General features: G+C 72.1%; 58 protein-coding genes (1 of these 58 running past the window's edge). 20 read left to right on the top strand and 38 right to left on the bottom strand.

Going from position 1 to position 54,965, the window contains the following annotated elements:
- On the top strand, window positions 1-460 hold the end of the coding sequence (locus EDF64_RS10180) for a sugar phosphate isomerase/epimerase family protein (protein WP_166645683.1). The gene continues 524 nt to the left of window position 1, outside the view; only the last 460 of its 984 coding nucleotides appear in the window; its start codon lies off the left edge, out of view; its stop codon occupies window positions 458-460.
- 10 nt (window positions 461-470) lie between these two features.
- Window positions 471-647, top strand: a complete 177-nt coding sequence (locus EDF64_RS18205) for a hypothetical protein (protein ID WP_166645682.1) — start codon at window positions 471-473, stop codon at window positions 645-647.
- A 3-nt stretch (window positions 648-650) separates the two neighbouring features.
- Here the strand turns inward: EDF64_RS18205 and EDF64_RS10175 are convergent, their stop codons facing one another.
- The 6 genes from EDF64_RS10175 to EDF64_RS10155 form a co-directional block, all read right to left on the bottom strand.
- Window positions 651-980, bottom strand: coding sequence for a hypothetical protein (locus EDF64_RS10175; RefSeq protein WP_133519879.1), 330 nt, complete (start codon window positions 978-980; stop codon window positions 651-653).
- Window positions 977-1,555, bottom strand: coding sequence for a hypothetical protein (locus EDF64_RS10170; protein ID WP_133519878.1), 579 nt, complete (start codon window positions 1,553-1,555; stop codon window positions 977-979). The genes EDF64_RS10175 and EDF64_RS10170 overlap by 4 nt, the downstream gene beginning before the upstream one ends.
- Entirely contained in the window at window positions 1,552-2,082 is a 531-nt protein-coding gene (locus EDF64_RS10165; RefSeq protein WP_243736345.1) for an RNA polymerase sigma factor, read from the bottom strand. The genes EDF64_RS10170 and EDF64_RS10165 overlap by 4 nt, the downstream gene beginning before the upstream one ends.
- Before the next feature lie 235 nt (window positions 2,083-2,317).
- Window positions 2,318-2,473, bottom strand: a complete 156-nt coding sequence (locus EDF64_RS18200; protein WP_166645681.1) for a hypothetical protein — start codon at window positions 2,471-2,473, stop codon at window positions 2,318-2,320.
- A 135-nt stretch (window positions 2,474-2,608) separates the two neighbouring features.
- Window positions 2,609-5,131, bottom strand: a complete 2,523-nt coding sequence (locus tag EDF64_RS10160) for an ATP-dependent DNA ligase (protein ID WP_133519876.1) — start codon at window positions 5,129-5,131, stop codon at window positions 2,609-2,611.
- On the bottom strand, window positions 5,128-6,018 hold the full coding sequence (locus EDF64_RS10155; RefSeq protein ID WP_133519875.1) for an SDR family oxidoreductase: 891 nt from the start codon (window positions 6,016-6,018) through the stop codon (window positions 5,128-5,130). Before EDF64_RS10155 ends, EDF64_RS10160 begins: the two co-directional genes overlap by 4 nt.
- A 105-nt stretch (window positions 6,019-6,123) precedes the next feature.
- On the opposite strand from EDF64_RS10155, the gene EDF64_RS10150 reads away from it, so the two are divergent.
- Complete coding sequence (locus EDF64_RS10150) at window positions 6,124-7,152, top strand: Ku protein (RefSeq protein ID WP_133519874.1); 1,029 nt, start codon at window positions 6,124-6,126, stop codon at window positions 7,150-7,152.
- 71 nt (window positions 7,153-7,223) lie between these two features.
- Window positions 7,224-7,829: an antibiotic biosynthesis monooxygenase gene (locus EDF64_RS10145; protein WP_133519873.1), complete on the top strand. Its 606-nt coding sequence runs from the start codon at window positions 7,224-7,226 to the stop codon at window positions 7,827-7,829.
- 4 nt (window positions 7,830-7,833) lie between these two features.
- Here EDF64_RS10145 and EDF64_RS10140 read toward each other — a convergent pair whose 3' ends face one another.
- The 4 genes from EDF64_RS10140 to EDF64_RS10125 are packed head-to-tail and all read right to left on the bottom strand — an operon-like array spanning window position 7,834 to window position 12,110.
- Window positions 7,834-8,769: a Ppx/GppA phosphatase family protein gene (locus EDF64_RS10140; RefSeq protein ID WP_133519872.1), complete on the bottom strand. Its 936-nt coding sequence runs from the start codon at window positions 8,767-8,769 to the stop codon at window positions 7,834-7,836.
- A 31-nt stretch (window positions 8,770-8,800) separates the two neighbouring features.
- Complete coding sequence (locus tag EDF64_RS10135; protein WP_133519871.1) at window positions 8,801-9,658, bottom strand: ribokinase; 858 nt, start codon at window positions 9,656-9,658, stop codon at window positions 8,801-8,803.
- Window positions 9,655-11,085, bottom strand: a complete 1,431-nt coding sequence (locus EDF64_RS10130) for an MFS transporter (RefSeq protein WP_133519870.1) — start codon at window positions 11,083-11,085, stop codon at window positions 9,655-9,657. Before EDF64_RS10130 ends, EDF64_RS10135 begins: the two co-directional genes overlap by 4 nt.
- A gap of 5 nt (window positions 11,086-11,090) precedes the next feature.
- Window positions 11,091-12,110 (bottom strand): nucleoside hydrolase, encoded by a 1,020-nt coding sequence (locus EDF64_RS10125; RefSeq protein ID WP_133519869.1) that lies wholly within the window; start codon window positions 12,108-12,110, stop codon window positions 11,091-11,093.
- A gap of 181 nt (window positions 12,111-12,291) precedes the next feature.
- On the opposite strand from EDF64_RS10125, the gene EDF64_RS10120 reads away from it, so the two are divergent.
- Entirely contained in the window at window positions 12,292-13,290 is a 999-nt protein-coding gene (locus EDF64_RS10120; protein ID WP_243736334.1) for a LacI family DNA-binding transcriptional regulator, read from the top strand.
- A gap of 167 nt (window positions 13,291-13,457) precedes the next feature.
- Here EDF64_RS10120 and EDF64_RS10115 read toward each other — a convergent pair whose 3' ends face one another.
- From EDF64_RS10115 to EDF64_RS10090, 6 genes are all read right to left on the bottom strand, one after another.
- Window positions 13,458-15,134, bottom strand: a complete 1,677-nt coding sequence (locus EDF64_RS10115) for an MDR family MFS transporter (protein ID WP_133519868.1) — start codon at window positions 15,132-15,134, stop codon at window positions 13,458-13,460.
- A complete protein-coding gene (locus EDF64_RS10110) occupies window positions 15,131-15,751 on the bottom strand; it encodes a TetR/AcrR family transcriptional regulator (RefSeq protein ID WP_243736333.1) in 621 nt (206 codons plus the stop codon). Before EDF64_RS10110 ends, EDF64_RS10115 begins: the two co-directional genes overlap by 4 nt.
- Before the next feature lie 47 nt (window positions 15,752-15,798).
- Entirely contained in the window at window positions 15,799-16,281 is a 483-nt protein-coding gene (locus EDF64_RS10105; RefSeq protein ID WP_243736332.1) for a GNAT family N-acetyltransferase, read from the bottom strand.
- Between the two features lie 26 nt (window positions 16,282-16,307).
- Window positions 16,308-16,985: an HAD family hydrolase gene (locus EDF64_RS10100; RefSeq protein ID WP_133519867.1), complete on the bottom strand. Its 678-nt coding sequence runs from the start codon at window positions 16,983-16,985 to the stop codon at window positions 16,308-16,310.
- A 122-nt stretch (window positions 16,986-17,107) separates the two neighbouring features.
- Window positions 17,108-17,749 (bottom strand): MBL fold metallo-hydrolase, encoded by a 642-nt coding sequence (locus tag EDF64_RS10095; protein WP_133519866.1) that lies wholly within the window; start codon window positions 17,747-17,749, stop codon window positions 17,108-17,110.
- Window positions 17,750-17,806: 57 nt separating this feature from the next.
- On the bottom strand, window positions 17,807-18,232 hold the full coding sequence (locus EDF64_RS10090; protein ID WP_133519865.1) for a MarR family winged helix-turn-helix transcriptional regulator: 426 nt from the start codon (window positions 18,230-18,232) through the stop codon (window positions 17,807-17,809).
- Window positions 18,233-18,304: 72 nt separating this feature from the next.
- On the opposite strand from EDF64_RS10090, the gene EDF64_RS10085 reads away from it, so the two are divergent.
- Window positions 18,305-19,066, top strand: a complete 762-nt coding sequence (locus EDF64_RS10085; RefSeq protein ID WP_133519864.1) for a glycosyltransferase family 2 protein — start codon at window positions 18,305-18,307, stop codon at window positions 19,064-19,066.
- 26 nt (window positions 19,067-19,092) lie between these two features.
- On the opposite strand, the gene EDF64_RS10080 is transcribed toward EDF64_RS10085, so the two are convergent.
- Window positions 19,093-19,737: a helix-turn-helix domain-containing protein gene (locus tag EDF64_RS10080; protein ID WP_133519863.1), complete on the bottom strand. Its 645-nt coding sequence runs from the start codon at window positions 19,735-19,737 to the stop codon at window positions 19,093-19,095.
- Window positions 19,738-19,804: 67 nt separating this feature from the next.
- Here EDF64_RS10080 and EDF64_RS10075 point away from each other — a divergent pair, with 67 nt between their 5' ends.
- Complete coding sequence (locus EDF64_RS10075; RefSeq protein ID WP_133519862.1) at window positions 19,805-20,800, top strand: NAD(P)/FAD-dependent oxidoreductase; 996 nt, start codon at window positions 19,805-19,807, stop codon at window positions 20,798-20,800.
- A gap of 15 nt (window positions 20,801-20,815) precedes the next feature.
- On the opposite strand, the gene EDF64_RS10070 is transcribed toward EDF64_RS10075, so the two are convergent.
- From EDF64_RS10070 to EDF64_RS10045, 6 genes are all read right to left on the bottom strand, one after another.
- Complete coding sequence (locus EDF64_RS10070; protein ID WP_133519861.1) at window positions 20,816-21,481, bottom strand: pentapeptide repeat-containing protein; 666 nt, start codon at window positions 21,479-21,481, stop codon at window positions 20,816-20,818.
- A 4-nt stretch (window positions 21,482-21,485) separates the two neighbouring features.
- A complete protein-coding gene (locus EDF64_RS10065; protein ID WP_133519860.1) occupies window positions 21,486-21,905 on the bottom strand; it encodes a DUF6314 family protein in 420 nt (139 codons plus the stop codon).
- Window positions 21,906-21,914: 9 nt separating this feature from the next.
- Window positions 21,915-22,265, bottom strand: a complete 351-nt coding sequence (locus tag EDF64_RS10060; protein ID WP_133519859.1) for an SHOCT domain-containing protein — start codon at window positions 22,263-22,265, stop codon at window positions 21,915-21,917.
- Between the two features lie 178 nt (window positions 22,266-22,443).
- Window positions 22,444-23,502 carry an NAD-dependent epimerase/dehydratase family protein gene (locus EDF64_RS10055; protein WP_133519858.1) on the bottom strand — a complete coding sequence of 353 codons (1,059 nt, stop codon included), beginning with the start codon at window positions 23,500-23,502 and terminating at the stop codon, window positions 22,444-22,446.
- Window positions 23,502-24,695, bottom strand: coding sequence for a zinc-dependent alcohol dehydrogenase (locus tag EDF64_RS10050; protein WP_133519857.1), 1,194 nt, complete (start codon window positions 24,693-24,695; stop codon window positions 23,502-23,504). Before EDF64_RS10050 ends, EDF64_RS10055 begins: the two co-directional genes overlap by 1 nt.
- Window positions 24,696-24,746: 51 nt before the next feature.
- Window positions 24,747-25,754 (bottom strand): aminoglycoside phosphotransferase family protein, encoded by a 1,008-nt coding sequence (locus EDF64_RS10045; RefSeq protein ID WP_133519856.1) that lies wholly within the window; start codon window positions 25,752-25,754, stop codon window positions 24,747-24,749.
- 22 nt (window positions 25,755-25,776) lie between these two features.
- Between EDF64_RS10045 and EDF64_RS10040 the strand changes: the two genes are divergently transcribed.
- Window positions 25,777-26,154, top strand: a complete 378-nt coding sequence (locus tag EDF64_RS10040; RefSeq protein ID WP_133519855.1) for a nuclear transport factor 2 family protein — start codon at window positions 25,777-25,779, stop codon at window positions 26,152-26,154.
- A 118-nt stretch (window positions 26,155-26,272) separates the two neighbouring features.
- On the opposite strand, the gene EDF64_RS10035 is transcribed toward EDF64_RS10040, so the two are convergent.
- The 7 genes from EDF64_RS10035 to EDF64_RS10010 all read right to left on the bottom strand — a co-directional run bounded on the left by EDF64_RS10035 (window position 26,273) and on the right by EDF64_RS10010 (window position 31,680).
- On the bottom strand, window positions 26,273-26,908 hold the full coding sequence (locus tag EDF64_RS10035) for a DNA alkylation repair protein (protein ID WP_166645680.1): 636 nt from the start codon (window positions 26,906-26,908) through the stop codon (window positions 26,273-26,275).
- Window positions 26,905-27,708 carry a sulfite exporter TauE/SafE family protein gene (locus tag EDF64_RS10030; RefSeq protein ID WP_243736331.1) on the bottom strand — a complete coding sequence of 268 codons (804 nt, stop codon included), beginning with the start codon at window positions 27,706-27,708 and terminating at the stop codon, window positions 26,905-26,907. Before EDF64_RS10030 ends, EDF64_RS10035 begins: the two co-directional genes overlap by 4 nt.
- Before the next feature lie 38 nt (window positions 27,709-27,746).
- A complete protein-coding gene (locus EDF64_RS10025) occupies window positions 27,747-28,844 on the bottom strand; it encodes a type I restriction endonuclease (protein ID WP_133519854.1) in 1,098 nt (365 codons plus the stop codon).
- Between the two features lie 313 nt (window positions 28,845-29,157).
- The gene (locus EDF64_RS18195; RefSeq protein WP_166645679.1) at window positions 29,158-29,301 is read right to left on the bottom strand and encodes a hypothetical protein; all 144 of its coding nucleotides are present in this window, start codon (window positions 29,299-29,301) and stop codon (window positions 29,158-29,160) included.
- Between the two features lie 96 nt (window positions 29,302-29,397).
- Window positions 29,398-29,874, bottom strand: a complete 477-nt coding sequence (locus EDF64_RS10020) for an SRPBCC family protein (protein ID WP_133519853.1) — start codon at window positions 29,872-29,874, stop codon at window positions 29,398-29,400.
- Entirely contained in the window at window positions 29,871-30,248 is a 378-nt protein-coding gene (locus tag EDF64_RS10015) for an ArsR/SmtB family transcription factor (RefSeq protein WP_133519852.1), read from the bottom strand. Before EDF64_RS10015 ends, EDF64_RS10020 begins: the two co-directional genes overlap by 4 nt.
- A gap of 277 nt (window positions 30,249-30,525) precedes the next feature.
- Window positions 30,526-31,680 (bottom strand): peptidoglycan DD-metalloendopeptidase family protein, encoded by a 1,155-nt coding sequence (locus EDF64_RS10010; protein WP_133519851.1) that lies wholly within the window; start codon window positions 31,678-31,680, stop codon window positions 30,526-30,528.
- Window positions 31,681-31,865: 185 nt separating this feature from the next.
- On the opposite strand from EDF64_RS10010, the gene EDF64_RS10005 reads away from it, so the two are divergent.
- Window positions 31,866-33,737 carry a gamma-glutamyltransferase family protein gene (locus EDF64_RS10005; RefSeq protein ID WP_133519850.1) on the top strand — a complete coding sequence of 624 codons (1,872 nt, stop codon included), beginning with the start codon at window positions 31,866-31,868 and terminating at the stop codon, window positions 33,735-33,737.
- Here EDF64_RS10005 and EDF64_RS10000 read toward each other — a convergent pair.
- Together EDF64_RS10000 and EDF64_RS09995 are read right to left on the bottom strand one after the other, a co-directional pair.
- On the bottom strand, window positions 33,719-34,153 hold the full coding sequence (locus tag EDF64_RS10000) for a hypothetical protein (RefSeq protein WP_133519849.1): 435 nt from the start codon (window positions 34,151-34,153) through the stop codon (window positions 33,719-33,721). The genes EDF64_RS10005 and EDF64_RS10000 overlap by 19 nt on opposite strands.
- A gap of 90 nt (window positions 34,154-34,243) precedes the next feature.
- Window positions 34,244-35,287 (bottom strand): NAD(P)-dependent alcohol dehydrogenase, encoded by a 1,044-nt coding sequence (locus tag EDF64_RS09995; protein ID WP_133519848.1) that lies wholly within the window; start codon window positions 35,285-35,287, stop codon window positions 34,244-34,246.
- A gap of 175 nt (window positions 35,288-35,462) precedes the next feature.
- Between EDF64_RS09995 and EDF64_RS09990 the strand changes: the two genes are divergently transcribed.
- The gene (locus EDF64_RS09990; RefSeq protein ID WP_133519847.1) at window positions 35,463-35,903 is read left to right on the top strand and encodes an OsmC family peroxiredoxin; all 441 of its coding nucleotides are present in this window, start codon (window positions 35,463-35,465) and stop codon (window positions 35,901-35,903) included.
- A gap of 116 nt (window positions 35,904-36,019) precedes the next feature.
- Window positions 36,020-37,528 carry a threonine/serine ThrE exporter family protein gene (locus EDF64_RS09985; RefSeq protein ID WP_133519846.1) on the top strand — a complete coding sequence of 503 codons (1,509 nt, stop codon included), beginning with the start codon at window positions 36,020-36,022 and terminating at the stop codon, window positions 37,526-37,528.
- 34 nt (window positions 37,529-37,562) lie between these two features.
- Here EDF64_RS09985 and EDF64_RS09980 read toward each other — a convergent pair whose 3' ends face one another.
- Window positions 37,563-38,237, bottom strand: coding sequence for a TetR/AcrR family transcriptional regulator (locus EDF64_RS09980; RefSeq protein WP_133519845.1), 675 nt, complete (start codon window positions 38,235-38,237; stop codon window positions 37,563-37,565).
- A gap of 168 nt (window positions 38,238-38,405) precedes the next feature.
- Between EDF64_RS09980 and EDF64_RS09975 the strand changes: the two genes are divergently transcribed.
- From EDF64_RS09975 to EDF64_RS09960, 4 genes are read left to right on the top strand one after another with little or no spacing between them, the layout of a single operon-like run.
- Window positions 38,406-38,726 (top strand): hypothetical protein, encoded by a 321-nt coding sequence (locus tag EDF64_RS09975; RefSeq protein WP_133519844.1) that lies wholly within the window; start codon window positions 38,406-38,408, stop codon window positions 38,724-38,726.
- 33 nt (window positions 38,727-38,759) lie between these two features.
- Complete coding sequence (locus EDF64_RS09970) at window positions 38,760-39,665, top strand: ABC transporter ATP-binding protein (RefSeq protein WP_208108880.1); 906 nt, start codon at window positions 38,760-38,762, stop codon at window positions 39,663-39,665.
- Window positions 39,662-40,645, top strand: a complete 984-nt coding sequence (locus EDF64_RS09965; protein ID WP_133519843.1) for an ABC transporter substrate-binding protein — start codon at window positions 39,662-39,664, stop codon at window positions 40,643-40,645. The genes EDF64_RS09970 and EDF64_RS09965 overlap by 4 nt, the downstream gene beginning before the upstream one ends.
- 5 nt (window positions 40,646-40,650) lie before the next feature.
- A complete protein-coding gene (locus tag EDF64_RS09960) occupies window positions 40,651-42,729 on the top strand; it encodes an iron ABC transporter permease (protein WP_133520005.1) in 2,079 nt (692 codons plus the stop codon).
- A gap of 112 nt (window positions 42,730-42,841) precedes the next feature.
- Here the strand turns inward: EDF64_RS09960 and EDF64_RS09955 are convergent, their stop codons facing one another.
- Window positions 42,842-43,753, bottom strand: coding sequence for an SDR family oxidoreductase (locus EDF64_RS09955; RefSeq protein ID WP_133519842.1), 912 nt, complete (start codon window positions 43,751-43,753; stop codon window positions 42,842-42,844).
- A gap of 363 nt (window positions 43,754-44,116) precedes the next feature.
- On the opposite strand from EDF64_RS09955, the gene EDF64_RS09950 reads away from it, so the two are divergent.
- On the top strand, window positions 44,117-44,965 hold the full coding sequence (locus EDF64_RS09950; protein WP_133519841.1) for a hypothetical protein: 849 nt from the start codon (window positions 44,117-44,119) through the stop codon (window positions 44,963-44,965).
- A 70-nt stretch (window positions 44,966-45,035) separates the two neighbouring features.
- Here EDF64_RS09950 and EDF64_RS09945 read toward each other — a convergent pair whose 3' ends face one another.
- Window positions 45,036-45,818 (bottom strand): endonuclease/exonuclease/phosphatase family protein, encoded by a 783-nt coding sequence (locus EDF64_RS09945; RefSeq protein WP_133519840.1) that lies wholly within the window; start codon window positions 45,816-45,818, stop codon window positions 45,036-45,038.
- 25 nt (window positions 45,819-45,843) lie between these two features.
- Window positions 45,844-46,404 (bottom strand): sigma-70 family RNA polymerase sigma factor, encoded by a 561-nt coding sequence (locus EDF64_RS09940; protein ID WP_133519839.1) that lies wholly within the window; start codon window positions 46,402-46,404, stop codon window positions 45,844-45,846.
- Window positions 46,405-46,452: 48 nt separating this feature from the next.
- On the opposite strand from EDF64_RS09940, the gene EDF64_RS09935 reads away from it, so the two are divergent.
- Window positions 46,453-47,118, top strand: coding sequence for a TetR/AcrR family transcriptional regulator (locus tag EDF64_RS09935; protein WP_133519838.1), 666 nt, complete (start codon window positions 46,453-46,455; stop codon window positions 47,116-47,118).
- On the opposite strand, the gene EDF64_RS09930 is transcribed toward EDF64_RS09935, so the two are convergent.
- Both EDF64_RS09930 and EDF64_RS09925 read right to left on the bottom strand, forming a co-directional pair.
- Window positions 47,111-48,628, bottom strand: a complete 1,518-nt coding sequence (locus tag EDF64_RS09930; RefSeq protein ID WP_133519837.1) for an LCP family protein — start codon at window positions 48,626-48,628, stop codon at window positions 47,111-47,113. The genes EDF64_RS09935 and EDF64_RS09930 overlap by 8 nt on opposite strands.
- Window positions 48,629-48,787: 159 nt before the next feature.
- Window positions 48,788-50,137: an MFS transporter gene (locus EDF64_RS09925; protein ID WP_133519836.1), complete on the bottom strand. Its 1,350-nt coding sequence runs from the start codon at window positions 50,135-50,137 to the stop codon at window positions 48,788-48,790.
- Window positions 50,138-50,246: 109 nt separating this feature from the next.
- Between EDF64_RS09925 and EDF64_RS09920 the strand changes: the two genes are divergently transcribed.
- Genes EDF64_RS09920 through EDF64_RS09910 form a run of 3 tightly spaced genes read left to right on the top strand, consistent with a single transcriptional unit; the run spans window position 50,247 to window position 54,776 of the window.
- Window positions 50,247-52,490: an FAD-dependent oxidoreductase gene (locus EDF64_RS09920; RefSeq protein WP_133519835.1), complete on the top strand. Its 2,244-nt coding sequence runs from the start codon at window positions 50,247-50,249 to the stop codon at window positions 52,488-52,490.
- A gap of 46 nt (window positions 52,491-52,536) precedes the next feature.
- The gene (locus tag EDF64_RS09915) at window positions 52,537-53,973 is read left to right on the top strand and encodes a hypothetical protein (RefSeq protein ID WP_133519834.1); all 1,437 of its coding nucleotides are present in this window, start codon (window positions 52,537-52,539) and stop codon (window positions 53,971-53,973) included.
- A gap of 26 nt (window positions 53,974-53,999) precedes the next feature.
- Complete coding sequence (locus EDF64_RS09910; protein WP_133519833.1) at window positions 54,000-54,776, top strand: IclR family transcriptional regulator; 777 nt, start codon at window positions 54,000-54,002, stop codon at window positions 54,774-54,776.
- Window positions 54,777-54,965: the final 189 nt, after the last annotated feature.

Genomic DNA, 54,965 nt, shown 5'->3' with positions numbered 1-54,965 from the left:
CGGCGGGTCCACGCTCGCGTCGATCCAGCAGGGCGTGGCGTCGAACACGCTCGCAGCGGTCGAGCTCAGCGACGGGCTGCTGCACACCCCGTCGGGGATGACCCTGTCCGAGGAGTCCCGCGAGGCCCGCTACCTGCCGGGTGCCGGGGCATGGGACCTGCCGGGGTTCATCCGCACCGTGCGGGACCTCGGCCACGACGAACCGTGGGGCGTCGAGGTCCGGACGGCGGCGCACCGGGCGATGCCGCTCGAGGACGCCCTGCGCACCGCGGCCGCTGCCACCCGTGCCGTGCTCGACGCCGCGGACGCGTACGGCACACCGGCGGCTCCGGCGATGCCGACCACTCCCGCGCCGACGTCGGCCGTCGACTTCGAGCCTCCGGCGCAGGGTCCGGACGCCCGACAGGACGGCGCGCACGGCGTCCGCCGACGGGATGCCGACACAGGCACTCCCGCGTAACGTCGGCCCCATGACGGACCACGCAGCACACGACGACGGCCTCCTCCGCCGCTCGCAGGAGGCCATCGACGAGGCGAAGGCGGCAGCGGCGGAAGTGGCGGAGCCGGACGAGGACGAGCTCATCGCGGAGGACCTCCCCGTCCCCGACGACGCGGAGCCCGCCGACGGCCCCGCACCCGCTGCCTGAGGCTCAGTCGATCTCGACGACCCGCACGGTGACGTCCGCCGGTCGCTGACCCAGGGCGTCCACCGCGGCCCGCACGACTGCGTCGCGCACGTCCCGCAGCAGCGCCACCGTGGGGACGGCGCGTCCGGTGGTGACGACCACGCGGATGCGTGCACCGCCCGGCTGGTCCTGCACGAGCACCGCGCCGCCGTCCCGCGGCAGGTCGAGCACGGTCCGGACGTCCCGCACGAGCGTGGCGAGCTTCGGACCCGGCGGCAGCACGGACCGGACGCCCGGCACGGCGAGCGCGACCTCGGTCAGCCGGCGGGACAGGGTCCGGGTGTCGGCGATCATGCGTCTCCTCCGTGGCTGGGTTCGGTGGGGTCGATGAGGTCGACCACCCGCACCACGACCGACTGCACGGCGAACGGCGCGTGCGCGCCGAGGGCGACCGCGACCGCCACGTGCAGCGCTTCCGTCCGGGCGTGGACGGGCCCGTCGGCGGTCACCGCGACCGTGACCTCGACGTCCACCGCGCCACCCGGCACCGTGACGTCGCCCGTGATGCGCGTGCGGCGGACGACCAGCCCGGGGACGTCGTCGCCGAGTGCCCGCACGAGTCCACGGAGCGCCCCTTCGGTCACGACGAGCGTCGAGGACGGGTCGTCGTCGGGCACCGGAATGTCCCGTCCCGCGTGCGCCGTCGTCCGGATCGAGGTGAGGACACCGGCGATCCAGGAGTCGTCCGCGCCGGACACGTCGGCGTCGAGCAGGTCGAGTGAGGCCGTCCGCAGGCTCTCGAGTCGGCCGAGTGCAGCGCGTGCCTCCGGGTCGCCCTCGATGTCCGGTCGGACCGGGTGCCGCCCGGCGTCGAGGTAGTCGGAGAGCTCCTCGAGGGTGAAGGCACCGAAGCGTTCGTCGTCGGTCATCGCCACCCCTCCATCTGCTCGAGTACTCGTCGACGCGCACGTGCCAGGACCCCCCGCACCGTCGCCTGCGACATCCCCGTCGCCTCGGCGATCTCGGCGTACGACGCCCCGCCGATCTCCCGCATCACCCACACCGCACGCGGTGCATCGGGGAGAGCCTGCACGATACGCGCGAGTTCCTGGACCTGGAGCCGTGTCGCGACCACCTCGTCGACCGGACGGTCGTCTGAGGACTCGGCCACTGCCTCCAGGTCGAGGTGGGGGTGACGACGTCGGAGACGGTCGAGCGCCTTGTTGGCGGCGATGCGGAACAGCCAGTTGCGCACCCGGTCCGGATCGTCGACCCGGTCGATGCGCTGCCAGGCCTGCAGCGCGGCCTCCTGCACGGCGTCGTCCGCCTCGCCGTCCCCGTGACCGAGGATGCGGGCCGCGTAGGCCCGCATGTGCGGGCCGTACCGGCGGATGAGCACACCGAACGCGACGGTGTCACCGTCGGCGCTGCGTTCGACGAGGGAGGCGTCCGACAGGGACGCCAGGGCGTCAGCGTCGCTCAGGGTCTGCTCCTCAGGTCAGCCCGGCGGGGGAATTCCGGGTCCGGACGTGACGAACCGGTCGTTCGTCACGTCTTCTGTACGTGCCTGCCAGGAGCATCGCTCGCTGCTGGCGCAGAGCGCGTCGCGGCCGGTCATCCCTGAACGGCCGGTCGCGGCGCTCTGACGGCGGCCCGTGCGTTCCCTGATCCGGCGCACGGGTCGCCTTCTCCTACTCGTCGACCTCGTCGCCGAGGAAGTCCGCGTAGGTGACCTCGGGCTCGGACAGCACCGCGCCCGGGTCGACCGGCATCTGCACCGACGGGTCCGCAGCGATCGTGCCGCGCTCCTCCGTGGTGAACGGGGGCAGGTACTTGCTCGCGCTCATGCTCACGCCCTTTCGTCCCGGCGAACGTAACAGGCCGTGGCGGCATCGCGGGCGGACGGCACGGAATCGTCCCCCGGACGGTGTCGGAACGGGGGACGGAAGTTCGCCTGGGGCGGACCCGATGCGGACGCATGCTCAGCCTTCGCGAACGACGTCCGACGGGTCCTTGTCCACCCTCCACCCTCGCCACGACGGCTGCCGCAACCGGCCGTCGGAGGTCCACTCGGCGAACTCGACCTCGCCGACCCGCTTCGGCGTCACCCAGTGCGCGTCACGGGCATCGGGCCGCGGGACGTCGACGAACGGCGAGGTCTTCCGCTCCAGCGCACCGAGCGTGGCACCGATCTCGTCGAGGTCGCGGTCGCGGAACCCGGTGCCGACCTTGCCGACGTACTCGAGTCCGTCCGGGCCGGGCACACCGAGCAGCAGGGAGCCGACACCGCCGGCACGTCGACCGCTGCCGGGCTTCCAGCCACCCACCACGACCTCTTGCGTGGCGTGGTGCTTGAGCTTCAACCACGCCTCGGACCGACGCCCTTCGGCGTACTTCGACGACCGCTTCTTCGCGACCACGCCCTCGAGCCCCTGCTCCTTCGAGTCCGCCATCGCCCGCGCCAGGTCGCCCTGGTACGCGGCGGGGACGTCGATCGCGCCGCCGGGTTCGACGACCGTCTCCAGCGCCTGGCGCCGGGCGTCGTACCCGAGCCGGGTCAGCTCGTGTCCGTCTGCCTCGAGCACGTCGAAGAGCAGCAGGCGGACCGGGGTCTGCGCGCGGGCCGCTTCGACCTCGCGGTGCTTCGTGAGCCCCATCCGGTTCTGCAGCAGCTGGAACGACGGTCGACCGCGGTCGTCGAGCGCCACGATCTCGCCGTCGAACACCCCGTCGACGCCCGCTCGTTCGCCGAGCTCCTGGAGCTCCGGGTACTGGTCGGTGAGGTCGTTGTCGTTGCGGCTGCGCAGGGTCACCGAGCCGTCCCGCACGGTGCAGAGGGCACGGATGCCGTCCCACTTCATCTCGAACGCCCAGTCGGCCGGGTCGAGGACGGGTTCGCCCTTCGCCAGGGAGGCCTGCATCGTCCGGCGCTCCGAGGGCGCGGTGTCCGCGGCCGCGGCCCCCTCGATGCGCTCCTGTCCGTCCCGTGGTGCGGTCGACGGCCGGGAGGCACGGCTCGCCGCCGCCCCGTCGCCCCCTTCTGCCAGGCGGTCCGGCTGGTCCTTGGTGCGGTGGATGAGCCAGTTCTTCGCGTCGCCCTCGCGCCCGCGTCCGCGCCCCCTGGTGTGCAGGAGCGCCAGACGGCGAGCGCCACCGGTCCGACCGTGCAGCGTGACGATGACCTCTTCGCCCTCGCGCCACTTCTCGAGCTCGTACGTGCCGTCGTCCCAGATCGTGACCGTGCCGCCGCCGTACTCGTCCTTCGGGATCGTGCCCTCGAACGCGCCGTACTCGAGCGGGTGGTCCTCGGTCTGCACCGCCAGGTGGTTCTTCCCCGGGTCGGTCGGCTCGCCCTTCGGCAGCGCCCAGCTGACGAGCACGCCCTCGTGCTCCAGCCGGAAGTCGTAGTGGTCCCGGGTCGCGTGGTGCTCCTGGATGACGAACGTCGGGGTGCCGTCCCTCCGGACCGTCGGAGCGTCCTCGGGGACCGGCTCCGGTGTCTTCGAGGCGTCGCGCTTCGCACGGTAGGCCGCGAGGCGGTCCCGCCCGGGCTGCTCCGCGTCGTTCGCGCGCTGGGTCCGGTCGCTGTCCCAGTGACCGTGGTCCGGTCGTCCGACGGCCAACGAGGCGGAGGCGACCGGGTGCAGGAAGTCGCCACGGGCCTCCAGGCGTTCGAGCACCTCGTCCAACGTGAGCTGGGCGAGCCCGCGTTCCTCGAGCTCCTTCCAGGTGCGGGGTGCGGCGACCGTCGGCCGTTCGCGGCCGCGCAGGGAGTACGGGGCGATCGTCGTCTTGTTCCCGTTGTTCTGCGACCAGTCGACGAAGACCTTGCCCGTCCGCTCAGCCCGGCTCATCGACGACAGCACGAGGTCCGGCAGGTCCTGTTCGAGCGACTTCGCGAGTTCGTGCGCGACCTCGGACACCTGCGTGGTGGTGGCCTTCCCGTCGAGGGCGGCGTAGAGGTGGATGCCCTTCGAGCCGGAGGTCACCGGGTACGGGTCGAGGCCCATGCCGTGCAGGACCTCACGCGCGGCGACCGCCACCTCGACGCACTCCGGCAGGCCGACGCCGTCGCCGGGGTCGAGGTCGAGCACGAGCCGGTCCGGGTTCTGCTGCGCACCCCGGGGACCGAAGCGCCACTGCGGCACGTGCAGTTCGAGGGCGGCCTGCTGCGCCATCCAGACCAGCGTCGGCAGGTCGTCGACGATCGGGTACTCGTTGTCGTGCTCGGAGTGGTGGATGGTGTGGTGCCGGACCCAGTCGGGCGCCGAGTCGGGCAGGTTCTTCTCGAAGAAGACCTTGCCCTCGACGCCGTTCGCCCAGCGCTTCCGGGTCACCGGCCGGTCCTTCACGTGCGGGATCATCCACGGCGCCACCCGCTCGTAGTATTCGATCACGCGGCCCTTGGTCGTGCCGGTCTCCGGGTAGAGCACCTTGTCGGTGTTGGTGAGCGCGAGTCGCCGGTCGCCGACCAGCACGACGGTCTTGCGCGATGCGGGACTCACAACGCCACCCCGGTCGCTCCCGCCACGGTGAGGGTCGAGCCGGACGTGTACGAGGACTCCGGCCCGGCCAGGTAGACGTACGCGCCGCCGAGTTCCACCGGCTGCGCGGGCCGGCCGAACGGGGTGTCCTGCCCGTACGCGGCGATCTCGTCACCGGGGTAGCTGATCGGCTGCAGGGGCGTCCACACCGGGCCCGGCACGACCGTGTTCGCGCGGATGCCCCGCGACGCGAGCTGTCGGGCCAGCCCGTTCGTGTACGTGATGATCGCGGCCTTCGTCGCCGCGTAGTCGATCATCCGGTCCTGCGGCTGGTACGCCGAGACCGAGCTGGTGGTCACGATCGCGCTGCCCGGCGCCATGTGCGGCACGGCGGCCCGGACCAGCCAGAACAGCGAGTAGAGGTTGACCTTCATCGTCCGGTCGAAGTCCTCGGTGCTCTGTCGGGTGATGTCCTCGTGCACCTGCTGGTGCCCCGCCACCAGGACGAGCGCGTCGAGCCCGCCGAGCTCGCTGACGGCGTCGCGCACCAGCACGTCGCAGAACGCCTCGTCGGTGAGGTCGCCCGGCAGCAGCACCGCCTTGCGGCCGAGGTCGCCGACGACGTCGCGGACGGCTTCGAGGTCCTCGCGTTCCTCGGGCAGGGCGTTCAGGGCGACGTCCGCGCCCTCCTTCGCCATCGCGATCGCCGCAGCACGACCGATGCCGGAGTCCGCGCCGGTGACGAGCACCCGGTAGCCGGGCATCCGGCCCGTGCCGAGGTAGCTCGTCTCGCCGTGGTCGGGGGCCGGGTCCATCGCGCTGGCCAGCCCGGAGCCCTGCTGCGTCTGCGCGGGGAACGGCGGGCGGGGGAACTGGTCGCGCGGATCCTGCTTGTCGAGCTGGCTCATGGGCCCATCGTGCTCGTTCCGCCCGCGGGCCGGTCCAGCGAAGTCGGATCTGTGGAGAACCCGCGACTGCGAGCGCTCCTGTGCACGGACGGGCATCATGAGCGCATGAGGTCGATCTGGAAGGGCTCCATCGCGTTCGGGCTGGTCAACGTGCCGATCAAGGTCTACGCCGCGACCGAGACCCACGACGTCTCCCTGCACCAGGTCCACGACGAGGACAAGGGTCGGATCCGGTACAAGCGGGTGTGCGAGTTCGGGCACGAGGTCGAGTACGCCGACATCCAGCGTGCCTACGACGACGGCGAGAAGACCGTGGTGCTCACCGCCGACGACTTCAAGCAGCTGCCGGAGGAGCAGTCGCACGAGATCGAGGTCCTCGAGTTCGTGCCCGTCGAGCAGGTCGACCCGATGATGTTCGAGAAGTCGTACTACCTCGAGCCGGACTCCCGCTCCCCCAAGGCGTACGTGCTGCTCCGCGAGACCCTGGCGAAGACCGACCGCCTGGCGATCGTGCAGTTCACGCTCCGCCAGAAGACCCGGCTCGGCGTCCTCCGGGTCAACGACGACGTCATCCTGCTGCAGGGCCTGCTCTGGGGCGACGAGGTCCGTGCTGCCGACTTCACGGCCCTCGACGCCTCGGTGAAGGTCAGCGCGACGGAGCTGAAGATGTCGTCGTCGCTCGTCGACAGCATGTCCACCGACTTCGACCCGGACCGCTACACGGACGAGTACCAGGCGGAGCTGCAGCAGCTCATCGACGCGAAGCTCGAGGCCGGCGACGACGTCGACACCGAGAAGACGTTCGGGGAGCGCGCGGAGGACGACGACGAGGGTGAGGGCGGCGACGTCATCGACCTGATGGCCGCCCTGCGGGCGTCGGTGGACAAGAAGCGGTCGCGGTCGTCGTCCGGTTCGTCGTCACGGACTGGAGGCACGGGGTCGCGTTCGTCCTCTGGCTCGCGGTCGTCGTCGGGTTCCGCCGAGGACGACGACGAGCAGCCGGCGGCGAAGAAGCCCGCCGCTGCGAAGGCATCGTCCTCGTCGTCGTCGACCACGAAGAAGACCCCGGCGAAGAAGGCGCCCGCCAAGAAGGCCCCGGCCAAGAAGCCCGCCGCGAAGAAGCAGGCGAGCTAGCGACCCGAGCCCACGACGGGGTCGGAACCGCCCGACACGAGCCGGTAACACGCCTGCGGGACACTGGACCCATGACTCCAGAAGAGCCTGGGGCCTTGTCGTCGCCACCCGCGACCGATGGCCCGCCCGTCACCGTCTCCATCACCCGACTGGTCGAACCCGACCGCATCCCCGACGTCACCCGCTGGGTGCAGTCCGGCGTCAACCTGGCGAACCGCTACCCGGGCTTCCTCGGCTCCGGGTGGGTGCGGTCGCACGCGTCGAGCCGCGAGTGGCACATGCTCTACCGGTTCGCCGACCACGACTCACTGGCCACGTGGGAGAACTCCGACGACCGGCTGCGGTGGCTCGACCTCGGCCGTGACCTCGTGGTGGAGCACCGCGTCGAGAAGCGGACCGGGATCGAGGGGTGGTTCGACGCACCGCAGGACGCCCCGGCGTCGAGCGCCCCGCCGCGCTGGAAGCAGGCCGTGAGCATCTGGCTCGGCTTCTTCCCGGTGAACCTGGCGTTCACGTACCTGGTCGGCTGGCTCGTGCCGGCCTTCGGCGCGCTGCCGGTCCTGCCCCGGGTGCTCCTCACGACCCTCGTGCTCACCCCGATCATGACGTTCTGGGTGCTGCCGTTCGTGACGAAGCTGATCCGGCCGTGGCTCCTGGCGCCCCCGCGCAGCGCGTGACGCCCTAGCCGAGCACCGACAGCTGGTCGAGCCGCCCGAGGATCACGCCCTCGCGGAGCGCCCACGGGCAGATCTCCAGCGCGGGCAGGTCGAAGATGTCGAGGCACGCCTCGGCGACGAGCGCCCCCGGGACGACCTGGTGCGCGCGGCTGGCGGACACCCCGGGGAGCGTCGCGAGCTCGTCGACCGTCATCGACAGCAGCGACGGCAGCTTCGCCCGCAGGACGGCACCGTCGAGCAGACGCGGCACGAGCGGTCCGGCACCGGACGGCGCGGCACCGCAGATCCGGGCGATCGAGCGGAACGTCTTCGAGGTCGCCACGGCACGGTCGGGGCGTCCGGCGCGGAGCAGCAGTCCGGCGTCGCGGGCGATCTCGACGCGGATCTCGTGCCGGATCCGGCGGACGTCGTCCTCGGAGGGCGTGCCCGCGGCGAAGTACGAGCGGGCGAGGCGTGCGGCACCGATCGGCATCGACCACGCGACGTCCGGCGCCTCGTCGCCGCCACCGGCGATCTCGAGCGAGCCGCCACCGATGTCGAACACCGCGAGCCGTCCGGCCGACCAGCCGAACCAGCGGCGCACGGCCAGGAAGGTGAGCCGCGCCTCGTCCGAGCCGGACAGCACGGCGAGCTCGACGCCGGTGGACGCCTCGACGTGGGCGAGCACCGCCTCGGAGTTCACGGCGTCGCGGACCGCCGAGGTCGCGAAGGCGAGCATGTCCTCGCAGCCGCGTTCCTCGGCGACCTGGACGGCGTCGGCGACGAAGGCGGTGAGGGCGTCGACCCCGGCCTCCGTCACCGCGCCGGCGTCGTCGAGGTGCTCGGCGAGCCGCAGGGGCTGCTTGAACGACGACGCCGGCAGCGGCGCGGCGCCGCCGTGGGCGTCGACCACCAGCAGGTGGCCGGTGTTGGAACCGATGTCGAGGACTCCCACGCGCATGGGGACAACGCTAACGGCCTGGAGGCGCGGCTCAGGCCCGCAGGAACTGCTCCAGTTCCGCGGTGGTCGGGTACGAGGCCTGTGCGCCCACCTTGGTCGCGGCGTACGCCCCGACACCCACGGCGAACCGGGCCGCGTCGACGAGGGAGTCCCCCGCCGCGAGCCGGAGGGCCACGGCACCCATGAACGCGTCGCCGCACCCCGTGGTGTCGACGGGTTCGACGCGCACGGCGTCGATCGACACCGGGTCGTCGCCGCCGTCGTGGACGGTGCAGCCCGCGCCGCCCCGGGTGACGATCGAACGCCGGACACCGTGGTCCCCGAGCTCGGCGGCCTCGTGCTCGTTCACGAGCAGGACGTCGGTCAGCTCGAGCAGCTCGGCGGGGACCGCGCCGAAGGGTGACAGGTTCGTCAGCACCGTGACGCCGGCGGCGTGCGCGGCACGTGCGGCGGCGAGGACGACGTCGATCGAGACCTCGAGGCAGAGGCCGAGCACCGCGGCACCGTCGAACGCGTCGGCGGGGACGTCCGCCGGCGTGAGCGTGGCGTTCGCGCCGCCGGAGATCACGATCGTGTTCTCCCCGGCGCCGTCGACCGTGATGACGGCGGTGCCGGTGGCCACGCCCTCTCGGACGGCGACGTGCGTCGTGTCGACACCCGCCGCCGCGACGGAGTCGCGGAGCAGTGCACCGTTCCCGTCGTCGCCGACCGCACCGATCATGCGCACGGTGCCCCCGAGCCTCCCGGCAGCCACCGCCTGGTTGGCGGACTTGCCACCGGGCAGGGTCTGCAGGTCCGACCCCTGGAGGGTCTCACCGGGCTTCGGGAAGCGCTCCGTGCGGACCACGAGGTCCGCGTTGAGCGAGCCGACGACGACGATGGTGTTCAACGGACGGACTCCTTCTGCGGGGCGGCCGAGGTCGTCTCGGCGCTCGAGGGACGCGGGATGAGGAACGACATCGCGAGGGCGCCGATCGTGATCGCGGCACCGAGCAGCATGCCACCCGAGTAGCCGGCGGTGCCCGCGGACCCGCCGACCCCGAGCGCGATCTGGAGCGCCGGCAGGACGGCGAAGCTGACACCGGCACCGAGGTTGAACGCACCGGCGTTCAGCCCGGGCAGGAAGCCGGGGTTGGAGTCCGGCGACAGGACGATCCCGAGGCCGTTGAGGATGATGTTCGCGATGCCGGCGTAGGTGATGCCGATGAGCACGGTCGCGGTGACGAGCACGGGCAGCGAGTGCACGCCGACGAACGCCATCAGGAGCGTCGCGACGATGCTGCCGATCAGGCCGACGCGGAGGACCGCGCGGTACCCGATGGTCGGGGCGAGCCGGCCGGCGAAGGGTCCGACGATCCAGCCGACCAGCGCGTACGGCGTGAGGAACACGAGCGAGGCGAGGTCCGCCTCCATCCCGAACCCGGCGTCGTGGTTCTGCGCGAGGCTGGTGACGAGGCCGTTCACGACGGCGAACACACCGGTCATCGTGAGGAAGGTCGTGGCGAGGAGCGCCCACGTGCCGCGACGCTTCAGGAACCGGGTCTCGACGAGGGGTTCCTTCACGCGCGACTCGACGGCCCAGAACACGGCGAACGCGGCGAGGGCGACGACGATCCCGCCGACCACGACGACCGGGTTCGCGGCGCCGAGCTTGCCCGCCTCGTTGAAGGCGGTGAGCAGGGCACCGACGCTCACGACGAGGGGCACGACGCCGATCCAGTCCATCCGGGTGCCGGCGGACGGCTTCGACTCGACGCCCCACACGGCGACGAGCGCCAGCGCGATCACCGTGACGACGGCGATCACCCAGAAGATGCCTCGGAAGCCGAAGTTCGTCGCGATCCAGCCACCGGCGAGTGCGTCGACGCCGGCGATGCCGCCGTTGACCGCGGTGAGCAGCCCGAGGGCGGCGCCGTAGCGCTTCGGGTCGCTGATCTCGTTGCGGAGCACGAGCAGGCAGATCGGGACGACCGGGCCGGTGACGCCCTGGATGATGCGACCGGTGAACAGCATCGGCACGTTGACCGCGAGTGCGGCGACGATGCTGCCGACGAGCATCACGGCGAGCATGCCGAGCAGGACGCGCTTGCGGCCGACGATGTCGGACAGGCGCGGCAGGAACAGCGAGAACAGGGCCGCGAGCGTGAAGTACAGCGTCTGCGACAGCCCGATCGTCGCGTCGTCGGTGTTGAGCTCCCGCGCCATGGTGACGAGGGCGGGGCTGAGCATGCTCGCGTTCAGCTGGAACGCGATGCAGGCGGCGAGGAGCGCGGCGGTGAGGGCGCCGATCGACTTCTTCGTCGATGTGGTGGTCATGGTGCTCAGATCTCCGTCGAGGTGGTGGTCGTGGCGGTCGTGGCGGGGCGCGGGGTCCAGCCGGTGTCGGGGGTCTCGCCGATGCGCTCGAGGGCGTCGACGACGAGGTCCCAGAAGCGCGCGTGGTCGAGCTTCATCGCGGCGCTCGTGCGGCAGTCCTCCGGCGCGGGGGCGCGGAAGTCGGCGACGGTCATGCCGAGGGTCAGGGTGCCCTGCGTCTCGATGTGGATCGGCACCTTCACGGCGCGGACGACGGTCGGGTCGATGACGTAGGCGACGGCGCAGGGGTCGTGCACCGGCGGGGCGTCGAAGCCCTGCGCGTCCTTGTAGGTCTGGCCGAAGAAGTCGAGGAGCTCGCCGACGAACGCGGCCGGCCCGGTGCCGACGGCGGCGATCCGCGCGGCGACCTCCGGCGTGGCGAGTGCCTGGTGGGTGAGGTCGAGACCGACCATCACGACGTCCCAGCCGGCGTCGAAGACGATCGACGCGGCCTCGGGGTCGATGACGATGTTGAACTCGGCGACCGGGCTCCAGTTGCCGACGTGCACGCCGCCGCCCATGAGGACGACCTGCTTGACGCGCTCGACGATGCGGGGTTCCTTGCGGGCGGCGAGGGCGATGTTCGTCAGGCCGCCGGTCGGCACGAGGGTGACGGTGCCGGGCTCGTGCGCCATGACGGTGTCGATGATGAGGTCGACCGCGTGCCGCTCGTCGAGGGCGAACGACGGCTCGGGCAGCATCGGCCCGTCCAGGCCGCTCTCACCGTGGATCGACGGGGCGACCTCGATCTGGCGGAGGAGCGGACGGTCGGCGCCGGCGGCGAAGGGCACGCCCGTGATCCCGGCGATGCGCGCGACGGCGAGGGCGTTGCGGGTGACCTTCGGCAGCGTCTGGTTGCCGACCACCGTGGTGACGGCCAGGAGCTCGATGTCCGGGTTGCCGTGGGCCAGCAGGATGGCGACGGCGTCGTCGTGGCCGGGGTCGCAGTCGAGGATGATCTTCGCTGGCTGGTTCGCTTCGGACACGCGAGGTGCTCCACTTCGTCGGGGATGGGGTCTGGGCCCGACGTGGTGGGGACCGCACCGTCGGAGGATCAAGTCCCGGTGCGGCACGTCAAGCGTTTGACATGGAACCACGTCAAGCGTTTGACGTCAAGCGCGCGACGCGCCGCGGGTACACGCGGGCCGCCGTCGGTAGCATCGGAGCGTGCCATCCTCCGCCGTGCCCGGCCGCCGTGTGACCGCCGCGATGGTGGCCGAGCGTGCGGGCACGAGCATCGCCACGGTGTCCCTCGTCGTGAACGGCAAGGAGCGGGGCCGGGTCTCCGCACCCATCGCCTCACGGGTGCGCGACGCCGTCGAGGAGCTCGGCTACGTCGTCGACCACGCGGCGAGCTCCCTGGCGCGGGGCAGCGGCGACCTCGTCGTGCTCGTCGCGCCGGACCTGTCGAACCCGTTCTTCGCGGAGGTCATCCGTGGCGTGCGGGACACCATCGGCGACCGGTTCCAGCTCGTGCTCTCCGTCACCGAGCGGGGCGCCCAGCCCGTCGCCGCCGACGTCCGGCGCTTCGAACGCCTCAGGCCCGCGGGGATCCTCGTCGACGCACCGGCCGCCGGTGAACCGATGTCCGCGAGCGTGCCGGTGGTGCTGCTCGACGCACCCGGCGGTCTCGAGGCCGTCAACTACGACCTCTCCACCGGCGTGCACGACCTGGTGGCGCACCTGCACGAACAGGGGCACCGCCGAGTCGGGTACCTCGACGGGACCTCGCGTGCGACGACGTTCGGCGTCCGCCGCGAGCTCTTCGAGCAAGAGTGCACCGCCGCCGGCATCACGGTGTCCGAGGTCACGGCGCGCGCCGATCTCACCGTGGACGCCGCGGCATCGGCCACCGAGCACGTCATCGAGGCCTGGCAGGAGGACGACGTCACCGCCGTCGTCGCGGCCGCCGACACCCTGGCGTACGGCGTGCTCCGGACCGCGGGTCGGCTGGGGATCGCCGTCCCCGGGGAGCTGGCGGTCGCCGGCTTCGACGACCTGCCGTCGTCGTCCGTCACCGCGCCCGCCCTGACGAGCGTGGCCCTGCCGGGAGCCGAACTCGGGCGCGCCGCAGCCCTCCGCCTCCTCGCGACGCTCGACGGCACGGCCGCCGAGCCCGCGGCCCTGCCGACGCGGCTCGTGCCGCGCGCGAGCACCGGCGCGTAGCGCCGGGTCACCGCAACCTCACGCGCTCAGCGACAGCTCACGCGCGCTGCAACGCGTGAACTGTCGCTCAGCACGAAACGCCGGCCGCGGCAGTGAGCGCGACCCGACGACGGCCTGGAGGCGCGGTGCCAGCTGGCACCGCGCCTCCAGGCCGTGGGTGGTTGCGTCTACCGGTCGGCGCGGTCCCCCGGCTCGGCAGCCGTCGCGGTCTCCGCACGGCCCGAGCGCTGCGCGCGCTCGAGCTCGTCGGCCTCCGCACCGCCGACCGCTTCGCCACGTGCGACCATGCCGGCCGTGTCGGACAACGTGATCTGCGGCAGGAAGAGCGCGAGCAGGAACGCCACCGCGATGAACGGCAGCAGGTACCAGAACACGGGCGCCAGCGAGTCGGCGTACGCGTTCACGATGCCGTCCTGCACCGCCTCCGGCAGCTTCGCCACGGTCGCGGGGTCGATGCTGCCCGCCGACGACGCAGCGTCCGCCGCCGAGCCGCCGGCACCCTGGAAGACGTCGGTCAGCGACGTCGTGAGCCGCGCCGTGAAGAGCGCACCGAAGACGGCGGTGCCGAGGGAGGCGCCGACCTCGCGGAAGTAGTTGTTCGTCGACGTCGCGGTGCCCACCTGCTCGGCCGGTACGGCGTTCTGCGCGACCAGGACGACCACCTGCATGATCAGGCCGAGGCCCGCGCCGAAGACGAACAGGTACGCGCAGATCAGCCAGATCGGGGTGTCCGCCGCGAGCTGCGTCATGGCGAGCATCGCGACCGCCACCAGGACCGTGCCGATGATCGGGAACATCCGGTAGCGACCGGTCTTCGTGATCAGGTTGCCGGACGCGATCGACGTGCCGATCAGACCGACCATCATCGGCAGCATCAGCAGGCCGGAGACCGCCGCCGAGGTGCCTGATGCCATCTGCAGGAACGTCGGGACGAAGCCGATCGCCGCGAACATGCCGATGCCGAGCACGAGACCGATGCCGGTGGCCAGCAGGAACGTGCGGTTCCTGAAGAACGAGAGCGGCAGGACCGGGTCCTGCGCGCGGGACTCGACGAGCACGAGGAGCGCGGCCGACACGACGAGTCCGGCGAACCAGGCCCAGGTCTCGAGGGCGTCCCAGCCGTGGTCCTTGCTGCCGCCGAACTCCGAGAAGAACACCAGGCACGTGGTCGCGGCGGACATGAAGAGCACGCCGAGCACGTCGATGCGCTTCGTCGCCTTCTTGTTCGGCAGCGTCAGCGCGAACCAGGCGACGAAGAACGCCGCGATGCCGACCGGGATGTTGATGTAGAACGCCCAGTTCCAGGTGAGGTGGTCGACGAAGAACCCGCCGAGCAGCGGGCCGCCGATCGCGGACAGGCCGAAGATCGCACCGAGCGGCCCGAGGTACTTGCCGCGCTGCGACGCGGGGACGATGTCGGCGATGATCGCCTGCGACAGGATCATCAGACCGCCGCCACCGAGGCCCTGCATGGCGCGGAACACCACGAGCTGCGTGAAGTCCCCGGCGAAGGCGCACCCGGCCGAGGCGATGGTGAACAGCGCGATGGCGATGAGGAACAGGTTGCGGCGACCGAGGACGTCACCGAACTTGCCGTACACGGGCATCACGATGGTGGAGGCGAGCAGGTACCCGGTCGTCAGCCACGCCTGGTGCGCGACGCCGCCGAGTTCGCCGACGATGGTGGGCATCGCCGTGGACACGATGGTCTGGTCGAGGCTGGAGAGCAGCATCCCCGCGATGAGCGCGGAGAAGATGATCCAGATCCGGCGCTGCGTGAGGAGCAGCGGTCCGTCGGAGCCTGGGCGGGCGCGCTTGGTCGCGCCCGGCGCGGTTGCGCTCATGGTGTGGAGTCCTGTCCGGTGGTGATGGCCGCCCTCATCAGGCGGAGGTTCTGGGTGAGCAGCTCGTCGAACGTCGGGCCGGTGGTCTCGTCGAAGGCGTCGTCGAAGAACGTCTCCGCCGTCACCTTGAGCAGCCCCGCGGCGGCCTCGGTGACGAGTCGGGCACGGCGGTCGGCGTGGTCGTCCCACCCGAACCGCTGCCGTACGGCATCGGTGATCCGGGCGAGCTGCACGTCGGTCGCCGAGAGGAACCGGGCGACGAGTGCCGGCTCGCGGTCGAAGACCCCGCGGACGAGGACCTCGTCGGCACGGTCGATGCCGGCTCGGTGGAACTGGTCGATCGCCAGCGCGACGATGGAGTCCAGCGGCTCGAGATCGGCCGCGACGACACCGCCGGCGGCGTACGCGTCGATGGCTTCGACGTCCGCGTTGATCTCGATGCCGAGCACGGCGTCGTCCTTCGACGCGAAGTGGTTGAAGAACGTGCGCCGGGACACCCCGACGGTCTCGCAGAGCTGCTCGATCGTGAAGCCGTGCAGCCCGTGCTCGACCGTCGAACGGCGTGCTTCGACGATCATGCGTCGGCGCAGCGCGCGGGTGCGTTCGGTGGTGGTCACCGAGCAAGAATTGCACTCTCAAGCTGAAAGTGCAACGAGTGTCAGGGTTACAGCGCCTTCTCGAAGCAGAACGACCACGGCAGCGTCGCGATGTACGGCTCGTAGACCGGGATCGGGCTCCAGCCGGTCTTCTCGTAGAGCGCGACGGCGTCGGGCTGGCGGTCGCCCGTCTGCAGGATCAGCCGGGTCGCGCCGGCTTCGCGGCCGATGCGCTCGCACTCGTCCAGCAGGGCCGTCGCCGCACCCTTGCCCCGGGCCGACGCCAGGACGATCAGGCGCTTGAGTTCCGTCTCGTCGCCGAGGCGTCGGATCGCGATGTGCCCGATGGCTTCGCCGTCGTCGTCGACCGCGAGCACGGACGACACGACCGTCGACGGGTCGACGCTCAGCGCGCGGTTCCGCTCGGCCGTCACGGCGGGGTCCTCGTCGACGGTGGCCGACGCGTACCGCTCGTGCATCTCCTCGTCCATGCGGGCGCGGAGCGCCACGGCGCGGGGGTCCTCCCAGGGGACGCGTTCGATCGTGATCACGATCGACGATCCTGTCACGGATGCCGTCAGAGCGCGGCGATGGGGCCCTCGCCGGCCCGGAACGCCGCGAGCACGGCAGCCGCGTCGTCGTACACCTCGGCGGCGCCGGCACCGCGGAGTTCGTCCCCACCGATGCCCCCGGTCATCACCGCGACGCACGGCAGGCCGACCCGTCCGGCGGACTCGACGTCCCACATCGCGTCGCCGACCATCACGGCGGCGTCCGCGGACACACCCACCTTGTCGAGCGCCACCTCGATGATGCCGGGGTCGGGCTTCGCCTGCTCGACGTCCTCGGAGCTCGTCACCGCGGTGAGCCACTCCTCGGCGCCGAGCAGTTCGCGGAGCCGCGCGAGCTCGTTCTCGGGCGCACTCGTCGCGAGCACCACCGCGTGCCCGGCCTCGGCGACGGCGCGGAGCAGGTCACGTGCGCCGGGGAGCAGTCGGAGGCGGGGCATCTGCTCGGCGTAGTACGCGGTGTGGAACTGCTTCGCGGTGTCGCGGGTCTCGTCGGAGGCGTCCGGCAGGAGCTCCTCGAGCAGCTTCGCGGAGTCCATGCCGATGGCGCGGTGGATCCGCCAGGCGTCGACGGACTCACCGGCGGCGAGGAACGCCCGCCACCACGCGTCGATGTGCGCGTAGTTGGAGTCGGCGAGGGGGCCGTCGATGTCGAACAGGACTGCGGTCGTGGGCGCGGCGGACATCACCCCATGCTGGCCCGGGAGGCGCGGGTCGCCTCCCAGGCGCAGCGTCGCGACGACAGGGGGTCGCCGCCGCCGGGCCGTGGGTCGCGGCCGTCAGACCGTCAGATCGTGGGTCGCCGCCGTCAGACGGTGGTCGACTCCCCGGCGGCCAGGATCTGGACCGGCACCGGTCCGAGCCCGTCCGACCCGAGGAAGCGCGCGGTCGACTGCTGCCCGACCTCGCTGAGCATCGCCTCGTGGATCTGGACGGCACGCTCCGGTGCGACGGCCCGGACGTAGTCGACGGCCGCCGCGGTGTTCGTCCACGGGCCGCTGGTCGGCAGCAGCAGGGTCTGCACGGGGACACCGGGCTCGAGGTACGCGTCGCCCGGGTGGAAGACGGCGCCGTTCACGAGGTAGCCGACGTTGGCGACGGTGGGGACGTCGCGGTGGATGACCGCGTGCTCCTCGCCGAAGACCTGCACCGAGAACGGACCGACCTCGAAGGAGTCCCCGGCGTGGACGGCGGCGACACGGCCGTCGTGGGCGCCGAGCTGCTCGACGATCGCCTCGGGGCCACGGACGACCAGGGCGTCGTTCGCGGCGAGCGCCGAGCGGACGGCCTCGACGTCGAGGTGGTCGAAGTGCTCGTGAGTGACGAGCACGGCGGCGGCTGCGCGGGCGAGGTCAGCAGCCTCGGGCGTGAAGGTGCCCGGGTCGATCACGAGGGTGGCGCCGTCCTGCTCGAGGACGACGGTGGCGTGGTTGTACTTCGTCAGCTCCATGCCGACAACACTACAACCGTGTTGTAGTTCTGTCGCGGTGACCGGGTGAGGAAGCGCTCAGTCGGCTCGGCGCGCGACGCGTTCGAACAGCTCCGGCAGCCGGGCGAGCACGGCCCGTTCCTCGTCGTCGAGCTCCTCGCGGATGCCGGCGGCGAGCCAGTCGGTCCGGGCGTCCGTGTCGCGCTGCAGCGCCTGCTGCCCGGCCGGGGAGATCCGGATCACCGACACCCGGCGATCGGTCTCCGACACGGTCCGCTCGACGTACCCGAGGTCCGCGAGCTCGCCGACCGTGCGCGACTGCCCCTGGTGCTTGACCCCGCGGCGCCGGGCGAGGTCGGCGATCGTCATGGGGCCTTCGCGCCGCAGGAAGCCCAGGGTGGCCGTGTGGGTGGCAGGGAGCGCGTCCGTCTCGCGTCGCACGGCTCGGACCACGCGTCCGATGGACTGCCGCAGCTCCGCGGCGAGCTCCTCGATCGGGTCCATGTCGGCCAACGCTACCGCGTGCCCCTCCACCGACCGCACGTCCGTCCAGCGCCGTTCCGGTTGGATCGAGGGATGCCCACCGTCTCCGTCGTCGTCCCGGTGCTGGACGACGCCGAGCACCTCCGCCGGTGCCTCGACGCACTGGCGACCCAGTCGGTGCGCCCCGACGAGGTGGTGGTCGTGGACAACGGCAGCCGCGACGACAGCGCCGCCGTCGCACGGGCAGCCGGCGCGACGGTCCTCACCGAACCCGTGCGCGGCATCGCGCGGGCCTCGGCGCGCGGCTACGACCACGCGTCCGGCGACGTGCTCGTGCGGCTCGACGCCGACTCCGTCCCGCCGCACGAGTGGATCGCCGACGCACTCCGGCTGCTCGCCGACCCGGAGGTGGTCGCCGTCACCGGCCCCGGTCGCCCCCACGACGGCGGCCCCGTGGTCCGGCGGGTGTGGGACGCGGTCTACATGCGCCCGTACTTCGTCCTCATGTGGGCCGCGCTCGGGCGACCGCCGCTGTTCGGCTCGGCGATGGCGATGCGTCGCGAGACGTGGCTCGTGGTCCGCTGGCGTGCGCACCGCCGCGACGCCGAGGTGCACGACGACGTCGACCTGAGCATGCAGCTCGACCCGGGGTGGCGGGTGCTGGCCGACCGTGCGCTCACGGTGCAGGTGTCCGCGCGACCGTTCTCGGGCCTCCCGTCCGTCCTGCTGCGGACGCGACGCGCGTTCCACACGTTCCGCGTGAACGGACGGCGGGCGAACCCGGTGCGGCGCTGGGCCCGGCGCTCCCGCGTCGAGGCGCGCCGGCGGGCGGCCGCACGCTGGACCCGGCGCTAGCGCTCGCGCCATCGCTGTCGCTCGCCCTATCGCTCGCCCTCGCGCTCCGCGGCGACCGGGCGCGACCGCACGTGCGCCCGCTCCCCCTGCGGCCCGTACAGGCACAGCACCTCGGTGACCTCGTCGGTGACGTTCCCGATCCAGTGCGGGGTGTGGGTGTCGAACTCGACGACCTCGCCCGGCCCGAGGTCGAGGTCGTGCTCGCCGAGCAGCAGCCGGAGCCGCCCGGAGAGGACGTAGAGCCACTCGTAGCCCTCGTGGGTCTTCAGTGTCGGCTCGCCACCGGGCGAGTTCGGCGGGAACAGCTGCTTGAACGAGCGCACCCCTCCGGTCCGGCGGGTGAGTGGGATGACGACGCGGCCGCCGTGCGACTCCGGGCGGAGGTGCACGCGCGGGTCACCCGTCGCAGGCGCCCCGACGAGGTCGTCGAGCGGCACCTGGTACGCCCGGGCCAGCGGGAGCAGGAGTTCGAGGGTCGGCTTCCGCTGCCCCGACTCGAGCCGTGACAGCGTGGACACGGAGATCCCCGTCTCGGTCGCGAGGGCGGCGAGCGTGACGTCCCGCCGGGCCCGGAGCGCGCGGAGTCGCGGGCCGACCGCGTCGACCACCTGCGCCGTCGTACGCGGGGTGATCCGTTCCTCCCGGCCATGGTCGTGCGCTGTGCTGCCCATGACCGCCATTTTGCCGTACCGGCAATCTTCTTTGCCAGGCCGGCTCCCGGTTCCGCAGGATGCACGCATGCGTGATCACTACGACGTCATCGTCATCGGCGGAGCAGCCGCCGGCCTGTCCGCCGCCCTCATCCTCGGTCGTTCGCGACGATCGGTCCTCGTCATCGACGCGGGCGAGCCCCGCAACGCGCCCGCCGAGGGCGTGCACAACTACCTGGGCCGCGAAGGCGCCGCGCCGGCCGAGTTGGCCCGCGTCGGTCGCGACGAGGTCGCCGCCTACGGGGTCGAGGTGACGGCCGGGAGGATCGTGGCCGCGTCCGCCACGGGCGGCGACGGCGTCGACCCGGTCGGGTTCTCGGTCACCACCGACTCCGGCGCGGTCGTCACCGCACGCAGGCTGGTCGTCGCCTCCGGCGCCGTCGACGTGCTGCCCGAGGTCCCGGGGCTCGCGGAGCAATGGGGTCGCGGGGTCGTGCACTGCCCGTTCTGCCACGGATGGGAGGTGCGCGACCGCCGCATCGGCGTCCTGGTGACGACTCCGTTCGGCGCGCACCACGCGCTCATGTTCCGGGCGCTGAGCGAGGACGTGACGGCGTTCGTCGCCGATCCCGAGCTCGTCGACGACACCACCCGTGCAGGTTTCGCAGCACGTGGGATCAAGGTCGTAGACGAATCGGTGGCTCGGGTGCGGTCGTCCGACGGTGTGCTGACGGGCGTCGAACTGGCGACGGGCGAGGTCGTAGAACTCGATGCCCTCGCGGCCGCGAGCACCGCCGAGGCGCGGGTCGGCTTCCTGTCCGGGCTCGGGCTCGTCGCCTCGGACCAGGTGATCGGCGACTTCCGCGTCGGGGGTGCGCTGACCGTGGACGCCGCCGGGCAGACGAGCGTGCGCGGGGTGTACGCGGCGGGGAACGTGGCGTCCCCGATGGCCACCGTCATCGCGTCGGCCGCTGCCGGGACGCAGGCGGGCGCCGCGGTGCACGGCGACCTGGTGCAGGCTGACTTGGCGGCGGCGCTGGCGCGGGTGGGCGCGGGTGCGGGTGCGGGTGCGGGGATGGCCTGACGTTCGGTGCGAGGGTCAGTCGACGCGGTAGCCCGCCTGGGCAGCGAGGAGCGGGGCCAGGGTGTAGAGCTGGTCGGAGCCGATCGTCGCCCCGCGGAACCCCTCGAGCCGCTCCACCCGGTCGAGGTCGGCACCGCGCAGGTCCACGTGGTCGATCCGCGTGTTCGACCCCTCGGCCGCACGGATCCGGCTGCCGTCGAACGACACCCGCAGCAGTCGGGCGTCTGCGATGTCGAGCTCGTCGATGACGCAGTCGCGGAACACGACGTCGGTGAGCGTCGAGCCGCGGAGGTTCACGAACCCGAGCTTCATGCCGACGAACTCGACCCCGTTCAGCCCGGCGTCGTAGAGCTCCGCCGAGCCGACGCGACCGCCGGCGATCCGGACCTCGCGCCACGTGCTGCTGGAGGCCTTGAACACGGGCGCGTCGAGCACCTCGACGACCGAGTCGCGCACCCGGAGCCCGCGGAGGTCGGCGCCGTCGGCCCGGAGCGTCCCGATCACGCTCTCCTCGATCTCGAGGTCCGGCAGCCGCTCACCGGCGAGGTCGAAGGTCTCGATGCGCTTGCCCTCGATGCGATCGCCGGTCAGGACGTCGCCGGGAGCAGGGGTCCAGTCGTCGAGGTCGGCGGGTTCGGTCAGGGTGATGCGCGGAGCGTCGGTACCGGAGGAGCGGGCCATGCGATCAGTCTGCCGCGTGGGACCGACGTCGCAGGTCGCTGACGAGCACGTAGTCCTTCGCGGGACCGTGGGCTTCCCACCGGACCGTCCAGTGCTCGGCGTCCCCGGCGAGCACGCCCGCGTAGTCGTCCGGGGCGCACGGGTGCTCGACGCGGTCACCCCACGCCCAGTCGTGGAACACCCGTCCGTCGACGAAGTGCACGGTCCAGCGACCGTCCGGAGCGCGGCGCACCGACAGTGTCCGGGACACCGGGGTCGCGCGGCCGTCGAAGTGCATCGTGCCCGCTTCGTCCCACCGCACCTCGTCCGGGCCGGTGCTCGTCAGGGTCGTGGTGCCCACGACGGTCTTGCGCTGGCCGGCGAGCCGGTCGTCCACCGTCCGTCGGAGCTCCCACACCCCCAGCAGGTCCGTCGGCAGCAGCACCGTCCCAGGCTAACCGCGCAGGGCCTCGGCTCGTGCGGTGCGGTGCTCGTCGTCGGTGATGACTCCTCGCCGGTGCAGGTCGTCGAGCTCGGCGAGCCGCTGTTCGAGCGACTTGTCCGCCGCGAGGGTGCGGCTCTGCATCGCCTGGTACGCGATGTCCTCCTGCACGGTGAGCGGGTTCTGCCCACGGTCGGCCATCCGCTTCGCCCGGTAGATCGTGAGGACGATCGTCGACACGATGCCGAGACCGATCACGACCGCGACGACCCCGAACAACGCGCCGAACGCATCGCCCCCGCCGAACCCGTCGGACACACCCGGGTCGTCGAAGTCGCCGAACGCCATCCCGCTGAACACCATGACGCGACAGTAGCGCGCGGCCGATCTCTCCCATCACCCCCGCAATGGGAGGCAGATCCGCGCTTAGGGTGCCGGAACTTCCTGCTCCCTACGAGCGATTCCGCCTCCCACGCGCGGAACGACCCGACGCCCACGACGCCGACGACGCCCGCCACGCGCGCCCCACCCCGCGCGAGCCTCAGCCGCGCAGCGGCCCCGACGCGGGGACGTTCGCGCCGTCGGCGAACCCCGACACGAGGTCGCGCAGGGCCTCGTCGGCCGTGTGCCGCGGCACCCACCCGAGCTCGGCGCGTGCTCGGTCGGTCCGCATGATCGGCACGCCCGCCGCGATGTCCACCCACCCGGCGTCCGTCGGTTGCAGGCGCAGCCGCCAGGTCAGCGTGACGACCCCGCGGACGAGCCGGAGCGGCACCCGGACCGCGCCGAGCATCCCGAACGCCCGCGCCATCCGCGGCGGGTTGAGCACCGGCGACGCGGCGATGTTGAACGCACCGCCCGCGCGTCGGTCGATCGCCCGCCAGGAGGCATCGGCGACGTCGTCGGCGTGCACGGCCTGGAACACGAACGGCAACGGCAGCGGCAGGACGGCCCACCGGATCCAGCGGACGATCGACATCGGCACGAACGGTCCGAGGAAGAGCCCGCGGATCTCGGCGGCGGCGCCCCGCTGGAAGATCAGCCCGGGCCGGAGACGCGTGACGACGACCGACGGGTGCTGGGCTTCGAACGCGTCCATCGCGGCCTCGTTCGCGGCCTTGTGGATCGAGTAGGTGGCGGTGGGGATGCCCGTCGCCGGCCAGGTCTCGTCGACCGGAGTGCGCTTGCCGTCCACGTCGACGCCCCGGTAGGTGCCGACCGACGACGCGACGACGACCTGCGGGACACCGGCACGGGCGACGGCGTCGAGGACGTTCGCCGTCCCGGTGACGTTCGTCCGGTGCTGCGCGGGGATGTCGTGCGTCGGCTGCAGCGCCCACGCCAGGTGCACGACGGCGTCGGCGCCCTCGAACACCGCGACGAGCTCGTCCACGGCGGACGGGCCACCGACGTCGACGGCCTTCCAGGAGGCGACGTCGTACGGCGCGACCCGGGCATCGGGCAGCCGCCGTGCGACGCCGATCACCTCGAGGCCCTCCGAGCTCCCGGCACCTCCGTCCCCGCTGAGCCGTGCCTCGGCGAGCCGCCGGAGCACCGCCGTCCCGACGTTGCCGGTCGCGCCGACGACGACGATCCGCATCAGGCGGCGGCCAGTGCCGGGTCGAGCACGACCTTCACGCAGCCGTCCTCCTTCTTCTGGAACACCTCGTACATGTGCGGGGCCTCCTCGAGGGACACCCGGTGCGTCGTGAGGTCGAGCGTGCCGAGTGGGTCCGACGGGTCCTGCACGAGCGGCATGATGTCGTCGATCCAGCGCTTCACGTTGCACTGTCCCTCGCGGATGGTGATCTGCTTGTCGAACAGGGTCATCATCGGCATCGGGTCGGCCATGCCCCCGTAGACGCCGCTCAGTGAGACCGTGCCACCCCGGCGGACGAGGTCGATCGCGGCGTGCACCGCAGCGAGCCGGTCGACACCGGCGGTCTCGATCGCCTTCTGCGCGAGCTTGTCGGGCAGCAGTCCGGCGGCGCGCTGGGCGAACCCTGCGAACGGGTTGCCGTGGGCCTCCATGCCGACGGCGTCGACGACCCCGTCGGGGCCCCGGCCGTCGGTCAGGTCGACGAGCTCGGGCACGACGTCCTTCGTCAGGTCGAAGACCTCGGCACCGTGCTTCGCGCCGAGGTCGCGGCGGACCCGCTCCGGGTCGACGGCGAGGACCCGGTAGCCGAGGTGCTTGCCGATGCGGGCGGCGAACTGGCCGACCGGGCCGAGGCCGAGCACCGCGAGCGTGCCGCCCTCGGGCACCTGCGCGTACTGCACGGCCTGCCACGCGGTGGGCAGGATGTCGCTGAGGAACAGCCAGCGCTCGTCCGGCGTGCCGTCGTCCGGCACGACGATCGGGCCGTAGTCGGCGTGCGGCACGCGCAGGTACTCGGCCTGGCCGCCGGGGACCTGGCCGTACATCTTCGTGTAGCCGAACAGGGACGCCCCGGTGCCGTACTCGCGCACCTGGGTCGTCTCGCACTGCGACTGCAGGCCGTGCTGGCACATCCAGCAGTGGCCGCACGAGATGTTGAACGGGATGACGACGCGGTCGCCGACCGTGAGGTTCGTGACGGCGCTGCCGACCTCCTCGACGATGCCCATCGGCTCGTGGCCGAGGACGTCCCCCTTGTCGATGTACGGGCCGAGCACCCGGTACAGGTGCAGGTCGGAGCCGCAGATCGCGGTGGAGGTGATCCGCACCACCGCGTCGGTCGGCTCCTGGATGGTCGGGTCGGGGACGGTCTCGACGGACACCTTCTCGGTGCCCTGCCAGGTCAGTGCGCGCACGTCGCGTTCCTCTCGTGGTCGCTTCGAGCCGGCCGGGAGGCGCGACTCACGTCACCGTCGTCGGTACGCCCCCGCCCCGTGGTGCGTTCCCAGCCGCGGGCCGTCCGCGCGGTCCGTGGCGGCGGTGCTCCGTGCCTCCAGGCCCGCCGTCGCCGCGCACGCGACCGGATCCGCGAGGACGGACGCGAGCACCCGCTCGTGTCCCGCCCGGTCCCCGGGGCCGGCGCTGCCGGCCAGCATGATGAGCGACTTCCAGAGCGCCCAGCCGCGCGCGCGTGCCCAGGTGTCGGCGTCGAGCTCGGCGGCCTCGTGGAAGGCCCGTCGCGCGTCGCCCGCCAGGAACGTCCACGCGAGCACGAGGTCGCACGCCGGGTCCCCGACGCCGCACGTGCCGAAGTCGATGAGCGCGCTGAGTCGTCCGTCCCCGTCGACGAGCAGGTTGCCCGGTGCGACGTCCCCGTGGAACCACACGGCCGGATGGTTCCACGCCGTCGCGGTGGCGGCGTCCCAGACCCGTTCGCAGGCGACGCGGTCGACGCTGCCGCCGAGCGTGTCGAGTGCTGCGACGACCTCGTCGGAGTAGACCGACGGGTGCGCTCCCCGCTGGAACGAGTGCGCTCCCGCTGCCGGTCCACCGGCGGCCGGGATGCTCCGGAGCTGCCGGAGCACCGCGCCGACGTCGGCGGCGAAGCGGTCGGTGTCGAAGCGGTCGGTGTCGAGCCCCTCGGCGTGCTCGGCGACGGTGCCGTCGAGCCAGCGTCGGACGGACCACGGGAACGGGTACCCGACGGCCGGTTCGCCGAGTGCCACCGGTTCCGGCACCGCGATGTCGAGCCGCCCCGCGAGGTACGGGAGCACGTCCTGTTCCTTCTCCACAGCGGGCACGTACCCTTCGGCGCTCGGCAGCCGGACGGCCAGCTCGTCGCCGAGGCGGAAGGTGCGGTTGTCCCAGCCCTGGTGGTCGACCTCGCGCACCGGCAGGGACGCCCACTCCGGGAACTGCGACGCGAGGAGCCGGCGGACCAGCGCGTCGTCGATGGAGGGCACCTCGGTGTGCATGGGCCCAGGTTAGGCTCCGGGCATGTCCACCGTCTCCGAGCTCCTCTCCGCGAACCTCCACGACGTCTTCGGCAACACCGACGCCGCCTCCCGTCGCGCTGCGATCGAGCGCACCTACGCGTCCGACGTGGTGTTCACCGACCCCGAGGGCACCGTCGTCGGGTGGGATGCCCTCGAGCAGAAGGCCGCCGGGCTCCTCGCGTCGGTGCCGGCCGGGTTCCAGTTCGTCGAGGAGGGCCGCCGCTACGTGTCGGACTCGCACGGTGCGCTCGCGTGGGGGTTCGGCCCGGTCGGGTCGCCCGCCGTGCGGGGCATCGACGTGGTCGAGGTCCGCGACGGCGTCGTCGTCGCGCTGACGACGGTGCTGGCGGAGCCGGACGAGGCCGAGCGCGCGGTCTAGGAGCGCGGGGCGCGCGTCGCTCGCGCGGCTCGCGTCGCTCGCGACTTCACGCGCTGAGCGACAGATCACGCGCGTGCGAGCGCGTGATCTGTCGCTACGCGCGTGAAGTCGGTGCGCGTCAGCCGCGCAGCCGGTCCCGTTCGGCCGTGGGCAGGTGCTCGGTCGCCGTTCGCAGCGCAGCGGGAGTCAGGAAGCGACCGCTGCGCTCGAGGAACGCGATGAGCGCCGGCTCCGACGCGCGCTTGCCGGTCTCACGGAGCACCCATCCGAGCGCGGACTGCACCGTCTCGCTGCGCTCCCGCACCAGCCGACCGGCGATCGCGAGCGGCACCTCGGCGTCGCCCTGCTTCACGAACGCCAGCGTCGCCACGACCGCGATCCGCCGCACCATCGCGACGTCGGACTTCACTAGCGCGAACAGCGGCCCGGTCGAGCCGCCGACGAGCGGCGCGCCCACGAGCTCCTCGGCCGCCAGGTCGACCAGCGCGGTGTCCTCGAACCGTTCGGTCTTCGCCGCCGACAGGTACTCGTCGGTGAACTCTGGGTCCGGCCGCTCCCGCATCGCCTGGACGAGCAGCAGCACCGCGACGAGCCGGGCCCCCGCGTCCTCGCTCCAGAGCAACGCCGAACGCTCCCCGTCGTCGAGGCCGGCGAACTGTCGCGCGACCCTCCGGGCGGCCGGCACGTCACCGGACGTCCGGGCGAAGGCCGCGAGCACCGCCTCGGCGTCGCCCTGACCACGGAGGGACGTCACGCGACCTCCCCGGCGGTCGCCTCGTCCCGCGGTGCAGCCCGGCGACCCCGCACCAGGACGATGACCGCCACGACCACGAGGAAGCCGGCGAAGAGCCAGGTCGCCACCTGCGGGTCGAGCAGGCGCGCGATCACCGCTCCGCCCGGTGAGCAGATCGCGGCCGTTATGCCGACCGTCAACCCGATGCGCAGGTCCACCGCGCGTCGGCGGAGGTTCGCGACCGTGCCGGACACCGACGTCGGCACCATCGTGAGGAGCGACGTGCCCTTCGCGAGCAGGTCGCCCGCGCCGAGGACGACCTCGAGCCCCGGCACGATGACGACCCCGCCGCCGACACCCACGAGCCCGGACAGCACGCCGGAGAGCAGGCCGAGCAGCAGGAGCACGATCGCCTCGACGATGCCGAAGTGCACGTCGCCGCCACGGGTCGGGACGCTGGTGAACAGCGAGACGAGCACGACGGCGATGAACCCGACGAAGATCCACGGCAGCACCCGGAGCGGCAGCGCCCGCAGGAGCCGCGCTCCGATCGGCGCACCGATGACGCTGCCCACCGCCAGCGTCAGCGCCGCGAGCCAGTGCACCTCGCCCTGCACGGCGTAGGTGATCGCCCCGACGACGGCTGCGGGAGCGATCGCCACGAGGGACGTCGCCGACGCCCGGCGTTGGTCGAGGTGCAGGAAGGCCATGAGGGCCGGCACGACGATCACGCCGCCGCCGACCCCGAACAGGCCGGAGAGCACGCCGGCGACGATCCCGATCGCGACCAGCACGATCACCTGTCCGCCGCGCTTCTCCATCTCGCCAACCCTACGGCCGGCACGTCGGCGGAGTCGCCTCAGGCCGAGAACCGCTGAGCAGCCTCGCGGATCGACGCGGCGTGCAGGTAGATGTCGTCGAGCGACTCGATCGGGTGCTTCGTCTCGACCTTGCTCTCGTCGAAGAGCCCGAGGTACTTCTGCTTCTTGCCGTTGAACCAGAGCCGGGCGATCGGCTTCCGGTTGTTGTCGTCGAGCAGGACCGCGAAGTACGACTTCTGGTCGCGGTGGGCGATGCGGTCCGGCTTGACCTCGCTGCACGCGATCGCCTTGACGATCTGGTAACCCTCGAGTTCTTCGAGCGTGGTCTCGATCTCGGTGTCGCGGTCGAGGTCTCCCTCTGCGACGGGCTCACTCGTCACTGCGTCTGCTGGCGCCTCGGCACCGACCGGGGCGCTGTACGAGGCGCCGAGAGCGGTCTTGAGGCGGTCGTTGACCTGCTCGTTCAGGAACTGCTTCGACGCCTTGGCGACGAGGGTCGTGAACTGGGTCCGCGCCTCCTGCGTGAAGCGTCCGTCGTAGACACGCGAGGCGAAGAGACGGACGAAGTCCTCCTCGGGCTCGCGGAACTGCGCTGCGATCGCTCGCTTGATGGCGCCGACGTACTTGAGCTCCTCCGCCGCGCTGATCACGGAGTCGAGGTCGAACACGTCCTTCGTGAGCTTGCGGAGCTCCGGCAGGAGGGTCTCGTCGATGTCGGCGAGATCGAGGACCAGGAACGGGCGGTCGTCCATCTTGTTCGGCGCATCGAGGTCGGTGTAGAAGTTGTAGACCTCGCCGTTGGTCAGGACTGCGATGCGCGCATTCGTCACCGAGAAGTACCGGAAGAGCTGCGATGCATGCTCGATCTTCAGCGGTTCCGTCGACTTCTTGCACTCGATGAGGATCTGCACCTCGCCGTCGCGCATGATCGCGTAGTCGACCTTCTCGCCGCGCTTGACGCCGACGTCGGCAGTGAACTCCGGCACGACCTCAAGCGGGTTGAACACGTCGTAGCCGAGGATCGTCGAGATGAACGGCATGACGAACGCGTTCTTCGTCGCTTCCTCGGTCTGGATGGCCTCGCGCTGGTTCTGCACCTTCGTGGCCAGCGCGGCGAGACGCTCTTCGAACTCCACTGTTCCTCCCCTGGGTCGTTGCAACCGTAATTGACGACCCGTCACCATCGGGACTCGTCGACCACCCCACTTCGTGGGTGGTCCTGACACCGTACTCGATGCGGAACATCAACTGTGACGTTCCACACGATGGAGTATCACGCCTCGTAGACTTGCCCCGGGGTCGCGCGTCGCCGGGCGAGGACCCCGGGCAAGGTTGAAGCCCACCACCGCGGCAACGGTGATGGGCTTCGAGTTGCTCTCCGAGTGGAGTGCCAGAGGGACCGCAAACGTCCCGAGCGCAAACGCTCGGTTCAAGCATACGTGACCCCGGTCACGCCTGCGCCCCTCGGCGCTTCCGCTCCTCGTGTCCGCCGGCGCAGACACCGGAGGTGGTCTCGATGTCGAACGACAACGGGTCCGAGCCCAGGCGTCGAGTGTCCTGGTTGGGGGTCGCGAGCTTGCTCGTGGCGGTCACCAGGCTCGTGCTCGACGTCTGGCGGAAGGACTGAGACAGGCGGCCCGCACCCGATGGGTGCGGGCCGTTCCGGTCGACTGCGCCACGACCGAGGCGTCACGGCATCTGGAAGAACTCCTTCGGCGTGGCGAGCAGCGCCTCGAGCTTGTGGAACGACTGCGTCCAGCCGGCGATGTTCATGTCGCGCATGAACTCCGGGAAGGGGCCCTGCGTGAGGGTGACGATCGTGCCGTCGCCGTCCTCGGCGAACTCGAGCGTGAGGGACAGCTGCGTCCCGTCCTCGATGCCGGGGATGCCGTTGGCGGTCTCGGTGCCGACGATGATCCGGTTCTCCTCGATCTGTTCGAGGGTCGAGGTCACACCGGAGGACCACTCGGGGTTGTCGTTGCTCACCATCGTCAGGTTCCAGGCGCCGCCGACGCGGGCGTCGACCTCGACGGTGGCCGCGGGGACGTGGAAGCCGAGGGGTCCGAACCACAGCGCGAGCTGGGCGGGGTCGACGAATGCGCGGTACACGTCGGTGACGGGGTACGCGAACCGGTGCGTGGTGTGGGCGGTGAACTGTTCGGTCATGACTGCTCCTGTGGGTCGGTGGTGGCACTGGACGCGTGCGCCACGGGAGTGTGGTCACGCTGGGAGGCGAGCACTGCCTCCAGGCTGTCGAACCGGCGGTCCCAGACGGGCCGGAGCCCGCCCAGCCACGCGCCGAGCTCGTCGACGGCCTCTGGCCGGAGACGGCACGTGCGCCAGGTACCGTGCCGTTCCCGGGTGATGAGGCCTGCGCGTTCGAGGATGCCGAGGTGTCGGGAGATCGCCGGTGCGCTGACGTCGAACGGGCCGGAGAGGTCGGTGACGGTCGCCTCGCCCTTGCCGAGTCGTTCGACGATGCGGCGGCGGATCGGGTCGGCGAGCGCCGACAGGACGGCGTCGATGCGGTCGGTCTCCATCGTCGCCTCCTGGTGAACTGATCGGTTAATTAACCGATGCGTTCATCATGCACCCGCGCGAGGGATCGCGCAAGCACCGGATCGGACGTGACGGTGCCCGCCGTCCGGGTCGCGGACCCGGCGGGCCCGCCACGTCGGTCACGCTGCGCCGTCGGAGGACGGGAGGCGCGACACCGGCCGTTCGCGCACCCGTCGGCCGTCGACGCCACGCGCCCGGCACCTCGCGGAGGCGCCGGGCGTGGGTGTACTCGGGGGCGGCTGCCGCCCCCGTCCTGCGTCAGCGGAAGTGCAGCGTCGTCAACGGGTTGACGAGCGTCCCGCCCTGCCGGACCTCGACGTGCACGTGCGGCCCGGTCGACTGCCCGGTGTTGCCCGACTTCGCGATCTGCTGCTTGACGGACACGATCTGCCCCTTCTTCACCCCGATGGAGCTGAGGTGCGCCGTGAGCACCGTCGTCACGCCGTACTTCACGACCACGTAGTTGCCGTACGAGGCCGAGCTCGTGGCCTCGGTCACGGTTCCGGTCCCCGAGGCGTAGACCGGCGTGCCGGTGCCGACCGCCGCGTCGGTGCCCTGGTGGTAGCGCGGGACGTGCCCGGCGCCGCGGTCGTCGTTGTACTTGCCGGAGATCTTCGTGCTCGCGACCGGCCAGGCGAGGCCGGTGACCTTCCGTGTCGACCACGCCCGGGTGTCGGTCTTGCCGTAGAGCACGACGTTCGCGTCGACCTGCACGAGGAGCTGCCCGGCGCCCGCGCGGCTGGTGTTCGAGGCCCAGAGCGCCTTCTTGTCGGTGCCGTAGACGACGAGGTTGCCGTCGGTCTGCACGGCGGCGTAGGCGCCCGGGTGCCCGCCGGTGCGGGAGCTCCACACGGGCGAACCGTTCACGGTCTGCACGAGGTTGCCGTCACCCTGCATGGTGAGCCGGCGCGCGTTGGAGGCGTCCGAGCGCAGCACGGTGCCGGAGGCGATGAGCGACCCGGCGGCGACCTGGTCCTGGAACGTCGCGGCCTGCCAGACGATCCCGCCCGAGGTGTCGAGCGAGGTGATCGCACCGTCGGCGCCGATCTGCAGCTGCTTGCCGACGCGTCCGGCGACGCCCCAGCGCGCGATGAGCTTGCCGTTCTGCACGATGGTGATGCGGCCGTCGGGGTTGACGACGGCGCTGGATCCGGGTGCCCTCGTGGTGCTGGAGGCCCAGAGCACCTTGCGGCCGATGCCGTACTCGACGAGGTTGCCGTCGCCCTGCATGATCAGCTGGAACTGGCCGTTCCGCGAGGTGAGCGAGTCCCCGGGGTGCAGCCAGGTGCCGACCCGTGCCGCGCCGACGGTGGTGACGGCGCTGGCGGGTGCTGCGAAGGCGATGCTGCCGGTGACGGCGACGACGACGGCCGTCAGGACGGCGGCGAGCCGTGTGGTGATGGTGCTGCGCACGAAGAGAGGTCCCCTGCTCGGTGTGGTCCCGCGGGTCGCGGGTGTCGGCCCCCTGGCCGGAACGTTCGGCGACCCGCCCTGTCCGGGCCGCCGAACGATGGTCACTGTTTCTGCGAGCGATCACAACCCCTTGACATGTCGGCGGGGAACCCCAGTTCCGGGGGCAAGCGGGACAGGATGGGACCATGTCGACGCCGAACCCCGCCTTCACCGCACCTGTTGCCCACACCACACGACCGGACATCCGCGGCACGTTCGGCGCCGTGGGGTCGACGCACTGGATCGCCACGGCGGTGGCGCAGTCCGTGCTCGAGCGGGGTGGGAACGCGTTCGACGCGGCGACGGCCGGCGCGTTCGTGCTGCACGTCGTGGAACCGCACCTGAACGGCCCCGGCGGGGACCTCACCGCGGTGTTCGCGACCGCGACCGACCCGACACCGATCGTGCTCGTCGGTCAGGGACCGGCGCCGCAGGGCGCGACACCGGAGCACTACCTCGCCGAGGGGCTGGACCTCGTCCCGGGGTCCGGCGCCCTGGCAGCCGCGGTGCCGGGCGCGGTCGACGCCTGGCTCCTGCTCCTGCGCGACCACGGCACGTGGGAGCTCGCGGACGTGCTCGCCCCGGCGATCGGCTTCGCCCGCGACGGCCATCCGGTCGCCCCCGCCGTGGTCCGCACCATCGGTGCCGTGCAGGGACTCTTCGAGGAGCACTGGCCCACCTCCGCCACGCAGTGGCTGCCGGGAGGCGCGGTGCCGGTTCCCGGAGACCTGGTGCGCAACGAGGCGCTCGCCTCGGTGTTCGACCGGCTCGTGGCAGCCGGTGACGGAGCGGGCAGCCGGAGCGGCCGGATCGACGCTGCCCGGACCGAGTGGGCGGAGGGCTTCGTCGCCGAGGCGATCGACCGGTTCATCCGCGAACCGCACCGGCACTCGTCGGGCACCGACCACGCCGGGGTGCTCCGGGCGTCCGACCTCGCCGCGTTCCGGGCCTCGTACGAACCGGCGACGACCGCCGAGTTCCGCGGGTGCACGATCGCGAAGACCGGGCCGTGGGGGCAGGGTCCGGCGCTCCTGCAGACCCTGCGACTGCTCGAGCCGTTCGACGACGCCATGCTCGACCCCGCCACCGAGGTCGGCGCGCACACCATCGCCGAGGCCCTGAAGCTCGCCCTCGCCGACCGCGAGGCGTTCTACGGCGACGGCGACGTCCCGCTCGACGTGCTGCTGTCGGACGCGTACACCGACGAGCGACGGGCCCTGATCGGCGACCGGGCGTCCGCCGAACTCCGCCCGGGCACGGTCGCCGGGGTCGCGCACTCGCTGCCCGCGGTGCGCACGGCGGCGGAGGCAGCGGGCGCCGGAGCCGTCGGGAGCGTCGGCGAACCGACCGTCCAGGTGGCTCGGGACACGGCGACCGCTGTGCCCGTCGAGGACCGCGGCGAACCCTTCGTCGCCCCGGACGGCGAGACCCGCGGCGACACGGTCCACATCGACGTCGTGGACCGCTGGGGCAACATCGTCAGCGCGACCCCGTCCGGCGGCTGGCTCCAGTCCTCGCCGACGATCCCCGAGCTCGGCTTCTGCCTGGGCACCCGGCTGCAGATGACCTGGCTGGAAGAGGGCACGGCGTCGACGCTTCGGCCCGGCGAGCGCCCGCGCACGACGTTGACGCCCACGCTCGTCCTGCGCGACGGTGCCCCCGTGGCGGCCCTCGGCTCGCCCGGCGGCGACCAGCAGGACCAGTGGCAGTTGCTGTTCCTGCTGCGCTGGATCGTCGGCGGGTACTCCCCGCAGCAGGCGATCGACGCCCCGGCGCTGCACACGACGTCGTTCCCGGGATCGTTCTGGCCGCGCACGTGGGAGCCGGCGGGACTCGTGGTCGAGGACCGGCTCGGCGACGACGTCATCGCCGGGCTCGAGGCTCGCGGCCACGTCGTCACGCGCGCGGGCGACTGGTCACTCGGCCGGCTGACGTGCGTGACGCGGGACCCGGAGACCGGCGTGCTCGGCGCTGCGGCGAACTCCCGCGGGGCGCAGGGCTACGCGGCCGGTCGCTGACGCCGACTGCGGGCCGTTCGGACCCAGCGCACGAGGTTCACGATCGGGTAGGCGAGGGCGAGCCCGGCCAGGATGAGCAGCGCGACCGCCCCGACCCATGCACCGCTCGTGGGGTCGACGTTGGCGCTCTGCCACAGCGGGACGGAGCGCACGATCGCGTTGACGCCGACGGCGGCCAGCACGAGCGACGCGACGATCCGCCACGCGAGCCCGGCCCGGGTCACGGGGACGGAGTCGGACGCTCCGGCTCCGGCGGTCGGGGCGTCGTAGGGGATGCCCATCGTCATGCCGGTGCCGCCGTCGCTGCCCGGACGCGGTCGTGCGACCGCCTCGGTGTACTCCGGGGCGCGGTACGGCAGCTTCGGCCGGTACAGGTCCTGCTGGTTCACCTGGTCGGACTCGCGTGCGTTCACCATGGTCCGCTCCCCACCCGGCGCGCCCCTCGCACCGTGTCCTCACGATACCCACGGGCGGGAACGGCGGCGGGAACCGTTACCGAACCGATCTCAGGCGGTCGGCACCACGACCGCGCGACCGGACAGTTCGCCGGCCTCGAGCTTCCGGTAGGCCTCGAGCGCGTCCGACAGCGCGTACCGCTCGACGTCGGGGACGATCTGTCCGGCGCGGTACATCGCGACGACCTCGTGCAGGTCCTCGATCGTGCCCCAGTACGTGTTCGTGATGGTCGACTCGTACGGCGTGGAGAAGAAGTTCCACTCGGTGGTCCCGCCGGCGATCCCGACGACGGTGCAGCGTCCACCGATGGCCATCGACGCCTGGGCCGTCGTGATCGTCGGAGTGGCGCCGACGAAGTCGAACGCGGCGTCGACCCCGCGACCGCCGGTGATCTCGCGGATGGCGGCGACCTGGTCCGGGCCACCGGGAACGGTGATCGCGCCACGCTCGGCAGCGCGGTCCATCGCGTCCTGCTTCATGTCCGTCGCGATGACCGTCGCGCCGGTGAGCGCCGTGAGGATCTGGACGGCGATCTGCCCGAGGCCACCGAGCCCGACGACGAGGGCGTACTTGCCCCCGCCCGCCAGGTTCGGCAGGGAGTTCTTGATCGCGTGGTACGGCGTGAGCGCGGCGTCGCTGAGGGGTGCGGCCGCGATCGGGTCGGCGTCGCCGAGCGGCACGAGGTTGCGGGCGGGGACGGTCACGTACTCGGCCATCCCGCCGTCGCGCCCGAGGCCGATGCCCATGTACGGGTTCGTGGCGGCGTTCTCGCAGTAGGTGTCCTGCCCCTTGGAGCAGTACGAGCAGTGCCCGCAGCCGACCGGGCCGTAGACCAGGTACGCGTCGCCCTTCGTGAAGCCGCTGACACCGTCGCCGACTTCCTCGACCCAGCCGGAGTTCTCGTGGCCGAGCACGAAGGACGGGGCCTGCGCGCCCGGCTGCCCCTCTTGGAACTCGCGGTACACGGCGACGTCGGAGTGGCAGGCACCCGCACCGGCGACCTTGAGGAGCACCTCCCCCGGCCCGGGTGTGGGCTTCGGGACCTCCGTCAGGGACGGGAAGGTCTGGTACTGCTCGAACACGACGGCACGCATGTGTCTCTCCTTTGATCCACCCCAAGACTACACCTGTTGCCCTCCGCAACACGTGTTGACGAGCGTGGCTGATCCTGCGTCTTCCCCGAGAGCCGGTTGCGAGAACGGTCGTTCTCCGCTTGACTCGGCTGCGACGGTCCCGCTCGGGTCCGGTCCCCACACGAAAGGAGCGGCCATGCCCACGCGCACCGCACGTACCGCCTGGAACGGCGGCCTCAACGACGGCTCCGGCCAGGTCGAACTCTCCAGCTCGAAGGTCGGCACCTACGACGTCTCGTTCCCGAAGCGCGCCGCCGACGACGCCGGTGGCACCACCAGCCCCGAGGAGCTCATCGCCGCAGCACACTCCGCCTGCTACGCGATGCAGTTCTCCGCCGTGCTCGGTGAGGCCGGCGGCACGGTCGAGGCCCTCGACGTCAAGGCCGACGTCTCACTCGGCCCGGACAGCGCCGGGGGCTTCAAGCTCACCGGCATCGTCCTCACCGTCACCGGTGAGGTCTCCGGCATCGACGAGGCGACCTTCCTCGCGGCCGCCGACGAGGCGAAGGCGACCTGCCCCGTCAGCAAGGCGCTGACCGGCGTCGACATCACGCTCAACGCGACGTTCGAGCAGTAACCGGCCAGGTGCGGGAGACCGCACCACCCGGCGGACTGGAGGCCCGTGGCGACGCCGCCACGGGCCTCCAGTCCGTGTTCTGGTGACGTGGAGATCGCGACTGGCACCATGGCGGGATGGCCGAGCAGTTCCTCCCCGGTGCGCCGCGACCGGGGCGCCCACACCGGCCCCGCGTCCGCAACCTCGCACAGCACGACATCCGCGACGCCCGCGCACGACTCCGCGGCACGATCTACGAGGACGTCTCGCCGGACACCCGAGCCCGCGAGCAGTACTCGCCGGTGCAGATCGTCGACTTCTGCCTCGACCTCGCCGAGGTGATGCTCGCCTCCGGAGCGGACACCCGGAGCGTCGAGACCGCCGTGGTCGCGGTGTCCACGAAGTGGAACCTCGCACCGCTCGACCTGGACTTCTCCGGCAGCTCGGTGACGATCCAGTACGCCCCGTCCGACGCGCCACCACTCGTGAAGGTCCGCACCGTGCAGTCCGACGGGTCCGACCTCGACCGCCTGGCACGGGCGAACCAGATCGTCGACGACCTCGTCCACGACGAACGCGACATGACCTCGGCCGTGAGCGCCCTGGTCGCGGTCCTCCGGCTGCCCCCGCGCTGGCCGACCTGGCTGGCCGACGTCGGCCTGTCGATCCTCGGCATCTCGATCGCGATGCAGGCCGGCGGTGGCTGGCGCGCCGGACTCGGCGCGTTCGTCCTCATGCTCGGCATCATCGTGTCCGGCCGGTGGCTGACCGGCCGGGGCTTCCCGCAGTTCTTCGTCTCCGGCGCCCAGGGAGCCGTCGCGTCGGCGATCGGCACGCTCGCGATCTGGGCCGGCATCCTGCACCCCGGGCAGGCGGCGACGATGGTGGCGGCGCTCGTGGTGCTCCTGCTGCCGCACCCGTCACTCGTGACGTGGGCGCAGGACGCGATCTCCGGGTTCCGCGCGATGGCGGTGGCCCGGGCGTTCTACATCGGGCTCGTCATCGCGGCGATCGTGGTCGGGGTGCCCGCCGGCATCGCCGTGACGAAGTGGCTGCACATCGAGGTCGACCCGTCCGGCATCGTCCTGCCGGTCCTGCCGCTCTGGGCCTCGCTCGCGCTGACCGTGGTGTCCGCCGCGGCGAACTGCTTCGTGCAGCAGGCGAGCGCGCGGGTGATCCCGGTGGCCGTGGTGTTCTCCGTGGCCGCCGGCGCCGCACTCCGGGGGCTCCGCGAGGCCGGGCTGCCGCTGCTCGGGGCGACGTTCCTCGCCGCCGTGCTCCTCGGCGTGCTGTCCACCATCGCCGCAGCGCGGATGCGGACGGCGGTCGCGGCGATCGCGGTCCCGGCGTTCTGCGGCGCACTCCTGCCCGGGGTCGCGGTGTCGAACGCGCTGCTCAACTTCATGTCCGGGTCGTCGAGCGCCGCGCTCGACTTCGTCGCCGCCGTGTCGGTCGCGCTCGGGATCGGCGCGGGACTCGTGCTCGGCGGGCTCGTGGCCACGCCGGGTGCCCGTCGCGCCCTGCGCCGGTCGCGGCGGGTGGTCGTGCACTCGGTGCACAACGACACCACCGCGATCCCGGTCATCCGCGACTCGGGCTACGACCCGGGCAACGGCTCGACGCCGCGGGGCGCCCGGGCGCGCTGACGCCGTGGGGACAGCGCTCCCAGCCGCTTTCGGCTCAGAGCTCCCAGCCGCCGTCGCTCCAGGTGGACAGGCGCCGTGCCGCCTGGGGCTCGTAGCGCTCCATCCAGCCGCGTTCGAGTCGCGCGACCGCACGGTCGAACGCCGGCACGAGGTCGAGGTCCGAGCGCAGGAGCGCCTGCAGCTGCAGCCCCTCGTAGAGGGCGATCAGCTGCTCGGCACCGCGACGGGGGTCCATGGTGTGCGGGGCCCGGCCGACCGCGACGTCGTGCTCGAGGCCACGCTTGATCTGCGCGTAGAAGAGCTGGTACCGCGAGCGGAGGTACGTCGCCATCGGGTGCTGCGGGTTGCCGGCGACGGACAGCAGCGCGACGAGGAGCCGCATGAGCGCGGGGTCCTCGGCGTTCGACGCGACGATGGCGCGGAGGAGCTGCACGGTCGAGCCGTCCCCGACCTCGCGCGTGACCTCGTCCATCCGGGCACCGTTCCAGCGGTCGACGGCGGCGAGGACCAGGCCGTCCCACGACGGGAAGTGCTGGTGGAGTTCCTCGACGGAGATCCCCAGGCGTTCGGCGACGAGCGCGGCGTGGGCCTCGTGGAACGGGACGTCCCGCAGCAGGTCGACGGTGGCTCCCACGATCGTGATCCGCAGGTGCAGGGTGGCGGCCGCGGCGGCTGCCGCGTGCGTGTCCGCGCTGGTGTGTTCGAGCATCGTGCCCTCCGTCGGTCCCGGACGTCCTGTCCGCGTCACCCCGCGAAGGGGCACGTCCATCCAAGTGGAGATCGGGGTCCACCAGCATCCCCGGTCCGGGTGTCGGCATGTCGGGGGACAAGCGGGATCTCGCAGGACACTCGCGGCGATCCGTGTGACGATGCCGGGATGACCCCGAACGACCCCACCGCACAGGGACTGGCGACCATGGCCTCGGCCGGGTTCGAGTTCGGCGGCGACCCGGACCAGGTCGCGCACGACGTCCGGACGATGTGGGAGCAGCTCGGCCGGCCGGCCGGTGCGTTCGACGCCGCCGCGCGAGCGATCGCCGTGCTGCCGCAGCGCCCCGAGGTCCCGATCGCCGACCAGGCACGTCGGCGCGAGTTCGAGCGGGCCGTCGGGATCAACCCGGTCGAGGTCGAGCTGGCCGCGGCACTCTCCGCCCGCGAGCTCCTCGAGCGGCTCGCGGCAGGAACCGTCACACGTTAGGGATTCGAGGAAAGGTGAGGCTACCCTTACCTCGTGGTCGATCTTGATGCGCGTTCCGTCACCGTGGGGTACCACGGCGACCCCGTCGTGCACGCTGCCTCCCTGGAGCTCGTCGCCGGGAAGGTGACCGCGCTGGTCGGACCGAACGGCTCCGGGAAGTCCACGCTCCTGCGGACCATCGCGCGCCTCCAGGCCCCGCGGTCCGGCGACGTGACCCTGCGGGGCGTCGCCGGCGAGGACGACCACGCCGGCGCAGAAGGCGCCGTCGGTGACGCCGGCGCGGACCTCGACGGACTCGCCCTCTCCCCCAAGGCCTTCGCCCGCCAGGTCGCCCTGCTCACCCAGGGCCGGCCGGTCCCCGGCGGGCTGCGCGTCCGCGACCTCGTGACCTTCGGTCGCTACCCGTACCGCTCGCGCTTCGGCGGCCAGGACCCCGACGGCGCCGCTGCCGTCGCGCACGCCCTCGACGTCACGGGGCTCACGCCGCTCGCCGACCGACCCGCCGACGAACTCTCCGGCGGCCAGCTCCAGCGCGTCTGGCTGGCCAGCTGCCTGGCGCAGGAGACCGGCGTCCTGCTGCTCGACGAGCCGACCACCTACCTCGACCTCCGCTACCAGGTGGAGCTGCTCGACCTGGTCCGCGACCTCGCCGACGAGCGGGGCATCGCCGTCGGCGTGGTCCTGCACGACCTCGACCAGGCCGCCGCCGTCGCCGACCGCGTCGTCCTGCTCCGCGCCGGGGTCGTCGTCGCCGACGGCTCCCCCGAGGAGGTCCTCGAGTCGGACCGCCTCACCGACGTCTACGGCATCCGCGTCGACGTCGACCACGACCCCTCCACCGGCCGGCTGCGCACCCGCGCGATCGGTCGGCACCACACCCGGACCGCGTCCGACACCGGCGCGCACCACACCATCGAAAGGCTCCACGCCAGCTCATGAGACGACTCCTCGCCGCCACCGCCATCGCCGCCACCGCTGCCCTCGGCCTGACCGCGTGCGGCTCGACGCAGGCGGCCTCCGACGAGACGTCCTCGGCGTCGCGCATCACCGTGACCGACGCGACCGGCACGAAGGTCACGCTCGACGGTCCGGCGAAGAAGGTCGTCGGCACCGAGTGGAACGTCGTCGAGGACCTCGAGACCCTCGGTGTCTCGCCCGCCGGTGTCGCCGACGTGAAGGGCTACTCCGCGTGGGACTCGGCCGTGCCGCTGACGGGCAAGCCGAAGGACATCGGGACCCGCGGTGAGCCGAGCACGGACACCATCGCGTCGATCGCCCCGGACCTCATCGTGGCCACCGACGACCTGAAGGACTCCGTCGTCGCGCAGCTCCGGAAGATCGCGCCGACGATCGTCGTCTCCTCGGCGAAGGGCAGCGACCAGCTCGGCACGACCAAGGCGACGCTCGACCTCATCGCCGAGGCCACCGGCACCACCGCGAAGGCGAAGTCGGTCTGGAACGGCCTCGAGGACGCGATCGCCGACGGCAAGGAGCAGCTCGCGAAGGCCGGCAAGGACGGCACCGAGGTGGCGTTCGCCGACGCCTACGTGCTGTCGAACCAGGTCACGATCCGTCCGTACACGAGTTCGTCGCTCATCGGGACGATCAACGGGGAACTCGGCCTGAAGGACGCGTGGGCGTCGACCGACGTGAAGGGCGACGCCGCCTACGGACTCGGCTCGACCGACGTCGAGGGCCTGACCGGCCTGCCCGACGACACCGAGTTCCTGTACATCGGCAACGACGTGGACGGCGACGACGTGTTCGCGAAGACCCTCGCCTCGAACGCGGTCTGGAAGGGCCTGCCCTTCGTGCAGGACGGCGACGTGCACCGTCTCGCCGACGGCATCTGGATGTTCGGCGGTCCCGGCTCGATGGAGGCGTACATCGACGCCACCGTCGCCGCGCTCACGAAGTAGCGGTCATCGACACCACGACGGCACCGGCGCGGGCCGGGCGACGCAGCATCGTCGTCCGGCCCGCGCTCGGCGTCGCCCTGCTGGTCGGCGGCATCGTGCTCGTCGCGGTGCTCGCGGCGGTCGACGTGACGCAGGGCACCGCGCACGTCGGGGCGGCCGACGTCTGGAAGGCGGTGCTCGGGCAGGCGGACCGCTCCGACGCGTCGGTCGTCGCCGCGTCGCGGTTCCCCCGTGCGGCCGCGGGGCTGCTCGTCGGCTTCGCGCTCGGGGTGGCGGGCGCCGCGATGCAGGCGGTCAGCCGGAACGTCCTCGCGGCACCCGACACCCTCGCCGTGAACGCCGGCGCGTACCTGGCGCTCGGCGTCGTGTCGGTCGCGGGTGTCGGTCTGCCGGTCGTCGCGCAGGGTGCCGTCGCGTTCCTCGGCGGCCTCGGCGCCGCCGCACTCGTGCTCGCGCTGTCCGGGCTCGGCAGCGGCACGGTCCGGCTCGTCCTGGCCGGCACCGCCCTCGCGCTCGGCCTCGGGTCGATCACCCAGGCGCTCATCCTGCTGTTCCCGCAGCAGACCCAGGGCCTCTACGCGTGGAACCAGGGCGGCATCGCGCAGAACGGGTTCGCCACGGTCGTGCCGATGCTCCCCGTGCTGGCCGTCGGCGTCGTCGGGTTCGTCCTGCTCTCGCACCGCGTCGACGTCCTCGCGCTCGGCGACGACGCCGCGCGCGGACTCGGCGTGCCGGTCCGCGGCACCCGGATCGTCGCCGTCGTGCTCGCCGTGCTGCTCTCGGCCGCGGCGGTCACCATCGCGGGCCCGATCGGCTTCGTCGGCCTGTGCGCACCCGCCCTGGTCCGTCCGCTCGCCCGACGCTTCCCGTCGCTGCACCGCTCGTGGGCGATGTTCCTCGTCGCCGGGCTCGTCGGCGCCGGCATCGTGCTGGCGGCCGACGTGCTGCTCCGCGCCGTGGTCACCGGCGATCGGGCCGTCTCGGTGCCGACGGGGGTCGTGACGAGCGTCCTCGGTGCGGTCTTCCTCGTGGTGCTGGCCGTCCGCGCCCGCGACGCCGGGCAGACCACGCCCCTCGAGGTGCACCGGATCCCGGGCCGCACCACCGTGGCCGTCACCGTTGTGGTGCTCGTGGCGGTGCTCGTGGGCGTCGTGATCGCCTCCGTCCTGCTCGGCGACGCGAAGCTCCTGCTCGGTGACGTGACGAACTGGCTGACCGGCCGGGCGAACCAGGCGATCTCGTTCATCCTCGACACCCGCGTGCCCCGGGTCTCGGCGGCGCTGCTCGCGGGGGCCGCGCTGGCCCTCGCCGGCACCCTCGTGCAGGGTGTGACGCGCAACCCGCTCGCCGACCCCGGGGTCCTCGGCGTCTCGAGCGGTGCCGGTCTCGGTGCCGTGCTCGTCGTGACGCTCGTCCCGGCGGCGACGAGCTGGTCCGTCGCCGGGGCCGCGTTCGTCGGCGCAGCGGTCGCCGCGCTGGTCGTGTTCGGCTTCGCGGCCCGTGGCGGCTTCCGGCAGAACCGGCTCGTCCTGGTCGGTGTCGGCGTCTCGGCGGGTCTGACGGCCCTGATCAGCCTGCTCATCGTCGTCACGGACCCGTTCAACGCGAACAAGGCGCTGACCTGGCTGTCGGGCTCCACGTACGGCCGCACCTGGCAGGACTCACTGCCGGTCGCGATCGTCCTGGCGGTGTCGCTCGTGCTCGTCACCACGCGCACCCGCGAACTCGACCTGGTCTCCCTCGACGAGGACACACCGCGCCTGCTCGGCGTCCCGCTCGGCCGTACCCGGCTCGGGTTCCTGGCGCTCTCGGTGCTGCTGACCGCGACCGCGATCGCCGCGGTCGGCACGATCGGGTTCGTCGGGCTGGTCGCGCCGCACCTCGCGCGGTCGCTGGTCGGCCGCGCGCACGCCCGGGTCGTGCCGGTCGCGGTGGTGCTCGGCGCGCTGCTCGTCTGCCTCGGCGACCTGCTCGGCCGCACGGTGATCGCGCCGGCACAGCTCGGCGCGGGCATCCTCACCGCCGTGGTGGGGACGCCGTACTTCATCTGGCTGCTGCTGCGGACCCCGCGCGCGTCCCGCTGACGCGCCTCGGACCACCGGCGCGACCGCGGCCCGCGAGCCCGGCCACGCGCACGACGGGAGGCGCGGCGCCCACCGGCACCGCGCCTCCCGTCAGACGCCCGTCCGGGGAGCCCTACGGCGTCGGCATCCCGCCGTCGACGTGCAGCGTCTCGCCGACGACGTACGACGACTCTCCGCTCGCCAGGAACACGTAGGCCGGCGCGAGCTCGGCGGGCTGGCCCCAGCGGCCCAGGTAGGTCTGCTCGCCCGCGGACGGCAGGGCCTCCGGCGGCTGACCGCCGGCCGGCTGCAGCGGCGTCCAGATCGGACCCGGTGCGACGGCGTTCACGCGGATCCCCTTCGGCGCGAGCTGCGCCGCGAGGCCCTTCGCCAGGTTGTTCACGGTCGCCTTCGTGGCCGCGTAGTGCACCAGGTGCGGCGACGGCGCGTACGCCTGGATCGACGTGGTGTTGATGATCGTGGAGCCGGGCGCGAGGTGCGGCACGGCGGCCTTCGTGATCCGGAACGTCGCGTAGACGTTCGTCTTGAAGGTCTCGTCGAACTCCTCGTCGGAGATGTCCTCGATCGAGGAGACGTTCTGCTGCTTGCCGGCGTTGTTCACCAGGATGTCGAGCCCGCCGAGCTGGGCGACGGTGTCGGCGACGATCTGCTCGCAGACCGCGAGCGACGTGATGTCGCCGGGCAGCGCGACGGCCTTGCGACCGGCTGCCTCGATGAGCGCGACGATGCGGTCGGCGTCCTCCTGCTCCTCGGGCAGGTACGAGATGGCGACGTCGGCGCCCTCGCGGGCGTAGGCGATGGCCACGGCGGCGCCGATCCCCGAGTCGCCGCCGGTGACGAGCGCCTTGCGGCCCTCGAGTCGTCCGGAGCCGCGGTAGGTGTCCTCGCCGTGGTCGGCGGGGACGTTCTCCGCCATCTCGGCGTCGGTGCCGGCACCCTCGAGGTACTGCTCGTCGGGCTTCTTGTCGGCGTACATCTTCGTCGGGTCCTGCATTGCGTACTGGTCGATCTGCTGGTCCGTCATGTCCCCGACGGTACGCAGGGGGTCACCACGGGCCGTCCAGCAGCCTGTCCCCCGGCGCGCGGACCGGCCTGCGTCGTCCGCAGGGCGGGACCGGGCCTGCGTCGTCCGTCGGCGCGCAGACCGGCTTGCGTCGACCGCAGGGCGGGACCGGGCCTGCGTCGTCCGTCGGCGCGCAGACCGGCTTGCGTCGACCGCCGGGCGGGACCGGGCCTGGAGGCACGCCACGCGCCCCGCAGACACCTCGCCGCCGGTGGGTGGCCGGGTCCGCGTGGCCCGCCGGCGAATGTCACGGTCCGGTGACGACCCGGCCCCGATTCGGTAACACCCGTCGTCCAACCGGTCGCAGCGTCGTACCGTCGTCTGGTGACCTTCCGGACCGTCCTGGCGTCGAGCGCCGCCGTGCTGGCCTTCGTGGCCGGCACGATCGTCGTCGGCGGCACCCCCGGAACCGGTCCAGCGTCCGCGGCGGCGGCCGAGCTCCCCGCCGACGTCTCGGCGCACGAGCAGCCCGTGCGGGTCAGCACCGCGAAGCTCAAGCGCGTCGACGCCATCGAGCTCGACGCCGAGTCGCTCGTGTTCCGGAAGGGCTCGAAGACCGTGACCGAGGTCTCGATGCGCGACTCCGTCACCACGGTGTCGCTGCTGAACCGCCTGCTCGGCACACCCTCGCGCACGCAGACCGCCGAGGGCGACGGCGGGGCGTGCTTCCCGGCCGGCACCACGTACACCTGGGGCGGAGCGGTCCGCGTCGCCGCGCTGTCGACGCCCGCCCGGGCCGGCAACGCCGTCGAGATCCGCATCCTCCGCGATGCCGTGCGCACGCGCTCCGGTGTCGACGTCGAGCTGAGCGGGCCGGGCGGCGTGCAGGTCGGAGACGACATCGAGGACGCCATCGCCGACGCCCCGAAGTCCGAACGGGTCTCCTACGGGTCCGACGACACCAAGGCGTGGCAGCTCCTGCTCGGCGCGGGCTGGAACACGCCCGACGAACCCCGGACCGACGGCTCGGCGGACGACCACGCGGCGGGCGACGACGCGGCAGACGGCCACGCGACGGACGACGGCGCAGCAGACGGCCACGCGTCGGGTGCGACCGCGGACGACGACTCCGAGGTCGAGCGCGGCACGAACGGCGTCTCCGCCCTGACCGACGACACCACGGTCACGGTGCTCGGCTCGCCGATGCCGGTCCACGCCCAGCGCACCTGCTGACACCGGACCCGTCCGGACCTGCCCCGCAGGCCCCGGCGTGCCCGGCCCCGCCGGAGGCTGCGCAGACCGGTCAGACCCGCAGCGTCGCCACCACCGGGAAGTGGTCGCTCGCGAACCAGGTCTCCGGTCCATCGTGGTCGATCACGACACGGTCCACGCCGGCGATCCCCCGCGTGAACACCCAGTCGATCCGCTCCCCCGAGTCCAGCGGCGGCTGCCAGTCGTTGAACGTCGCGGTCCGGTCCGCGGGGTCCCCCGCGAGGACCCAGGCGTCGTCGAACCCCGCGTCCGTGAGCACCCGCGACGCCGCACCCGCCCCGGCCGGCTCGTTGCAGTCGCCCGCCACGATCACCGGTCCGTCGGTGCCGCGCAGCCGCTCGGCGATGAGCGCAGCGCTCTTGGCGCGGACCTCGTCGCCGTGCGGCCCCACCTCGTGGTCGAGGTGCGTGGTGAGCAGGGTGAACGCCGGCCCGTCGACGTCGAGGAACCGGGCGTGGTTCGCGACCCGCGGGAACACGCTGCCCCAGGTGTTCGAGACCGGTTCGTCAGGGGTGTCCGACAGCCAGAACGTGCCCTCGTCGGCCGGCCGGAAGCGGCTGCGACGGAAGAACACCGCGGCGTGCTCACCGGCCGTCCCACCCTCGCGTCCCTGTCCGACGTCGACGTGGTCGGGGAGCCCGGCGCGGAGGTCGTCCATCTGGTGGTCGAAGGCCTCCTGCACGCACAGCAGGTCGGGGTCGTGCCGCCGGACGATGTCGAGCAGCACCGGCAGTCGGGCCGGCCAGTCGTGCGCGGGGTCCGGGTTCTTGATGTTGTAGGTCATGAGGGTGATCGGCCGCGCTGCGTTGCTCACCCCTCGACCGTACTGACCGACGGCATCACGGGACCATGACCCGCCGCAGTGCGGTGACGCCGTCCCGTGCACGGGTCTTCGCGGTGCCGACCGGCACACCGAGCGACGTCGCGACCTCCGGTCCGGTCATGCCGACCAGGTAGCGCAGGGCCACGGCCTCGCGCTGTCGAACGGGCAGTGCGGCGACCGCCCGGTGGAGCTCGGCACGCTCGAGGACGCTCTCGGCCCGTTCCGTGCCGGCGTGGTCGACCGGCTCGTGGTCCCGCGCGCCGATCCGCAGGTCGCGGTCACGGTCGGCGCTGCTCTTCCGCACGCGGTCGATCGCGCGACGCTGGGCGATCGTCCGGATCCAGGCGATGGCGGCGTGCTGCGGGTCGAACCGGTCCGCGATCTGCCAGATCTCGAGGAAGACGTCCTGCACGACCTCCTCCGCCTGCCAGGGGTCGACGAGCTGGTGCCGGACGTACCGCTCGACCAGGGGGCGGAAGCGCACGTACAGGCGCTCGAAGGCTCGTCGGTCGCCGACCGCGACGGCGAGCAGGAGGGCGCGTTCTTCGTCGCGCCGAGCGAGGAGGGCATCGTCCATGGGGAGAATGTCACATGAGCAGAATGTACTCGCAAGTACACTCTGAGCATGCGCCCCGAACACGCCCCGAAGACCCTTCGACGCACGACGCCGAAAGGACTGGCGACGCGCAACCGGATCGTGACGACCGCGGCCGATCTCATGCTCACCCGGGGCGTCGCCGGCACCACGCTCGACGACATCGGCGCGGCCGCCACCGTCGGACGGTCGCAGATGTACCACTACTTCGCCGACAAGGGCGAGCTCGTCCGCGACGTCGTCCGGCAGCAGACCGACGCGATCATCGCGCACCAGGGGCCGGACTACGGCGACCTCACGACGTGGGACGCCTGGCAGCGCTGGCGCGACCGTGCCGTGGCCGACGCCGACGCCGGGGACTGCGTCGGCGGCTGTCCGCTCGGGTCCCTCGGCACCGAACTCGCGGAGCGGGACGTCGACGCGCGTGACCTCGTCGCCGCCGGCTTCGCCCGCTGGGAGCAGGGCTTCCGCGACGGCATCGCAGCCATGCGGGACCGCGGGCTGCTGGACGCAGCGGCGGACCCGCACGCCCTGGCGACCGGGGTGATGGTCGCGCTGCAGGGGGGACTGCTCCTCGCCCAGGTCCAGCGGGACGTCCGACCGCTGGCGATCGGACTCGACACCGCCGTCGCGGCGATCCGACGGCACGCGACCGACGCTCGGGTCGCGGACGCACCCGCGACGGGCGTCAGTTGATGCAGACGCCGTCCTTGCCGTAGGTCTTGACGTCCGTCGACGACGGCTTCGGCTCGGACGAGGCGGACCGCGACGGCTTCGCGGCGGCCCCGGCGTCCGACGAACCGGAGGCGGACCCGTCGGCCGGGGTCGACGCGGCGCCACCGGCCGCAGGGACGGGCGTGGCGGTCTTGCCGTCGGAGCCGAGCACGAGCGTGACGCCCGTGACCGCGGTGCTCCGCACGGGGAGGGCACCCGGCACGACGGCGGCGACGGCCTTGGCCTGCGCCTCCATCCCGGCGGGGTACTGCACCTGCGTCGCCTTCGTGGAGTCGGACGACCCGGGGGCGCCGACCTGGAAGCCGCGAGCGGTGAGCACCTGCCCGGCGGCACCCGCGGCACCGGTGACCCCGCTGCCGTTCAGCACGGTGACGGTCGTGGCCGCGGGCTGGGCCGCCGTCGCCTTCGTGTACTCCTCGGGCTCGCCGATCAGGCCCTGCACGAACGCGGGGAGTCCCACGGTGTCGACCTCGACGATGGACAGGGCGGAGCCGTTCACGTAGATGGTCGGCGTCCCCAGGGTCGGGATCGTCGCGGACTGGATGTTGCCCGGGCGCAGGTTCCGGAGCTGGGTGGCGAGGCTGACCAGGTCGGTGTCGGTCTGGATCGAGCCGCCGACCGCGCCGAGGATGTTGCCCATCTTCACGGGGTTGAGCAGCGTCCCCGCGGAGAGCACCTTGCGCGCTTCCTGCGACAGGAAGTACTGCTGGCGGACGTTGCGGTCGAGGTCGCCGTTCGGCAGGCCGTGCCGCTGGCGGACGAACGAGAGCGCCTGCTTCGCGTCGAGGGTGGACTTGCCCGCCGGCAGGTCGACGCCCGAGTACGGGTCCTTGGTCGCCTGGTTCAGGCAGACGTCGACCGGACCGAGCTCCTTGACGACCTGGTAGAAGCCGAGCAGCGAGACGCGCACGTAGTGGTCGATCGTCAGGCCGCTGAGGTTCTGGATCGTCTGGATGAGCAGCTTCGCGCCGCCGGTGTCGCCCCTGCCGTTGAGCGTGCCGAAGTAGAAGGCGCTGTTGAGCTTGCCCTTGCCGACGCCGGGGATGTCGACGTACGAGTCGCGGGGGAACGAGATCATCGTCGCCTGCGAGCCGTCCGCGTTGATGTGCAGCACGATCATCGTGTCGGTGTTCGTCGCACCGCCGTCGGACTCGGTGCTCAGCTCCGCCATCTGCTCGGGCGTCGCGTTGTCCGGCCGGTGGTCGTCACCGACCAGCAGGATGTTCTGCGCCTGACCGTCGACGTCGTCCTCGTCGGACGTGTTCCCGGTGATCGCGTCGATCTTCGTCACGCCGGTCGAGAGCCGGCCGTAGGCGTAGGCGGCGTAGCCACCGCTGAGCAGCAGCGCCATCGTGAGCACGCCCGCGACGGCGGGGAAGACCACCCCGGAGCGTCGCTTCTGGCGGCCGTGGCGCGGCGGCACGAAGCCGCGGCGGGCGCGGCGCGTCGTCTCCTCGGGTTCGTTGCTCACCCCGAAACCATAACCGCAGCGCGCGGAGCGGACATCCGACGGCCCTGACAGGTGGCCGCGATTCCGCCGACACCCGCGGCGGTCGAGACGGCAGTGGACGACGGACGGGAGGCGCGGTGCCAGCTGGCACCGCGCCTCCCGTCCGCCCGTGGTGACGACTCAGGACGGCAGCTTCCCCTTGTACGTCTCGCGCGCCCGGAGCACGGTGATCCCGGTGATCGCCGCCGCCGCCATCACGTAGAACGCCGGCGCGAACGTGTTGCCGGTCGCACTGATGAGCCAGGTGGCGAAGTACGGCGTGATGCCGCCGAACAGGGCGACGCTGATGTTGTAGGCGATGCCCATCGAGCCGTAGCGGATCGCGGTCGGGAACAGCTCCGCCATCGATGCGCTCACCGCACCGTCGAACGCCGCCATGAAGAGCCCGAGGAGCATCATCGCCCCGGCCGCGGCCCAGAAGTTGCCCGCGTCCATGAGCATGAGCGTGGGGTAGGTGAGGACGAGGAACCCGGCGCAACCGGCCAGCATCACCGGCTTCCGGCCGATCGTGTCCGACAGCAGCCCGAAGAACGGCACCAGGGCGGCGATCACGATGAAGCCGATGACCACCACGCCGTACGACACGAGCGGCGAGTAGCCGAGGTCGGCCTGCAGGTAGGACGGCATGAACGTCTGCAGGATCCAGTGCCCGACGGCCTTCAGCACGACGAACCCGACGCAGAAGAGCAGCGCCTTCCACCCGGTCCGGAACGAGCGGCGGAGCGGGTTCTTCGCGAGTTCCCCCTTGGCCTTGAGGGCACGGAACTCCGGGGTGTCCTCGAGCTTCGACCGGAGGTACAGCCCGACCAGGCCGAGCGGCAGCGCGATGAGGAACAGGACGCGCCAGCCCCACGACTCGAGGGCGTCGCCACCCGCGAGCGCCGTGAAGAGGAACACCAGGCCGCCGCCGACGATGAAGGCCGCGAAGCCGAAGACGTCGATGAAGCTCGTGACGAAGCCGCGTCGGTTCGACGGGGCGAACTCGGCGAGGAGCGTGGTGGCGCCCGCTCCCTCACCACCGGCCGCGAAGCCCTGCACGAGGCGGACCACGACGAGCAGGATCGGCGCGAGGAGTCCGACGCTCTGGTACGTCGGCAGGATGCCCATCACCGCGGTCGCACCGCTCGTGATGAGGATGACGGTCGCGAGCGTGGTCTTCCGGCCGACGCGGTCCCCGAGCGAGCCCCAGAACAGGCCACCGAGCGGGCGCATCACGAAGCCGGCGCCGAACACCGCGAACGCGGAGAGCAGCGCCACCTGCGGATCGCCCTGCTTGAAGAAGTACAGCGAGATGACGGTGGCCAGGGTGCCGTACAGGCCGAAGTCGAACCACTCGACGAAGTGGCCGACGCCCGCGGCGACGATCACCTTCCGCATGCTCTGGCGGCGTGCGTCGTCGCCCAGTGCTGCCTGGACGTCTGGGGTGCTGGCGGCGTCGGCGCTGATGCGCGTTCCGGTTCCGTCGCTCATGGGGGTGACCTCACACTTCGTTGTCGAGAGTTCGTTGAAGATAGCACTTGTCGGGCACACTTTGCCACACAGTGGGAAAGAGGCACCATAGGGTGATACCGTCGCCGCCATGCAGTCCCGTGAAGAACACCACGACGTCGTGGTCGTCGGAGGCGGTCTCGCCGGCGTCAGCGCCGCGGTCGCCGCCGCTCGCCTCGGCTCCAGCGTCGCCCTCGTGACCAACCGGCCCGTGCTCGGCGGCAACTCGTCGAGCGAGATCCGGGTGTGGGTGGTCGGCGCGACCGCACACGGCACGCAGCGGTTCGCCCGCGAGACCGGGATCATGGGCGAGCTCTTCCTCGAGAACCAGTACCGGAACCCGCAGGGCAACGCGGTCTACTGGGACCAGGTCGTGCTCGACCTCGTCCGCGCCGAGCCGAACGTGCACCTGCACCTCAACACCGACGTCCGGACCGTGCAGACCACGGACGACGACGGCGCCACCCGCATCACGAGCGTCACCGGCTGGACCATGGGCTCCGAGCTCGAGACGACGTTCACCGCACCGGTGTTCCTCGACTGCACGGGCGACGGCCTCGTCGGCGCCCTCGCCGGCGCCTCGTACCGGATCGGTCGCGAGGGTCGTGACGAGTACGGGGAGGAGTGGGCACCCGAGCAGCCCGACGACGAACTGCTCGGCAGCTCGATCTTCTTCTCCACGCACGACACCGGGCGCCCGGAGAAGTTCGTGCCGCCGTCCATCGCAGTCGACCTGGCGGCGACCCCGATCCTGGCGAACCGCGCCATCACGACGGGCGACAACGGCTGCAACTACTGGTGGATCGAGTGGGGCGGCGAACTCGACACCGTCACCGAGAACGAGCGCATCCGCGACGAGCTCTGGGGCGTCGTGTACGGCGTCTGGGACCACATCAAGAACTCCGGGTCGTTCGACGCCGACACCCTCACGCTCGACTGGGTCGGCGCGATCCCCGGCAAGCGCGAGTACCGCCGCTTCGTCGGCGACCACACCCTCACGCAGCAGGACCTGCTGTCGCAGCGGACCTTCCCGGACACGGTCGCGTACGGCGGGTGGTCGATCGACCTGCACCCCGTCGAGGGCGTCTACGCCGAGACCCCCGGCGCCCAGCAGCGGTACACCGACGGCACCTACGACATCCCGTTCCGCTCCCTCTACTCGGCGGACGTCGCGAACCTGCTCTTCGCCGGCCGGAACGTCTCCGCCTCGCACGTGGCCTTCGGGTCCACGCGGGTGATGGCCACCTGCGCCACCCAGGGCCAGGCCGCCGGCACGGCCGCGCACCTCGTCGCCCGGCACGGCACCACGCCGCGCGAGCTCGGCACCGACCACGTCGCGATGCTCCAGCAGACGCTGCTGCGCGAGGACGCTCCGCTCGTCGGGGTCCGAGCCGTCGACGGCGCCGACCTCGTGCAGCGCGCGCGGATCAGCGCGAGCAGCGAACTCACGGCGCTCGACACGACGCCGTGGACGACCGACGACACCTTCGTGCTCGACCGGGACGTCGCGGTCGTCCTGCCCGCCGACCCCGCGCTCGGGGCCTTCGCCCTCCGCACCGTCGCCGACGAGGCCACCGAGCTCACGATCGAGCTCTGGACCACGGGGAAGCCGCAGAACTACGCCCCGATCGAGCACGTGTCGACGCACACTGCGACCGTGGGCGCCGGAACCGGTGACGCGCTGGTCGACCTGGCCTTCCGCCCCGACGAGCCGTGCAACGCGGTCGTCGTCGTCCGTCGCGCACCGGGCGTCCGCCTGGTGCTCACCGACGGGCACCCGTACGGGGTCCTGGCGCTCCGCGCCCGCACGGCCGACGACGAGCAGTTCGACGACCACATCCCCGAGGAGTCCGACCAGCCCGTGACCGACTGGGAAGCGCGTGCCCTGCGCGGACGCTCCTTCGCGTTCACCGCAGCTGGCACGTCGGACGCGTGGCGCGCCTCCAGGGTGGCCGACGGCTACCAGCGTCCGTTCGGGGGCCCGCACATGTGGTCGTCCGCGGCCGGCGACGGCTCGGCCGCCCTCACGCTCGACTGGGACGATCCGGTCGACGTGCACGAGGTCCGGATCGTGTGGAACGACGACGTCGACGCCGACCTCATCAACCTGCACCACCACCGCACCCACTGGGACGCCGTCCCGACGCTCGCCCGTGACTACCGGATCGAGGCGTGCGTCGACGGATCGTGGCAGGAACTCGCGACCGTCACCGACAACCGGCACCGGCACCGCGTGCACGACGTCGCGCCGACGCGGACCGCGTCGCTCCGCGTCGTCGTCACCGCCACGAACGGCTCGCCGTTCGTCACGGCGAGCGCCGTGACGGTCCGCTGACCGACCGCACCATCCGCAGCACCACCACCGATCAAGGGAGATCGCCATGCGCCTGCGCGCGTTCACGATCGCGACGGCCGTCGCGCTCACACTCACCACCATCGGGGCCGTCGGCCCGGCGGCCGTCGCGTCGGGCGCCGCGGCCACCACCAGCACCACCGGTACCGCCACGACCGCCACCGGCACCGCCGCGATCCAGGCGAACCCCGGCAACCCGACGTCGCCCACCGCGACCGCGCACACCGTGTCGGTCAACGGCACCGCCGTGCCGGTCAAGGCCGAGTCGGTCAGCGGCACCTCGCACGACGTCGCGATGTTCGCCAAGGGGACGGGGCCCGCGACCGTCAGCGTCACGATGCCCGGGCTCGCCGCATCGGCCACACCCGTCGTGACGCCGCGCGCGCTCGCCATCGCCACCAGCCGGTCCGGCGACACCGTGACGTTCACCATCCGTGACCCGCACCCGCTCGTCGTCGAGACGCCGGGCGTCCGCGCCCTGTTCCTCTTCGTCACGCCGTCGGAGACCACGGTGCCGTCCGCCACCGACCCGAACGTCCTGTACTTCGGTCCGGGCGAGCACGATGCCGGCGTGATCCGTCCGGTGTCCGGCCAGACCGTCTACCTCGCGCCGGGCGCGCTCGTCCACGGCCGCATCGACGGCGACGGTGTCACCGGGGTGCAGGTGCTCGGGCGCGGGATCCTCGACGCCGGGTCGGACACGTCACGGACCGACAAGACGATGGCGATCCGGTTCCACGACAGCTCGGACGTCACGGTGTCCGGCATCGGCGTCCGCAACGCCCAGTGGTGGCAGACCCTCTACATCCGCTCCTCGGGGATCCACGTGTCCTGGATGAACCTGATGGGCACGCTCATCAACAACGACGGCATCGACACCGACGGCGTGCAGGACATGACCGTCGAGCACGACTTCGTGATGAGCGGCGACGACGGGTTCGGCTGGCACGCCCTCGACGCGGCCACGAACGGCGAGCCGGAGACCCGCGGGCTGCACGCGACGGACACCACGTTCTGGAACGTCACCGGCGGCAACCCGGTCCGGTTCGGCTCCTCGATGGAGACCTCGCGCTTCACGGACATCTCGATCACGCAGTCGTACGTGCTCCGCGCGAAGGAGGTCGCCCTGAAGTTCGACGTGCAGGACTGGGCGACGGTCTCGGACGTCACCGTGGACGGCTTCCACGTGGAGTCGCAGCCGGTCGGCAAGCAGGCGATCGTGCTGCAGGTCCTCAAGGGGCAGTACTCGAACGACACCGGGTACCGCGACGAGCGCGGTCGGATCACGGGCATCACGATCCGCGACTTCACCGACGTCGCGGCCGACCCCGTGACGCTGTCCGGATGGGACGCCACGCACGGGGTGTCGGACGTCGCGTTCGAGGACGTCGTGCTCGGCGGCGTCCCCCTCACCGCGGCCCAGGTCCGGACGAACCAGTTCGTCACCGGTGTCACGGTGTCCTGATCGACTCCACGGGACAGAATGGGCGGATGGCCACCACCCCTCCGAACCAGAGCATCGAGCGCGCCGCGGCTGTCCTCGGCGCGCTCGGTGCTGCCGACGGGGCGATGCGCGCCTCCGACATCGCGCGGGCGATCGGCCTCGGGACCTCGACGACCGGACGGCTCCTCGCCACGCTCGAGTCGCTCGAGTACGTGCGTCGCGACGCCGAGACGCAGGGCTACTCCGTCGGCCGTGCCGTTCTCGAGCTCGCCAGCCAGGGGCTCAACCACAACCCCGTCCACCGCGAGAGCCGGGCGGCGGCGCAGGACCTCGCGCACCGCATCGGCCTCACTGCCAACGTCGGCGTGCAGGACGACACGGCCTGCATCTACCTCTGCCACTTCGAGGGCTCGCTCGCCCCGAAGTCCCACACCATGATCGGCATGCGGCAGCCGTTGCACGCCTCGGCGCTCGGCAAGGCGCTCATGCTCGACATGTCGCAGGCGGAGCGGATCGCCCTGCTCGGCGAGGTGCTCCCCCGGTACACCGACCACACGATCACGTCACACGAGGCCCTGACCGCGGACCTCGAGGCGTCGGCGAAGCGCGGCTGGTGCGTCGAGAACCAGGAGGTCGCGCTCGGCCGGTTCTGCATCGCGGCACCGATCCGGAACGCCTCGGGGCGCATCGTGGCCGCGCTGTCGATCTCGGGGCGCGTGACGCAGCTGCGCGACCGCGACATGGACTCCCTCGCCGAGGACCTCATCGAGGTGGCCGACCGCATCAGCGTCGGCCTCGGCATGATCAGCGCCGTCGCGCACTGACGACTCACGCACTGACGACTCGCGTGATCGCACGGTGACGCACTGACGGCCTGGAGGCGCGGGGGCCGCGGGCCCCCCCCCCCCCCGCCCGGGGGGGGGGGGGGGGGGGGCCCCCGCCGCCGGGGGGGGGGGGGGGGGGGGGGGCGGGGGGGCCCGGGGGCGCGCGGGCGGGGCGGGGGGGGGGCCCTG

The organism is Curtobacterium flaccumfaciens (assembly GCF_004361695.1).
GTDB classification, from domain to species: Bacteria; Actinomycetota; Actinomycetes; order Actinomycetales; family Microbacteriaceae; genus Curtobacterium; species Curtobacterium flaccumfaciens_B.
This window is presented reverse-complemented; position numbering and strand designations above follow the sequence as displayed.

Excerpts from the sequence above, each read along its gene's own strand:
- EDF64_RS10170 (WP_133519878.1), bottom strand. The coding sequence starts at position 1,555 with ATGACCGACGACGAACGCTTCGGTGCCTTCACCCTCGAGGAGCTCTCC.
- EDF64_RS10155 (WP_133519875.1), bottom strand. The coding sequence starts at position 6,018 with ATGAGCCAGCTCGACAAGCAGGATCCGCGCGACCAGTTCCCCCGCCCG.
- EDF64_RS10070 (WP_133519861.1), bottom strand. The coding sequence starts at position 21,481 with ATGGCCCGCTCCTCCGGTACCGACGCTCCGCGCATCACCCTGACCGAA.
- EDF64_RS10115 (WP_133519868.1), bottom strand. The coding sequence starts at position 15,134 with ATGAGCGCAACCGCGCCGGGCGCGACCAAGCGCGCCCGCCCAGGCTCC.
- EDF64_RS10015 (WP_133519852.1), bottom strand. The coding sequence starts at position 30,248 with ATGGAGACCGACCGCATCGACGCCGTCCTGTCGGCGCTCGCCGACCCG.
- EDF64_RS18205 (WP_166645682.1), top strand. The coding sequence starts at position 471 with ATGACGGACCACGCAGCACACGACGACGGCCTCCTCCGCCGCTCGCAG.
- EDF64_RS10030 (WP_243736331.1), bottom strand. The coding sequence starts at position 27,708 with ATGGAGAAGCGCGGCGGACAGGTGATCGTGCTGGTCGCGATCGGGATC.
- EDF64_RS09955 (WP_133519842.1), bottom strand. The coding sequence starts at position 43,753 with ATGACGGACCAGCAGATCGACCAGTACGCAATGCAGGACCCGACGAAG.
- EDF64_RS10175 (WP_133519879.1), bottom strand. The coding sequence starts at position 980 with ATGATCGCCGACACCCGGACCCTGTCCCGCCGGCTGACCGAGGTCGCG.
- EDF64_RS09910 (WP_133519833.1), top strand. The coding sequence starts at position 54,000 with ATGGCCACCACCCCTCCGAACCAGAGCATCGAGCGCGCCGCGGCTGTC.
- EDF64_RS10130 (WP_133519870.1), bottom strand. The coding sequence starts at position 11,085 with ATGACCACCACATCGACGAAGAAGTCGATCGGCGCCCTCACCGCCGCG.
- EDF64_RS10085 (WP_133519864.1), top strand. The coding sequence starts at position 18,305 with ATGCCCACCGTCTCCGTCGTCGTCCCGGTGCTGGACGACGCCGAGCAC.
- EDF64_RS10150 (WP_133519874.1), top strand. The coding sequence starts at position 6,124 with ATGAGGTCGATCTGGAAGGGCTCCATCGCGTTCGGGCTGGTCAACGTG.
- EDF64_RS10145 (WP_133519873.1), top strand. The coding sequence starts at position 7,224 with ATGACTCCAGAAGAGCCTGGGGCCTTGTCGTCGCCACCCGCGACCGAT.
- EDF64_RS10080 (WP_133519863.1), bottom strand. The coding sequence starts at position 19,737 with ATGGGCAGCACAGCGCACGACCATGGCCGGGAGGAACGGATCACCCCG.
- EDF64_RS09965 (WP_133519843.1), top strand. The coding sequence starts at position 39,662 with ATGAGACGACTCCTCGCCGCCACCGCCATCGCCGCCACCGCTGCCCTC.
- EDF64_RS10005 (WP_133519850.1), top strand. The coding sequence starts at position 31,866 with ATGTCGACGCCGAACCCCGCCTTCACCGCACCTGTTGCCCACACCACA.
- EDF64_RS10000 (WP_133519849.1), bottom strand. The coding sequence starts at position 34,153 with ATGGTGAACGCACGCGAGTCCGACCAGGTGAACCAGCAGGACCTGTAC.
- EDF64_RS10090 (WP_133519865.1), bottom strand. The coding sequence starts at position 18,232 with ATGGACCCGATCGAGGAGCTCGCCGCGGAGCTGCGGCAGTCCATCGGA.
- EDF64_RS09990 (WP_133519847.1), top strand. The coding sequence starts at position 35,463 with ATGCCCACGCGCACCGCACGTACCGCCTGGAACGGCGGCCTCAACGAC.
- EDF64_RS09995 (WP_133519848.1), bottom strand. The coding sequence starts at position 35,287 with ATGCGTGCCGTCGTGTTCGAGCAGTACCAGACCTTCCCGTCCCTGACG.
- EDF64_RS10095 (WP_133519866.1), bottom strand. The coding sequence starts at position 17,749 with ATGGAGCTGACGAAGTACAACCACGCCACCGTCGTCCTCGAGCAGGAC.
- EDF64_RS10040 (WP_133519855.1), top strand. The coding sequence starts at position 25,777 with ATGTCCACCGTCTCCGAGCTCCTCTCCGCGAACCTCCACGACGTCTTC.
- EDF64_RS10060 (WP_133519859.1), bottom strand. The coding sequence starts at position 22,265 with ATGGTGTTCAGCGGGATGGCGTTCGGCGACTTCGACGACCCGGGTGTG.
- EDF64_RS09925 (WP_133519836.1), bottom strand. The coding sequence starts at position 50,137 with ATGAGCGACGGAACCGGAACGCGCATCAGCGCCGACGCCGCCAGCACC.
- EDF64_RS09985 (WP_133519846.1), top strand. The coding sequence starts at position 36,020 with ATGGCCGAGCAGTTCCTCCCCGGTGCGCCGCGACCGGGGCGCCCACAC.
- EDF64_RS10140 (WP_133519872.1), bottom strand. The coding sequence starts at position 8,769 with ATGCGCGTGGGAGTCCTCGACATCGGTTCCAACACCGGCCACCTGCTG.
- EDF64_RS18200 (WP_166645681.1), bottom strand. The coding sequence starts at position 2,473 with ATGAGCGCGAGCAAGTACCTGCCCCCGTTCACCACGGAGGAGCGCGGC.
- EDF64_RS10020 (WP_133519853.1), bottom strand. The coding sequence starts at position 29,874 with ATGACCGAACAGTTCACCGCCCACACCACGCACCGGTTCGCGTACCCC.
- EDF64_RS09975 (WP_133519844.1), top strand. The coding sequence starts at position 38,406 with ATGACCCCGAACGACCCCACCGCACAGGGACTGGCGACCATGGCCTCG.
- EDF64_RS09920 (WP_133519835.1), top strand. The coding sequence starts at position 50,247 with ATGCAGTCCCGTGAAGAACACCACGACGTCGTGGTCGTCGGAGGCGGT.
- EDF64_RS09935 (WP_133519838.1), top strand. The coding sequence starts at position 46,453 with ATGCGCCCCGAACACGCCCCGAAGACCCTTCGACGCACGACGCCGAAA.
- EDF64_RS09915 (WP_133519834.1), top strand. The coding sequence starts at position 52,537 with ATGCGCCTGCGCGCGTTCACGATCGCGACGGCCGTCGCGCTCACACTC.
- EDF64_RS10100 (WP_133519867.1), bottom strand. The coding sequence starts at position 16,985 with ATGTCCGCCGCGCCCACGACCGCAGTCCTGTTCGACATCGACGGCCCC.
- EDF64_RS09940 (WP_133519839.1), bottom strand. The coding sequence starts at position 46,404 with ATGGACGATGCCCTCCTCGCTCGGCGCGACGAAGAACGCGCCCTCCTG.
- EDF64_RS09980 (WP_133519845.1), bottom strand. The coding sequence starts at position 38,237 with ATGCTCGAACACACCAGCGCGGACACGCACGCGGCAGCCGCCGCGGCC.
- EDF64_RS10055 (WP_133519858.1), bottom strand. The coding sequence starts at position 23,502 with ATGCGGATCGTCGTCGTCGGCGCGACCGGCAACGTCGGGACGGCGGTG.
- EDF64_RS10075 (WP_133519862.1), top strand. The coding sequence starts at position 19,805 with ATGCGTGATCACTACGACGTCATCGTCATCGGCGGAGCAGCCGCCGGC.
- EDF64_RS10045 (WP_133519856.1), bottom strand. The coding sequence starts at position 25,754 with ATGCACACCGAGGTGCCCTCCATCGACGACGCGCTGGTCCGCCGGCTC.